49 protein-coding genes and 1 pseudogene (2 of these 50 cut by a window edge) are annotated in these 57,671 nt (G+C 43.1%); 8 read left to right on the top strand and 42 right to left on the bottom strand.

Translation table 11 applies throughout. The features are described from left to right. Positions 1-1,095: the 3' portion of a D-alanyl-D-alanine carboxypeptidase family protein gene (locus tag ABHC48_RS07350; RefSeq protein ID WP_347505339.1), read on the top strand. It extends 159 nt beyond the left edge of the window; only the last 1,095 of its 1,254 coding nucleotides appear in the window; the start codon falls outside the window, past its left edge; it ends in the stop codon at positions 1,093-1,095. Positions 1,096-1,158: 63 nt separating this feature from the next. Here the strand turns inward: ABHC48_RS07350 and ABHC48_RS07345 are convergent, their stop codons facing one another. The 23 genes and pseudogenes from ABHC48_RS07345 to gpr all read right to left on the bottom strand — a co-directional run bounded on the left by ABHC48_RS07345 (position 1,159) and on the right by gpr (position 30,869). Next, positions 1,159-3,633: a glycosyltransferase family 2 protein gene (locus ABHC48_RS07345; RefSeq protein WP_347505337.1), complete on the bottom strand. Its 2,475-nt coding sequence runs from the start codon at positions 3,631-3,633 to the stop codon at positions 1,159-1,161. Between the two features lies 1 nt (position 3,634). Beyond that, entirely contained in the window at positions 3,635-4,870 is a 1,236-nt protein-coding gene (locus tag ABHC48_RS07340; RefSeq protein ID WP_347505335.1) for a hypothetical protein, read from the bottom strand. Continuing rightward, positions 4,867-5,796 carry a class I SAM-dependent methyltransferase gene (locus tag ABHC48_RS07335; RefSeq protein WP_347505333.1) on the bottom strand — a complete coding sequence of 310 codons (930 nt, stop codon included), beginning with the start codon at positions 5,794-5,796 and terminating at the stop codon, positions 4,867-4,869. The genes ABHC48_RS07340 and ABHC48_RS07335 overlap by 4 nt, the downstream gene beginning before the upstream one ends. Positions 5,797-5,802: 6 nt before the next feature. Next, positions 5,803-7,056: an ABC transporter ATP-binding protein gene (locus ABHC48_RS07330; protein ID WP_270430752.1), complete on the bottom strand. Its 1,254-nt coding sequence runs from the start codon at positions 7,054-7,056 to the stop codon at positions 5,803-5,805. 118 nt (positions 7,057-7,174) lie between these two features. After that, the gene (locus ABHC48_RS07325; RefSeq protein ID WP_173773102.1) at positions 7,175-7,990 is read right to left on the bottom strand and encodes an ABC transporter permease; all 816 of its coding nucleotides are present in this window, start codon (positions 7,988-7,990) and stop codon (positions 7,175-7,177) included. Positions 7,991-8,000: 10 nt separating this feature from the next. Continuing rightward, complete coding sequence (gene rfbC, locus ABHC48_RS07320) at positions 8,001-8,555, bottom strand: dTDP-4-dehydrorhamnose 3,5-epimerase (protein ID WP_118579668.1); 555 nt, start codon at positions 8,553-8,555, stop codon at positions 8,001-8,003. Between the two features lie 180 nt (positions 8,556-8,735). Further along, positions 8,736-10,313, bottom strand: a complete 1,578-nt coding sequence (locus tag ABHC48_RS07315) for a GH25 family lysozyme (RefSeq protein WP_270413527.1) — start codon at positions 10,311-10,313, stop codon at positions 8,736-8,738. Positions 10,314-10,573: 260 nt separating this feature from the next. Beyond that, the gene (locus ABHC48_RS07310; RefSeq protein WP_347505330.1) at positions 10,574-13,159 is read right to left on the bottom strand and encodes a L,D-transpeptidase family protein; all 2,586 of its coding nucleotides are present in this window, start codon (positions 13,157-13,159) and stop codon (positions 10,574-10,576) included. A 32-nt stretch (positions 13,160-13,191) separates the two neighbouring features. Continuing rightward, complete coding sequence (locus tag ABHC48_RS07305) at positions 13,192-13,455, bottom strand: HPr family phosphocarrier protein (protein WP_118579680.1); 264 nt, start codon at positions 13,453-13,455, stop codon at positions 13,192-13,194. A 77-nt stretch (positions 13,456-13,532) separates the two neighbouring features. Next, positions 13,533-14,828: a CdaR family protein gene (locus ABHC48_RS07300; protein WP_148461731.1), complete on the bottom strand. Its 1,296-nt coding sequence runs from the start codon at positions 14,826-14,828 to the stop codon at positions 13,533-13,535. Next, complete coding sequence (cdaA, locus tag ABHC48_RS07295) at positions 14,806-15,693, bottom strand: diadenylate cyclase CdaA (protein ID WP_118579686.1); 888 nt, start codon at positions 15,691-15,693, stop codon at positions 14,806-14,808. The genes ABHC48_RS07300 and cdaA overlap by 23 nt, the downstream gene beginning before the upstream one ends. A 44-nt stretch (positions 15,694-15,737) precedes the next feature. Next, positions 15,738-16,856, bottom strand: coding sequence for a hypothetical protein (locus ABHC48_RS07290; protein ID WP_347088706.1), 1,119 nt, complete (start codon positions 16,854-16,856; stop codon positions 15,738-15,740). Next, positions 16,853-17,287, bottom strand: a complete 435-nt coding sequence (locus tag ABHC48_RS07285; protein ID WP_195992027.1) for a hypothetical protein — start codon at positions 17,285-17,287, stop codon at positions 16,853-16,855. Before ABHC48_RS07285 ends, ABHC48_RS07290 begins: the two co-directional genes overlap by 4 nt. 92 nt (positions 17,288-17,379) lie before the next feature. Continuing rightward, entirely contained in the window at positions 17,380-18,120 is a 741-nt protein-coding gene (locus ABHC48_RS07280; RefSeq protein ID WP_173719278.1) for a ComF family protein, read from the bottom strand. Then, the gene (locus ABHC48_RS07275) at positions 18,017-20,293 is read right to left on the bottom strand and encodes an ATP-dependent RecD-like DNA helicase (protein WP_173771118.1); all 2,277 of its coding nucleotides are present in this window, start codon (positions 20,291-20,293) and stop codon (positions 18,017-18,019) included. Before ABHC48_RS07275 ends, ABHC48_RS07280 begins: the two co-directional genes overlap by 104 nt. A gap of 219 nt (positions 20,294-20,512) precedes the next feature. Then, on the bottom strand, positions 20,513-21,502 hold the full coding sequence (locus tag ABHC48_RS07270; protein WP_347505326.1) for a rod shape-determining protein: 990 nt from the start codon (positions 21,500-21,502) through the stop codon (positions 20,513-20,515). 210 nt (positions 21,503-21,712) lie between these two features. Beyond that, positions 21,713-24,550, bottom strand: a complete 2,838-nt coding sequence (gene uvrA / locus ABHC48_RS07265) for an excinuclease ABC subunit UvrA (protein ID WP_347505324.1) — start codon at positions 24,548-24,550, stop codon at positions 21,713-21,715. A gap of 193 nt (positions 24,551-24,743) precedes the next feature. After that, on the bottom strand, positions 24,744-25,880 hold the full coding sequence (gene hemW, locus ABHC48_RS07260; protein WP_195477722.1) for a radical SAM family heme chaperone HemW: 1,137 nt from the start codon (positions 25,878-25,880) through the stop codon (positions 24,744-24,746). Positions 25,881-25,936: 56 nt separating this feature from the next. Further along, positions 25,937-26,368: a hypothetical protein gene (locus tag ABHC48_RS07255; protein ID WP_173718896.1), complete on the bottom strand. Its 432-nt coding sequence runs from the start codon at positions 26,366-26,368 to the stop codon at positions 25,937-25,939. Between the two features lie 101 nt (positions 26,369-26,469). Continuing rightward, positions 26,470-28,278: a translation elongation factor 4 gene (gene lepA / locus ABHC48_RS07250; protein WP_330382770.1), complete on the bottom strand. Its 1,809-nt coding sequence runs from the start codon at positions 28,276-28,278 to the stop codon at positions 26,470-26,472. A gap of 147 nt (positions 28,279-28,425) precedes the next feature. After that, positions 28,426-29,673 carry a stage II sporulation protein P gene (locus ABHC48_RS07245; protein ID WP_272066927.1) on the bottom strand — a complete coding sequence of 416 codons (1,248 nt, stop codon included), beginning with the start codon at positions 29,671-29,673 and terminating at the stop codon, positions 28,426-28,428. A gap of 116 nt (positions 29,674-29,789) precedes the next feature. After that, positions 29,790-29,950 (bottom strand): annotated as a pseudogene (locus ABHC48_RS07240) (DUF6783 domain-containing protein). A 7-nt stretch (positions 29,951-29,957) separates the two neighbouring features. Beyond that, the gene (gpr, locus tag ABHC48_RS07235) at positions 29,958-30,869 is read right to left on the bottom strand and encodes a GPR endopeptidase (RefSeq protein WP_118579888.1); all 912 of its coding nucleotides are present in this window, start codon (positions 30,867-30,869) and stop codon (positions 29,958-29,960) included. A gap of 323 nt (positions 30,870-31,192) precedes the next feature. Here gpr and rpsT point away from each other — a divergent pair, with 323 nt between their 5' ends. Further along, positions 31,193-31,456: a 30S ribosomal protein S20 gene (gene rpsT / locus ABHC48_RS07230; RefSeq protein WP_330382769.1), complete on the top strand. Its 264-nt coding sequence runs from the start codon at positions 31,193-31,195 to the stop codon at positions 31,454-31,456. A 144-nt stretch (positions 31,457-31,600) separates the two neighbouring features. Here the strand turns inward: rpsT and holA are convergent, their stop codons facing one another. The 8 genes from holA to ABHC48_RS07190 all read right to left on the bottom strand — a co-directional run bounded on the left by holA (position 31,601) and on the right by ABHC48_RS07190 (position 39,832). Next, on the bottom strand, positions 31,601-32,587 hold the full coding sequence (holA, locus tag ABHC48_RS07225) for a DNA polymerase III subunit delta (protein WP_148461738.1): 987 nt from the start codon (positions 32,585-32,587) through the stop codon (positions 31,601-31,603). A gap of 169 nt (positions 32,588-32,756) precedes the next feature. Further along, entirely contained in the window at positions 32,757-35,135 is a 2,379-nt protein-coding gene (locus ABHC48_RS07220; protein ID WP_195699127.1) for a ComEC/Rec2 family competence protein, read from the bottom strand. A gap of 61 nt (positions 35,136-35,196) precedes the next feature. After that, the gene (locus ABHC48_RS07215; RefSeq protein WP_173716154.1) at positions 35,197-36,135 is read right to left on the bottom strand and encodes a GerMN domain-containing protein; all 939 of its coding nucleotides are present in this window, start codon (positions 36,133-36,135) and stop codon (positions 35,197-35,199) included. Positions 36,136-36,145: 10 nt separating this feature from the next. Further along, positions 36,146-37,573: a HAMP domain-containing sensor histidine kinase gene (locus tag ABHC48_RS07210; protein ID WP_195392024.1), complete on the bottom strand. Its 1,428-nt coding sequence runs from the start codon at positions 37,571-37,573 to the stop codon at positions 36,146-36,148. Between the two features lie 3 nt (positions 37,574-37,576). Beyond that, on the bottom strand, positions 37,577-38,266 hold the full coding sequence (locus ABHC48_RS07205; RefSeq protein WP_173734913.1) for a response regulator transcription factor: 690 nt from the start codon (positions 38,264-38,266) through the stop codon (positions 37,577-37,579). A 13-nt stretch (positions 38,267-38,279) separates the two neighbouring features. Beyond that, on the bottom strand, positions 38,280-39,116 hold the full coding sequence (locus ABHC48_RS07200; RefSeq protein ID WP_195699126.1) for a helix-hairpin-helix domain-containing protein: 837 nt from the start codon (positions 39,114-39,116) through the stop codon (positions 38,280-38,282). Between the two features lie 126 nt (positions 39,117-39,242). Then, a complete protein-coding gene (locus ABHC48_RS07195; RefSeq protein ID WP_118579731.1) occupies positions 39,243-39,677 on the bottom strand; it encodes a DMT family transporter in 435 nt (144 codons plus the stop codon). Next, positions 39,659-39,832: a DUF6783 domain-containing protein gene (locus ABHC48_RS07190; RefSeq protein ID WP_308768404.1), complete on the bottom strand. Its 174-nt coding sequence runs from the start codon at positions 39,830-39,832 to the stop codon at positions 39,659-39,661. The genes ABHC48_RS07195 and ABHC48_RS07190 overlap by 19 nt, the downstream gene beginning before the upstream one ends. Between ABHC48_RS07190 and ABHC48_RS07185 the strand changes: the two genes are divergently transcribed. Further along, positions 39,752-40,033, top strand: coding sequence for a DUF6783 domain-containing protein (locus ABHC48_RS07185; protein ID WP_319017271.1), 282 nt, complete (start codon positions 39,752-39,754; stop codon positions 40,031-40,033). The two genes, ABHC48_RS07190 and ABHC48_RS07185, sit on opposite strands and share 81 nt — an antisense overlap. On the opposite strand, the gene ABHC48_RS07180 is transcribed toward ABHC48_RS07185, so the two are convergent. After that, positions 40,002-40,805 carry a DUF3169 family protein gene (locus tag ABHC48_RS07180; protein WP_173716155.1) on the bottom strand — a complete coding sequence of 268 codons (804 nt, stop codon included), beginning with the start codon at positions 40,803-40,805 and terminating at the stop codon, positions 40,002-40,004. The two genes, ABHC48_RS07185 and ABHC48_RS07180, sit on opposite strands and share 32 nt — an antisense overlap. After that, on the bottom strand, positions 40,798-41,013 hold the full coding sequence (locus ABHC48_RS07175; protein ID WP_118579737.1) for a helix-turn-helix transcriptional regulator: 216 nt from the start codon (positions 41,011-41,013) through the stop codon (positions 40,798-40,800). Before ABHC48_RS07175 ends, ABHC48_RS07180 begins: the two co-directional genes overlap by 8 nt. 335 nt (positions 41,014-41,348) lie before the next feature. Between ABHC48_RS07175 and ABHC48_RS07170 the strand changes: the two genes are divergently transcribed. Beyond that, on the top strand, positions 41,349-41,678 hold the full coding sequence (locus ABHC48_RS07170; RefSeq protein WP_118579740.1) for a DUF1292 domain-containing protein: 330 nt from the start codon (positions 41,349-41,351) through the stop codon (positions 41,676-41,678). Positions 41,679-41,956: 278 nt separating this feature from the next. Here the strand turns inward: ABHC48_RS07170 and ABHC48_RS07165 are convergent, their stop codons facing one another. The 4 genes from ABHC48_RS07165 to argC all read right to left on the bottom strand — a co-directional run bounded on the left by ABHC48_RS07165 (position 41,957) and on the right by argC (position 46,504). Beyond that, the gene (locus tag ABHC48_RS07165) at positions 41,957-43,147 is read right to left on the bottom strand and encodes an aspartate aminotransferase family protein (RefSeq protein ID WP_118579743.1); all 1,191 of its coding nucleotides are present in this window, start codon (positions 43,145-43,147) and stop codon (positions 41,957-41,959) included. Then, a complete protein-coding gene (gene argB / locus ABHC48_RS07160) occupies positions 43,134-44,030 on the bottom strand; it encodes an acetylglutamate kinase (protein WP_118579746.1) in 897 nt (298 codons plus the stop codon). Before argB ends, ABHC48_RS07165 begins: the two co-directional genes overlap by 14 nt. Positions 44,031-44,139: 109 nt before the next feature. After that, a complete protein-coding gene (argJ, locus tag ABHC48_RS07155; RefSeq protein ID WP_148461743.1) occupies positions 44,140-45,363 on the bottom strand; it encodes a bifunctional glutamate N-acetyltransferase/amino-acid acetyltransferase ArgJ in 1,224 nt (407 codons plus the stop codon). A 100-nt stretch (positions 45,364-45,463) separates the two neighbouring features. Next, on the bottom strand, positions 45,464-46,504 hold the full coding sequence (gene argC, locus ABHC48_RS07150) for an N-acetyl-gamma-glutamyl-phosphate reductase (RefSeq protein WP_148461744.1): 1,041 nt from the start codon (positions 46,502-46,504) through the stop codon (positions 45,464-45,466). A 446-nt stretch (positions 46,505-46,950) separates the two neighbouring features. On the opposite strand from argC, the gene ABHC48_RS07145 reads away from it, so the two are divergent. Beyond that, positions 46,951-48,186: an argininosuccinate synthase gene (locus ABHC48_RS07145; protein ID WP_118579752.1), complete on the top strand. Its 1,236-nt coding sequence runs from the start codon at positions 46,951-46,953 to the stop codon at positions 48,184-48,186. Between the two features lie 142 nt (positions 48,187-48,328). On the opposite strand, the gene ABHC48_RS07140 is transcribed toward ABHC48_RS07145, so the two are convergent. Beyond that, positions 48,329-49,489 carry an AI-2E family transporter gene (locus tag ABHC48_RS07140; RefSeq protein WP_195699125.1) on the bottom strand — a complete coding sequence of 387 codons (1,161 nt, stop codon included), beginning with the start codon at positions 49,487-49,489 and terminating at the stop codon, positions 48,329-48,331. A gap of 379 nt (positions 49,490-49,868) precedes the next feature. Here ABHC48_RS07140 and ilvB point away from each other — a divergent pair, with 379 nt between their 5' ends. The 3 genes from ilvB (at position 49,869) to ABHC48_RS07125 (ending at position 53,141) form a co-directional block, all read left to right on the top strand. After that, positions 49,869-51,587: a biosynthetic-type acetolactate synthase large subunit gene (ilvB, locus tag ABHC48_RS07135; RefSeq protein WP_118579758.1), complete on the top strand. Its 1,719-nt coding sequence runs from the start codon at positions 49,869-49,871 to the stop codon at positions 51,585-51,587. 34 nt (positions 51,588-51,621) lie between these two features. Further along, entirely contained in the window at positions 51,622-52,119 is a 498-nt protein-coding gene (gene ilvN, locus ABHC48_RS07130) for an acetolactate synthase small subunit (RefSeq protein ID WP_334285059.1), read from the top strand. A 68-nt stretch (positions 52,120-52,187) separates the two neighbouring features. Further along, positions 52,188-53,141, top strand: coding sequence for a DMT family transporter (locus ABHC48_RS07125; protein ID WP_179988265.1), 954 nt, complete (start codon positions 52,188-52,190; stop codon positions 53,139-53,141). 96 nt (positions 53,142-53,237) lie between these two features. Here ABHC48_RS07125 and ABHC48_RS07120 read toward each other — a convergent pair whose 3' ends face one another. The 4 genes from ABHC48_RS07120 to ABHC48_RS07105 all read right to left on the bottom strand — a co-directional run. Next, positions 53,238-55,148 carry an ABC transporter ATP-binding protein gene (locus tag ABHC48_RS07120; protein ID WP_195699124.1) on the bottom strand — a complete coding sequence of 637 codons (1,911 nt, stop codon included), beginning with the start codon at positions 55,146-55,148 and terminating at the stop codon, positions 53,238-53,240. Next, the gene (locus tag ABHC48_RS07115) at positions 55,145-56,902 is read right to left on the bottom strand and encodes an ABC transporter ATP-binding protein (RefSeq protein ID WP_195699123.1); all 1,758 of its coding nucleotides are present in this window, start codon (positions 56,900-56,902) and stop codon (positions 55,145-55,147) included. Before ABHC48_RS07115 ends, ABHC48_RS07120 begins: the two co-directional genes overlap by 4 nt. A 23-nt stretch (positions 56,903-56,925) precedes the next feature. Further along, complete coding sequence (locus ABHC48_RS07110) at positions 56,926-57,426, bottom strand: MarR family winged helix-turn-helix transcriptional regulator (protein ID WP_195699122.1); 501 nt, start codon at positions 57,424-57,426, stop codon at positions 56,926-56,928. A gap of 194 nt (positions 57,427-57,620) precedes the next feature. Next, positions 57,621-57,671, bottom strand: partial view of an acylphosphatase gene (locus tag ABHC48_RS07105; protein WP_118579773.1) — the 3' end only. 222 nt of this gene lie beyond the right edge of the window; only the last 51 of its 273 coding nucleotides appear in the window; its start codon lies off the right edge, out of view — the gene reads right to left on this strand; it ends in the stop codon at positions 57,621-57,623.

The raw sequence follows: 57,671 nt of genomic DNA, 5'->3' as shown, positions 1-57,671 counted from the left end.
TCCGATATTTCTTCTGAAGCGGCTGTAGTCATGGAGAATACCACCAATACCATTCTCTATTCCAAGAATGCAGACGAAGTACTTTTCCCTGGAAGTACAGTCAAGATCATGACCTGTCTTCTGGCTCTTGAGAATACACAGCTCACAGATGAGGTTACCATGACCGCCACCGGAGTTTCCGGTGTCACAGACGGTGGTGCCAGTATTTCCTCACAGGTTGACGAGGTCTTCACTGTAGAGCAGTGCCTGTATGCCATTATGGTTGCCTCTGCCAATGATATTGCACTGCAGATTGCAGAGCATGTAGGCAGTTCTGTAGACGGCTTTGTCCAGCAGATGAATACCCGGGCACAGGAGCTTGGATGTACCAATACCGTATTCACGAATCCCACCGGACTTCCGGATGACAACCAGCACACTACAGCCCACGACATGGCGCTGATCATGCAGGCCGCCATCCAGAATGAGTCTTTCAGAACCATCGCAGCAGCCACCAGCTACACGATCCCTGCCACCAATAAAGCGGCAGCCCGTAACCTGACCAGCAAATTCACCATGACAGATACTGGCAGCACCGGATTTTATGAAGGATGTATCGGCGGTAAGGAAGGTTATACGGAAGCCTCCGGAAGTACACTGGTATGTGCAGCCCAGCGAAATGGCATGACTCTGATCAGCGTAGTCCTGAAAGGTGCTTCCGGTCAGACAGCTCCTGATGCAGCCTCTATTCTCAATTATGGATTCGATCAGTTTGTAACTTTATCCCTTGGAGACAGCGATTTCAGCATTATCTCCGGCGGTGACGTAGTAGTTCCAGCCGGCACCGGTGCCGATAGCCTTACCACAGAAGATTCCCAGAACGGCGACCAGATTGACCGCACCTACCTTTTTAACGGCACTTCTGTGGGATCTGCAGTCCTTGAAGTTGTTCAGTCTGATGATACTGCCTCCGTCCAGGAAGGTCAGCAGCACATGCAGGCTGCCAAGGATTACTCCGATAATCACACTGAAATTCCGTATTTTGTAATTGCCGGTGTATTCTTACTTCTTCTGATTCTTTTGATCTGGAGGATCGTGAAAATCGTAAAATCCTAATAAAAAGCCCAGTCAGGACAGGGTATCTTCCTCTCCCGACTGGGTTTTTATATTAGTTCTGCATCAAACTATTTCATCCTTCTTCTCATACGCCATCCTGAATGCACAATCCCCTCTCACAATGCTCAGATTCGGATTGTAATACGGATCACCCTTTTTCAGAAAATCTCTGTAACGTTCCCGGAAATGATCCACCTCTTTCTGAAGACGCGCCTTCTTCTCCGGCGTATTCTCCAGTCCGCGTGACTTAGATTCATAATGGTACAGGCAGGCCTCCGGAGTAAATACAACCAGTTTACCAAGTGCCCTTGCCCTAAGACAGAAGTCAATATCATTCAGTCCCACTGCAAAGCTTTCATCCAGCCCATGAAGTTCCTCAAAAACGCTTCGCTTCACCATCAGACAGGCGCCTGTTACTGCGCTCTCATCCTGTGTAGTTGCCAGTCTCCACAAATATCCTGTGGCATATCTGTCATATCCGGTAAGAATATGTCCTGCAAAACCTGCGATTCCTACCACGACACCAGCATGCTGAACCGTATTATCCGGGTAAAGGAGCTTGGCACCTACAATGCCCACATCCTCTCTCTGGCAATAGCCCATCATGTTCTCCAGCCACTCTGGAGTAATAACCTCTGTATCATTATTCAACAGAAGTAAATAATCTCCATCCGCATATTTTGCACCAAAATTGTTGATTGCTGAATAGTTGAAGGGACCATCCCATGTAACCACTTTTGCCTGAGGATACCGCTTCTCAAGTTCCTCATAATAGTGGAAGGTCTCTTCCTTCTCACTGTTATTCTCAATTACGATAATCTGGATATTTTTCCAGGTGCTCTTCTCCAGAATGGAAGTCACACATTTATTCAGATCCTCTGTATGATCCTTATTCGGAATCAAAATTGATACCTTCGGGTCACCCTCTATAACAAAATGGGTTCTGAAAACGACCGGGCATCCAGTGTATTCCACCTCTGCCTTAATTCCCATGCGCTCATAATGCCCTGCAAGTGCCTTTTCTCCTGCGATCACTGCATATGGCTTGTCATCCGGATTGCCCGCAGTGGAACCCTCATGGCTTCTCCAGTGATACAGAATTTTGGGAATATGGCGGATCTTCTCACTGTCTGTATGCTCCGTGCAGCGAAGCAGAAAATCAAAGTCCTGAGAACCGTCATATTCTGGTCTCAGAAGTCCTGCTCGGTCGAGAAGTGTTCTCTTTACAACCACCAGATGGCAGATATAATTTACGCAGCACAGATAATCCGGGTTAAAATCCGGCTTAAAATGAGGGAAAAGCCGATTTCCTCTTATATCAATAATATCCTCATCGGAATAAATAAGATCCGCCTCCGGATGCTGTGAGATCTCCTTCGCCATCTGATAAAAAGCTTCCTCTGCCAGGGTATCATCATGATCTGCAAATGCAATATAATTTCCAGTGGCAATTCCAATAGCAGCATTTGTATTGTCTGAAATCTGCAGCTGTTTCTCATTGAAAACAACTTTGATCCTTGGATCCTTTTTCTGATACTCTTCCAGAATACTGCGGATCGGAGAATCTGCTCCACTTCCATCTGAAAGGCAAAGTTCCCAGTTGCTGTATGTCTGCGCCAGCACAGAATCCACAAGAGCCTTCAAAAGGTACTTATCCGTCTTATAGAGAGGAACCACAAGGCTAAACTTAATGTTCTCCCGAAAAACAGTCTTTCTCTGCTGATTCAGTTCTTTCTTAGTAACCCTGTTCTCCTTCAGCCAGGTCTGGTAAAGACCGTCTCCCTTGCTCAATGCTTCCAGCTTGATCAGCGACTTCCGGATCACAGTATGAATGCCATTGGAACGATAATTCTCCATTGCCTTTTTCGAATAAAGGCTGGCTTTTGCCTTAAAGCGTTCGCCCTTTGAAATACCAATCTGGTAGACTGCCTTTTTTCCGTTCTCATCCTTTGCAACAAGATAAGCCTTCTTTCCAGATACATTTTCTGCCTGGATATGGAATCCGCAATCCTTATTCACTTCGCATTCCCGAAACATTTCTGCCACGTCCATTCGGGTATTCCGCTTCAGGGTTATTTTCACAGGCTTTTTATTTTCATCATATACCTGCAGGGAAACCGGTGTAGTTCCTACCGCCCAGCCGGCAAGGATAACCTTCTTCTGCTCTCTGACTATAGATTCCCCATCAACAAAAAGCTGAGGTTTTCCCTGTTTTCTCATAAGATCCGAGGTTTTCATCTTATACCAGAGGAAACGCTCCTTTCCGTTAACAGCGTACACCTCAAGTTTTTTGTAATTCTGCAGATTTTCAGGCAGGGTAACTAATACCTCCACCCATTTGCCTCCTGGATTTTTCGTCTCCACAGCCCTCATAAATCCGGTCATCACAGTAATCAGGTTTGCCTCAGAAGGAAGGCGGATACCATCCAGATAACACTCTATATCTGCTTCCTTTGAAACCCTTCCTGTGATCATATATTTGCAATTATCATTCAAAAGAAACCGTTCTTTTTCAACCAGCATTACCTTTTGATTCATTCTACTTTCCTTTCTTTGCAGAAGATTCCCGACCATTTTTCAAACGGCCCACTGCTTCTCTCGCCCGCTCTCCAAGCACTCCTTTAAGACTGTGGCTTCTCACCTCAAGGGAACAGATCTCATTCAGCATATCTTCCTTTGCCTCATCAATCTCCAGATTCAGTGTAAGATTCTTAGCACCTTCCGGAACCTCTATATCTACAATACAGGGATCAAACCGCGAAAGGAAAGCCCAGCTGCCGCAGATTGTTCCTTCGGGTGTCAGAACCCCGTCCAGGGAAGCTGGCATCCTGTCAAAACGGATTGCTGCAAGATGTACCGTACACGGATGATCACCTGGATCAATTCTAATAAACCTGCAGCTTTTCGGCAGATTCAAGGTGCATTTTACCTTTCCGGCCATAATAGGTCTTTTTACAGAACTTGCTTCGGAATACATACCTCTTTGTTCTGCGAAATATACCTGCAGCGGTCCCAGATTACTCAGGGACAAATATTCCACCCCTGGAGTCATTGTGGCATACATCTCCCTCATAGGAACATGCATGCCTGTAATATATACCTGAAAACCGCTTTCCATTCTGGAAAAACTGGTTCTCATCACTTCTGAAATACCAAATTTCTCATAAAATCCGGCTGCATTCAGCACTTCACGCACTTTATGCGTCTGTATATAGTAATGGATGATCCGATACAGTACAAATTCACAGGGAACAGGAAACTCAAATGTCCATTCATAGTCCAGAAGTGTATATGGACGGGTCATTACAACATTGTCACAGATCATATCAATATTCGTAACATCTGTACATGTCAGTCCGCCAGGCATAGGCACATCACCGAAAACATTTTTGAATTCCTCAGTTATTGTGAACGGCTTTTTGCTGTGAAGCTTCTGTACGTTTTCCAGATATTCCGTAAAAATTTTCTCAGCTTTTTCCTTTTCTCCCTTTCCCAGCAGATCATCCAGATATTCTGCAAGATTCTCCTGTTCCAGATACTCAAAATAAGCACAGTCTTCGCCTATCTCGCACTTGTTGCTCAGAAACGGAACTTCCCCATACATCTGATCAAGCTTCTGATTCCATTTTTTCATGCGAAGAACATGTTCTTTTCCTTCCGGATACAGCCATTTTTTCTCCAGCCATCTTTTCCCATCTTCTTCCACAATGTCAGTGCGAATTGCGAAGGAACGGCTTCTTTCATTGGAATATTTACTGAAAATAATCTCTTTCATTTGTTTTCCTTCCTTTCCACAATCACCAGGAATGAATTGGAAAATTCCTGAAAAAGTCCTGCATCAGTGAGGGAATCGTATACTTTTCCCTCATTGAACAATTGTATTCTGTTACGGTCAAAATTGCAGAAATTATCCCGAAGCTCGCCTTTCTTCGGCAGACGCTTGTCTGAATAAATAGTCATCGGGAATTTATAATCCGGATATGGATAATAGAAAGTGGTCTTAAATTCACCAGCCTGGTCAATAATATCAGACAGTTCCTTTCTGGAAAAAGTCCGCACACTTCTGGTATCCGGATAGTTCTCCAGTCCTTCAAAATATTTTCCCACATGATCTTCGGTGCAGCCGGCCCAGTATTTCAGACCAAGCCGGTTCTCAATCGCGATCACGATTCTGCCTCCCGGTGCCAGATGGCGGACAATGCGTCGGAGCATTTCCACATAAGGCTGTGCTGTCCCGATATAGCCCTGGGAATATTCAAACACACCGATCAAGGTAATGTAATCATATTTCTCAGTAAGGCTACTCTCCACATCCTGAAAATTTCCTACCATAATTTTCACATTATCACATTCGCGATTTCGATATGCATTGATGGTGCTGCGCATTTTTGACAAATCGATACAGGTGACACTTTTGGCTTTTCGCGCGAGAACTCCTGTGATCGGTCCACATCCGGACCCGATTTCCAAAACTTTCTGTTCTTTTGTGATAGGAAGCCACTCCAGAATATTCTGGCGAATATGTGAAAAATGATAAAGGACCGGCCAGCTGTTTCGCTCATAGATCAACTGGTTTAGTTCCTTCTCCTGATAATTTTTCGCAATTTCCAGAAGTTCTTCTTCCACAGGACCATCGCTGTACAGATCCTCGCCTGGGTAATATTCATAATCTAATGTTACGTTTCCGATTTTTTCCTGCATATTTTATTATTCCTCTATCCACACTTTGGAATTCATATCGTAGAATCCAACTGTATTTTTGGAAGAAACCACAGTTATGTTGCATGCATCATATAAACGATGGAATACGGTAAAATCTCCATTCCGATAACCGGTACATCCAAAGGAGAGAAGATATTCCCCGCCCTGCATATCCATTTTCTGCTCAAAAACCACTACACACTCATCCCCTGCGTCTGTGTGTTCCACATTCACACCTTCATACATAGTGTTGGTTCCTGTGATCTCAGTTCCCTGAATATTCTTGAACGTGAAAGCCATAATAGGCTGCTGAATGCTTTCATGAAAATGAATGCGCATTTTAATCTGAAATTTAGACCCCTTCTCGATCGTGTTGGTCTGAAGTCCCTTGGAATCCATTACAACGAAGTCTGTGATCTCAGCCTGTTTTTCCCCATACTCCAATGTGTTCGGGTTCACAAGGAATCCCTGTTTCCAGTCTTCTTTCTTTGTCTCTGAGCCTTCTGCCTGTTTCACCGGATCCTGATGTACCAAAAGCTGCTTATACATGTCTACCATAGCTTTAGGCGTACCCTCGTCCAGCATGACACCCTGATTCAAAAGAATAACACGATCGCAGTATTTGGAAATGCTTCCCAGGTCGTGACTTACAAACAAAATAGTTTTGCCCTGTTTCTTAAATTCCTCAAACTTATGATAGCATTTCGCCTGAAAAAATACATCACCTACAGAAAGTGCTTCATCCACTACCAGGATCTCCGGATCTATGTTGATAGCCACAGCAAAGGCCAGGCGTACAAACATACCACTGGAGTAGGTCTTTACCGGCTGATGGATAAAGTCACCAATATCTGCAAAACTGAGGATTTCATCCAGCCTTGCGTTGATTTCTTCTTCGGAAAAGCCTAACATGGTACCATTCAGGAAAATATTTTCCATACCAGAATATTCCGGATTAAATCCGGCTCCCAGTTCCAGAAGAGCCGAAATTCTTCCATTTACGGTTACGGTTCCGGCTGTAGGAGCCAGTACACCGGTAATAATTTTCAGAATAGTGGATTTTCCGGAGCCGTTTGTTCCAATAATACCAACGCATTCTCCTTCTCCAATATCAAAACTAACATCCTTAAGTGCATAATGCTCTTTATACAGCTTCTTACGACTAAGCCCCAGAGAATCCTTCAGGCGGTCCAGTGGTCTGTTATAGAGCTTATACATCTTGGACAAATTTCTTATTTCAATGGCGTTTTTACTTTCCACGTTGTTTCCTTTCTTTTCTATCCGCTTTGTAACTGCTCAGTTCCTCTACAGTTCTGTACTTCATCGAACATGCCTTCTTCGCTGAATACATTTCGATTCATAACTGCTTTTCTCCTATTTACAGAACATCTGCAAAATGAACCCGAAGCCGCTTAAAGATCCAGTTTCCAAACAGGAAGCAGCAAATGGCAAATATCCAGAAATATAATGTCCAGACTGGTCTTTCGAAGAACCAGCGCTTGATAATAAATGCGTCACGATATCCTGATACAATATAAAATACAGGATTCAGCTGAAGAATTTTGTATAGAAGGCTGTTGGCACCGATCATGCTCTCTGACACCCACATAATAGGAGTCAACCATACTCCAACCTGTAATCCGATACCAATAATCTGGTTCAGATCGCGGAAAAGGACTGCAATTGCGCTGGTAGCATAGCAAAGTCCCAACACAAGAAAAAAGACGCATGCACTATAATACAATATCTGAAGGTAGTACCAGTCAGGAAATCTTCCGTTACATATATAAAGAATAATTGCCAGTAGTACAAAAAAGCCATGTACAAATAAAGCGGAAATTATTTTTACCACTGGAAGGACGCTAATGTTGAACACTACCTTTTTTACAAGGTAATTATATTCCAGAAGCGAATTGGTACCTCCGGAAAGCGCATCAGAAAAGAAAAACCAGGGCACAATACCAGCTACCAGATAAAGCACAAAAGGGACTCCCAGTTCATCTGTGTTGGACCGGAACCCCACTGAAAATACAAACCAGTATACCAGAATTGTTACCACCGGCTGAACGAAAGCCCAGAAGGTTCCAAAATAAGAACCTGCATATCGGGTCTTGAAATCATTTTTTGCCAGTTTCATAACCAGCCGGCGGTTTTTATATAAATCCGCCGGCAGGGAAAAAATAGACTTAAGCATTTACAGTCTCCTATCTGTTAAGTTCCTTAAAGCTGCCCCATTTCTGATCCTTGTCAGAGAAGATCAGCTCCATACCTTCCGGAATCGGCCACTGTACATTGATGTCCGGATCATTCCAGATCAGACCGCCCTCATCGTTTGGATGATAAAAATCGGAGCATTTATAAGTAAACTCAGCATTCTCAGAAAGAACCAGAAAGCCATGTGCAAATCCTTTCGGAATAAAAAACTGTTTCTTATTCTCTGCTGAAAGAACAACTCCGTACCATTTTCCATAAGTTTTGGAGCCCTCTCTTAAATCTACAGCCACATCAAACACTTCTCCGTTTACTACGCGGACAAGTTTGTCCTGTGGATAATGAAGCTGGAAATGGAGACCGCGAAGAACACCATAACGTGAGCTGGACTGATTATCCTGTACGAATTCTACGTCAATTCCTGCCTCTTTGAAGTCATTGTAATTGTAAGTCTCCATAAAATAACCTCTAGAATCTCCAAATACGGTTGGCTCAATTACTTTTAATCCTTCAATATCATCACAATTTGTTACTTTAATTTTTCCCATTTTCTTTTCTCCTTATTTATCTTTCATTTTATATTCAGTCAAATTTACAGTCTTATCGACTTCTTAAAGCATGTTTGAAAAAGTTTTTCTGCAAGATGTGTGTCACAATTTATGGGAGATTTTTCAAACACGCTCTAATATACATGATTCCGTCTGATAAATCAAGATTATTGGTTGCGGTTACTGTTCATCCAATCTGTACTGTTTGGTACATACACCATTTTTGTTAAACACGGAAACGAGTCCATCTGCACTGGTCAGGCTCACGTTCTGCGCACGTACTCCTGCGCCGGCACCCGTTCCGCGGTAGAAATAATATTTTTTTCCTTTGATGGTGTACCAGCCCTTATAAGCCTTTCCATTTTTTCCAAAATAGTAAGTATTCTTCCTGCCATTCTCTGTGAGGGTGATAAACTTGTTCTTTGCACGGTAACCTTTACTTCCAAAATAGTAAATGCTGCCGTTAGCTGCTACATATTTGTAATTCTTTTCCATGGCAAAGGATGTAGTGCTGAAATAATAATATTTCCTGCCCACCTTGCGCATACCTGTCAGGGCTTTGCCATCTGCTCCGAAATAGTAGGTCTTGCCTTTCTTTGTCACAACTTTATTTTCTACACGTACACCGTTTTTGTCCACGTAATAAGCAGTGCCGTCTTTCTTGATCAGCTTGCTTTTATATAAGTGTCCGTCTACGGAACTAAAGCAGTAATACTTGCCATCAATTTCCAGCCAGCCTTTGGCCTTTTTATCATTTGTGTAGTAATATTTTCTGCCTTTAACAGTGGTCCAGCCATTCTTGTGAAGCTTGGGATCTGAATATAAAGGCTGTTTTGCAGGGGTATAGCCTTCCTGAGAATTCCATCTGGGAACAACCTTGGTTGTATAATCTACATAGCCAAAGTTCAGATCCACATTGTTCTCTTTGGGAACTCCACTGATCAGCTTCTTGGTACTGATCATACCTGGAACTTCATCACCAGCTGTGCACTGCCAGATGGTGTATTTGTATTTGCTGGCGCTCGGTGCAAGAATTGTATCTCCGTAGCTTGCAATCCAGACATCCAGACCGGAGCCTTCCAGAACGTTCCAGTCTACAAAATTATTATACCAATTCAGATTCATGTAGAGAATTGGTGTATATCCTGCCTTGCGAATCTCATCACAGAATGTGAGAGCTATCTGGGAAATTTCCTTTCTAGTCAAGGTTCCCAATGTAGCTTCATCTTCCAGGTCAAAAGCTACCGGATAGGAAACCTTATGTCCCTGCATCTGACGAATAGCCAACTGCGCTTCAGCAAGTGCTTCTTTGTTTGTCTTGGCAAGACTGTATACATAAGTTCCTACCGGCACATCTGCTGCTTCTGCCTCAGTCATATTATAGTCATAATAATCATCCAGATGTCTGGTTCCATAGGAAATACGCACAAAGGCAAAATCCAGATCTTTCTTGGCTTCCTTCCAATTGATCTTTCCCTGCCATTCTGAGATATCCATACCTCTGGTAATGGCTCCTTCTACTTTCTTTCCACTTCCATTGTAGCAGACTCCATCAATTTTGTGCCATGCCTTTGAGCTTGTCTTGGAAGAGGAATCTCCTACACTTGGTGCCAGATGCGCATCTGGTGAAACATTTTCAATATTATATGGCTTATTTCCTGCATTGGCACTTACATCTGCAGTTGGTCCTGCAATTATTGCAGTTCCAAGCATAGCTGTATATAAACCGGCAGACAGCCATTTTTTCCATTTTCCCATATCTCCTCCTGATAAACAGTTTCAGGTTACAATCCTTACCGGACCAGTAGTGTTTACCGTTTTCCCTTATTCGCTTGTTTCTTACAAGATGTTAAAAATGTGTTACTTTGTTATTATACAGTTTCCATTTTCAAATTTCAATGTTATTCTCCAAAACAGTAAAAAGGTGCCTTAAAATCATCAAATCTGATAATTTTAAGACACCCTTTTTGGCTTTTTATGTCGTTTTTTTATCAACAACTATCTTTCAGAGTAAGCTATTAAGCTGCCGGATCGGTCGGATCATAGTATCCGCCATTCTTAGTTCCCTTCAGCGGTGTAATTGCGCGACGTCCCAGCGGTCCTTTGAATACTTCGTCAGATTTATAGATTCCATCGAAAATATAAATAGTGGAACCATTGCAGTTCTCATATACCCATTTTGCATCAGCAACACAGGTACGGATACAGCCATGGGAAGCCGGGCTTCCAAGCTTAAGATATGCACTAACCGGCAAATTATAGCTGTTTGCTGAGCCGCATGCAATAGAGTGGACGAAAATTCCGCCCTGACCAGCACCATCTACATGAGTACCATACTGTCCCCAGGACGGTCCCATAAGCGCCTGCCATCTGCTGTATCTTGTCAGTTTATATCTGCCTGTCGGAGTATCTGTTCCAGGATTGCCTACTGAAACACGAATGGTCTTAACCGGAATTGTACGGTTCGCATCTGCATAAATTGTCATAACACCATTTACACGGTCCACTTCAACTGTATATCCGGATTTGTAAATATTTGTCACGTCATTGATTCTGTAACCATTCTTATCAAAATAATACAGCTTACCATCAATCCACTTGGATTCATTTTGCACAAAGCCCTTCTTATCCGGGTTAATGTAACGAACCAGATTCTGGGAATTGTCTACAACCACCCAGCCTGTAGTGAACTTACCAGTGGCATCTACATATCCGTATTTTTTGCCTTTCTTCACGAATGCATTCTTCACAAGACTCATATTCTTGAAGTAATACCAGTTTCCATCAATCTTCTGCCATCCGCTCTTGCGAAGTACACCCTTAGAGTCTGCAAAATATGTTTTTTTCTTGTAAACAAACATTTCATTCTTAACCATCTGGCCATTTCTTGTATTAGATGTAGATGGTTTAAAGAAATAACTCTTGCCATTGATTACGGTAACTCCGCTGGCAAGTCTTCCGTCAGCTTTGAAATAATATCCGTTTCTCAGTGTATTGGCATAATGCTTTCCTTTTTTATTGAACAGGAACCAGCCATAGAATTTCCCCTTAGAGGTGGTTACTTTCTGCCATCCGGTTTTCTTCACAATCCGGCCAGCAGTAGAACCAAAATAGTACATTCTGTTTCCAGCCCCAGGACAGCGGTGCCATACCTTTTTCCATGTTGCTCTTGCACCGGTTTCTGTTACATAATATTGTTTCTTTTTATAAGTGACAATACGCTTCTTATAAATGCAACCATTCTTATCTGTCAGATAATATTTGCCATCTGTGGCTTTCTTCATAGTCTTCTTAAGAAGATAGCCATTCTTATCGATCAGATAGGAATTTTCCGCATCTTTATGTCCGTCAAGATCTGTTACAATAACGCCATGAACCATAAGCTGTCCAATCTTACTGCTGTCCAGCTCACCGGAATCATAATATTTCCACTGCTCACCGGCTGTTCCTACAAAACTCTTCCATCCATCACGGTACATCTTTCCTGGAATTTCCTGATCTGTTTCTGCTGGCTGGAAGTAGTACTGTGCAGCTACTCCGTTTACTGTCAGAGTAACATCCCCTGTACGTGGTGTTCCATTCTCATCCAGACAATAATACTCATCATTGATCTTATAATATCCTGTATATGTATTATTTGCCTTGGCGGCTTCATCCAGCTGTGCGGTGGTTAATGCCTTACCATCTGCGCCATAATAATGGAAGTTTCTGCTTTCTTTGTTCCACAACCAGTAATCCTTCTTCATCTGACCAAGTGTGGTCTTCCACGGTACCAGTGCAGCACCCTGTCCATTATATTCTGTATATGCCTGTGCACTATCGGAAGCTGTAAAATAGAATTCACCAACAGCCCCATTTGCACTCTCCGTTCCAGCTAAAGTCTTAATGCCGGTAACCAGAAATCCATTGGCATCAAACAGATAACTTCCTGTATGAACTGCTCCAGCCTCGTTTCTTGTAGTAATCTCTACAATTCCATCTGCCGCAGTATAATATTCAGCCTGAGCAGTTGTTCCTTCAGCCTCTACACTTTCCGTACCTGCTGCTTCGCCATTCTCCTGGACTTCATCAAAAGCCTGAATCTCATCAGAACCAGCCACATTCTGAGCCTCAGCAGCTGCACTTACAGCTGATTTCTTCTTGCGAAGCTTAAAACCATCAGCTGTCTGCTCCCATTCTTTCCAGTCAAATACTCCGTCTGAATTATCTGCCTGCACTTCCTGAGTCCCATCCAATGTGCCTTCAGGAACAGCTTCAAATCCATCTACCGGAGCAGTACTTCCATTCTCCTCCACTGTTTCACCTGAAGTAAAGCCATCGGAAAAACCATCTGTACTTTCTCCTGAATTTTCACTGTCTGTATGTTCTTCCTTGTCCTGGCTTTCCTGTGCCTGCTGCTCCTCAGCTGCTGCCGTATCCGCAGGTGCCTCTGTATCCTCAGACGGCTGTACTGCTTCTGCTCCGTCTTCTGTTTGCACATCTGCTGCCTGTTCAGATGTAAATCCGGATTCAAATCCGCTATCCAAAGCTGCGGCTGGAACTTCCAGACCCATGGACACACTTAACATAATCCCTAAAACTGCGGCTGCTACTCTCTTTTTCACTTTTATGCCTCCCTATTGTAACGTTGTAAATCTTATTCTCCTAAACCATTGTTGATAACAGTTACAAGATTTCTTAAAGCCTCTGTTTCGTCCTCGCCTTCGCAAAATATAGTAATCTCATCACCACATTTCACACACGCGCCCAGAACACTGAGCACGCTTTTGGCATTGGCAGACCCCTGACCATACTGAAATGTTATAAGAGATTTATATTTCATAGCTTCCTTACAAAGAATGCCTGCCGGTCGTAAATGAAGGCCGGAAGGATTGTTCACCCTTACTTTCTCACTTACCATAATTTCTCTCCCTTATTGCTGCTGTTCTCTGGATCCATGGCAATATATTTTGCCAAACGTTATCCGTAAACAACAGCTCATTCATTATTAGTATCTGAATTGGAAACTTCTGATATAGTCACATCTGCAACCACATCATCCAGAAGTTCAAATCCCTTAGGCAGCTTCACAGTCACAGGGATCTGATAGCTTCCTACTTCCATATCCTTCAGATCAACAGAAGCTTTCACTTCGTCAAGATTAAAGTCATCAAGCTCTCCAGCTGTTGCTTTCACGCGGATTTCAATCTTATCTGTTCCAAATGTTACCAGAAGATTATCAGCAAGGTTATCTACCGTAACCTGATTGGAGGGAAGACCATATGAATGACTTCCAATAGGTAAAATACTTACCTTCACCCAAACGTCCTCACTGGTTCCGCTTGTCAGCTTCACATCCTCAGGAAGCACATCTTTCAGACTGACTTTCTTCTCAATATCAGTTGTCTCTCCTGTAATATCAATATCAGTACCGCCTATCCAGATCGTGTTGTCATTCTGCTTCAGAGTCTCCAATGCCTCATCTGTTCCCGCAATACTTACAGTATCCGGAACAGTAGTCACACTCTCCACCTGATAGCCATCTGCCGGCACACCTACATAGTCCGCACCAATATTAACGCCTGTGCGAATCTTCCAAAATTTAGTTGTAACAACAACTTTGGTATTATCTATGGTGAGATAAGCCATTCTTCCGGCAAGACTGTCCTGATTCTTATCAATAATATTCAGTTCTGCCTCTTCGGAAAAATCCTTTGTTCGGCCATCAACATCAACGGTCGCATTTACTTTGTCAATTTTATTCACAAGAGATTTCGGACCTGTAATTTTAACTTTCTCCGGACTTGCAGTCTGGGAACCAACCTCGTAGCCCTTGCCCGGCTGGCTGGAACCGTAATTTACATTAACCAGAAACTCCTGTGTTACTTTTTCTTCCAGTCTGACACTGAGATACTGTGGTGTCACTTTAATATTCTCGGGGCTGATTCCCGGACAGGAGGCAGTGATTGGAACCATAACCGGATCTGTATCAAGGCTTCCTGCCTGCTGCAGATCTGCCGTCAAGGTTATATTGGTCTGAGTAATCCTGGAAAGAAGTCTTCTCTCTCCTGTGATTGTAACCCTTATAGGATCCGGATCATCATCCTGCATACACATCATGTTTGCACTATCCACATAAGCCGTATTCTGGAGTTCTACATTTTCTCCGGCAATGGTGATACTTTTACTGGATACCGGATTGTCCACATTTACCACAATAAACCAGATCAGAAATCCGATGAAAACAGACATGATCTTCAAGGTAAAATTCCTAGTCAGCTTTGTCTTCTTCATGTCTCATTCTTCCTTTCAACAGATGACGCAGTTTACTGTTAGTTACAACCTTTTTATTCTGAGCCTTGATCAATGCAGATCTCAGTTCAGCACTGGTAAGACCTCTGCTGAGCTGTCCGTTCTGGGCCATGGACACCTGCCCGGTTTCTTCTGAAACAATAATTGTCAGGGAATCACTTACTTCACTAATTCCCACACCAGCTCTGTGTCTGGTTCCAAGCTGTTTGCTCAGCTCCATATTGTCGGAAAGAGGCAGATAACAGGTAGCTGCTACAATTCGATTCCCACGCACCAGGACAGCGCCATCATGGAGTGGTGTATTATGTTCAAAAATATTGATCAGGAGCTGACTTGTAAGAACTGCATCCACATTGATTCCTGTGCGCTCATATTCACTTAAGCGGATATTCTGCTCAATGACGATCAATGCGCCAGTTCTTACTTCTCCCATGTCAAAACATGCCTTCACAAGCTCATTGATTGTTTTATCTGTAAACCTTTCCTGTACCTCTTTGCCGGCATCCAAAGGGAAAATAGAAGCCATAAACTTCTTCTGTCCCAGCTGCTCCAGCATTTTCCGAAGTTCTGGCTGGAAAATAACAACAACACTGGTAAGAAGTATAGTAGAAAGATTCTTAATGATCCAGAGGATCGTATTCATTTTCAACACATATGCAAATAAAATAAAAAGGAGTACTATCAGAATTCCCTTCAACAGAGTATAAGCGCGGGTAAACTTGATCCACACCATAAACTGATAGATAAAGAAGGAAATCAGGGCAATCTCCAGTATGTCTGTTACTCCCAGACTGGGCAGGGAGAGTTTTGACAAATATCCTGATAATCTGACTGCCATATCCTGCATAGTGTACTCCTTTCTTTGTTACCATTCACTGCCAAGCAGTAACCTTAAAGATCTTTAAGAGATTCTTCAAGCTTTTTTTCAAAATCAATATCCTTAGCAGCAGGTTTCTCTGCCTGTCTTGGCTTTCTGTCTGCTGCTGGAGAAGCTTTCTTTCTTTTAGGCTTCTCATCCTGTCGGAAGATTGGATTGGCATAAGTACCAGAGTTGTCCTCTGCCTTGCGCTCTTCACGAACAGGTTCTGCATTTATTTTCTTAATACTTCTCTCGGAAGTTGCAACAGAAGCCTTGGGAACTGCTTTTACATAATAGAAGTACTCATCATCCTCATACTCCAGACGCTCTGCACGGCTGTAATCTCCTCCAAATGCAAAGAACTCAAGCACAAGTGCCAGGAGAACAGCTGCAATCGTACAGATCAGAAGCGGAACCATTGCAACAGTTGCATTCAGGTTCATTCCAAAACTTCCAACAAGCATTATAAACACATAGGCAACACCGCCTGTAATAATAGATATCCTCCATGCATGATCAAAAGAGCGGGTACGGATCAGATGTACCAGAAGGATAACTGCTACAAAAGCAACAACTGCAATCCACATTCCCCAGTTCTGTACCAGACCGTCAGCCATGATCTGCAGCTTATCTGTCATCTCCAGATCCGGATTCACAAGAATTGTTGACTGTGATCTTAAAAAACGGATAAAATAATACATAACCACACCGCAGCCAGCCGGAATTGCAGATAAACTACTCTCCATAAGTCCGCTTCCAATAGGAAGTAATGCCGGAAGGCTGAATGCAAAGGAAAGCGGTGTAAATACAAATGTTACATTCTGTTCACCACTGAACCTCAGGAAAAAGATCAGCATCAGAAGGATCAGAACGAGCATAAATGCCGCAATTTCAATTCCAAGTGCATAACTGTGAACAAGGATCAGCACAAAACCAATGTACATCATAGCGGAAGACGGCAAAATGGAACAGATCAATGCCAGGATCAGTACTAAAAATACATTATTCAGGCGAGACATATATCCCATATTCGCATTGATCCACAGGAAATAAACCAGTGCAAGAACAAACCTCATCACAGGCAGGATATACATTTCATACTGTCCGTATATTTCTTTTATTTTCTGCTTTAACTCAAGTAATGCTGTCATTTTCTATATCCTCCTGACATTTCACGTCCTGCGAATTTCTTTTCTTCACGAGTATAGATTTTCTCTAATTTCGTCAGCTGAGTGTAATACTGTTTTACACTCTTCTTCGCCTTATGGTACTTCACAGTGTACTGGATATATGTCAGCACAGAATATAATACCAATATTCCTATATATCCCCCCAGGGCTACAACTCCAAGAGAGATCAGATCCATCTTGTGCACATTATCCAGCAGATATTCCAAATTATACGCTGCAATTACAGCCAGTATCAATCCATATCCAATTGTTACAAGAAAGAAATTCTTAATCAGCGCCAGACCAATATAGTCACTCCTGTAGTACTTGCTTACCGGAAGATACTTTCTGCCTTCCTGTTTCTCATATACAGCAAGCTGATCCATTATCTTTACTTTTTCTTCGTTTATCATAAATGGCTCCTTATGCGTTTCTTTTAAAGCTGAAAAGCTATACTCATACAGGATGATTGTATCATATATCCCATGCCATGAAAAGCATTTTTTTACCTGTTGTTTCCAATACACAGCGTGAGAAAATATACATGGGATGCTCCCTTTTCCAACAGAAGCTTTGCCAGCACATCCATAGTACTTCCAGTAGTATATACATCATCAATAAGCAAGATACGCATTCCTGCAGGATTTCCTACAACCTGAAAAGCTTTTTGAAGATTCTTCTTTCTTTCAGCCGCATCCAGTTTTTTCTGTGATCGGGTAGCATGGCACTTTTTTAGAATAGCAGTATCTACAGGAATCCCAGCATAACGGGACAGTTCTTTCGCCAGAAGTTCAGCTTGATTAAACCCTCTTATGCGCTGCTTTCTTCTATGAAGCGGAACCGGAATGATTATCTGCGGCTTCCATAATGCAAGCATATCTTTTCCGTAGATATACAATGCTTTTCCATAAAAGCGGCTGTATTCCTGACAACCAAAATATTTATATTTCATTATAGAGTATCTCATCCGGTCATCATAGAGAAAAATCCCGCGTCCCTGGTCAAAAGCGCCTGGATGGGCGCCGCAGTCCCTGCAGTATTCTTCATCTCCATTTACCGGTTTTCCGCATTTGTAACACCGTGGCCCCGATACAGGTCTTAAATCTCCGGCACAGTCCAGACAGATCAACTGATGGCTGTTCCTAAGAATCCTGTGACACAGAGGACACCGTCTTGGATACAACAGATCCAGAAAGTTCCTGTATCCTTGCCCAAAGAGAGCTGTAACGTTTCTGTTGCTTCTCATTGCGGATCATCTCCCCGAAAGTCTCCTCACTTCCAACTACAGTAACACATTTCCGTGCTCTTGTAACACCTGTATACAAAAGATTGCGGTTCATCAGCATCTTGGGGCCGGAAAGGAGCGGCAGAATAACTGCCGGATATTCTGAGCCCTGAGATTTATGTATGGTTATAGCATAGGCAAGTTCCAATTCTTCCAGCTGCTTAAAAGAATAGTCAGCGAAACGGCCATCCTCAAATTCCACAGTGGCAGTCTCTGCAAATTCATTGATTTCCTTCAGAATGCCAGTATCTCCATTAAATACGCCCACCCCTTCTTCTACAGGAATTCCGTATTTCCCCCGGACTTCCCATTCCAGCTGATAGTTGTTCCGAATCTGCATAACCTTGTCTCCCTCACGGAAAAGCCGGTCTCCAATTTCTTTCTCTTTTTTACCTGATTCTGGTGGATTCAGGTATCTCTGTAAGATCTGGTTCATCCTCTCTACGCCCAGAAGCCCCTTTCGCATTGGAGTCAGAACCTGTATTTCAAAAGGTCTTGCATCCACATACTTCGGCAGTTTCTCCTGAATCAGTGCGATGACCACGCGGATAATAATATCGGCATCATATCTCTTCAGAAAAAAGAAATCGCGGCTTTTGTTATCAAGGGAAACCTGCTCTCCGTTATGGATCTTGTGTGCATTTACTACAATATCACTGTGAGAGGCCTGCCTGAAAATTTTCTTCAGTTCTACTACTGGAAAAACGCCGCTTTGAATAATATCCCGCAGCACATTTCCAGGACCTACACTTGGCAGCTGGTTCTCATCTCCTACCAGAATGATCCTGGTTCCCGCAGTCACCGCAAGAAGCAGTGAATGCATAAGAAAAATATCCACCATAGACATCTCATCAATAATGATTACATCTGTATCCAGCGGATTCTCTGCATTCCGTTCAAAATGAACACCCTGAGACTCTCTGCCATCCTCATCCGGCACACCGTTCAATTCCAGAAGCCGATGTATTGTCTGTGCTTCATAACCTGTAGCTTCTGTCATTCGCTTGGCTGCGCGTCCTGTAGGTGCTGCCAGACGAAGAGTTGCGCCTTCGCCCTCGAAAAAACGAATAATTGCATTGATCGTGGTAGTTTTACCGGTACCTGGTCCTCCTGTAAGTACAAAAAGGCCATTTCCAGCAGCCTCTACAACAGCCTTCTTCTGCATTTCCTCCAAAACAGTACCTGTTTCTTTCTCAATCTGGGCAATTCTTCGCTCCATCATCTGCTCATTCTGTGGATAACGGATATTTAATTCAGTGAGCATTCTTGCTGTATTCAGTTCCAAGCGGTAATACTGGCTTGGATAAACCAGTACCTCTCTGTCATTCTCTTTTAAAACAACTTTCCGGTCAATTGCCATATCCATCAGATGTTTCTCCATATAAGAAACATCTACCTGAAGCAGCTGGGAAGCTCTGTCAAACAGTTCGTCCTTCGGAAGATATACATGTCCTTCCCCTGAAGCCTGGAGAAGAGTATACATCATACCGCTGCGGATCCTGTAATCTGAATCTGCATGTATACCAATACGTGACGCAATGGTGTCTGCAATTTTAAAGCCAACTCCCGAGATATCATCTGCCAGACGATAGGGATTCTCCTGAAGCACACTGTATACGGACTGACCATATTTCTGATATATCTTTGCTCCAAGATTCAGGGAAATGCCATATTTCTGCAGAAACATCATGGCTTTTCGCATATCTGCCTTCTCAGTCACCTGTACTGCAATCTCTCTGGCTTTCTTCTCACTGATTCCCTTGACTTCCGCCAGCCTTTCCGGTTCTTCTTCCACTATTCTAAGGGTATCCTCGCCAAAACACCGCACAATTCTGGCAGCAAGTGCTGCACCTACCCCTTTAATCGCTCCGGAACCCAGATAACGTTCCATAGCCTGGGTGTCCTCTGGTGCCTTTTCCGCATAAGACTGGATATTAAATTGTCTGCCGTATATATGGTGCTGGGAAAACTGTCCCTCAGCTTCAATGGTCACACCCTGTGTAACGTCAGGAAATGTTCCTATACAAGTCAGCTCTTCCTCTGAATCCGCGGTCTTAAGAACCATAACTGTATATCCATTTTCATCATTGCGGAATATGACATGATCTATATAGCCTGTAACTTTCTCACTCATTTGTTCTTCTCCTGCCGCCAGCACTAACCAAAGGGCACTGCTAGAATGTGTTTGAAAAAGTATTCCCGCAATCTGCACGCCCCACTTTGCAGAAAGCCTTTTTCAAACACGCTCTAGAACGCAGTACCCTTTTCATTATAGTTTACATAATATTTTATCTTTTGCAAAACAGAATAGCCAAATTATATGTTACTGTTTACGCTTTTCAAAGCAATCAGATTATTCTTCCATCCTGGTAATTACTTCCGCATATTTACCGGTTCCCACCACAACCGCAGACATAGCATCCTGCACAGTCAGAGTGCTTACGCCGGTCTTCTGCTCAATGAGGGTGTCCATTCCATGGAGCAATGCTCCGCCACCTGTGAGAACAATTCCTCTGTCTACAATATCTGCAGCCAGTTCCGGTGGAGTTTTCTCAAGCACTCCGTGCACAGTCTCCGCAATCTGATTGGTAGCATCCCTCAATGCAATACGGATTTCTTCTGAAGTCAGAGTTACAACCTTGGGAAGTCCGGTGATCACATTTCTGCCTTTTACCTCCAGCATCCGCGGAGATGCTTCCTGGCAGGCAGTTCCGATTTTTATTTTTATGTTCTCAGCGGCCTCTTCCCCAATAAAAAGGCTGTGATTTTTTCTCACATAGCTCATGATTGCCTGGTCGAAATTATCTCCGGCAACCTTTACGGAAGCAGACACAACAGAGCCAGCCATGGAAATCACGGCAACATCAGTGGTTCCGCCTCCTATATCCACGATCAGATTACCAAAAGGCTTCGTCACATCTACTCCGGCACCAATTGCAGCTGCAATCGGCTCTTCCACAAGAAACACTTCCCTTGCTCCGGCCTGATAAGTAGCTTCCTCTACTGCCTTTCTTTCAATCTCTGTGGTTCCGCTGGGGATACAGATACTGATTCTAGGCTTTCGAAAGGCATGGCGACCCATTGCCTTGGAAATGAAATACTTCAGCATCTTCTCCATAACCGTATAATCTACGATCACTCCCTGGCGGATTGGCCGGATTACTTCCATATTTGATGAAACATGTCCGGTCATCTGTCTGGCTTCCTCACCGATTGCTTTTATTTTCTCTGAGTTCTTATCATAAACCACTACAGACGGCTCACTGACTACCAGCCCCCGTCCAGTGGAATATACCTGACTGTTTCTGGTTCCGAGGTCAATTCCAATATCACTGGCAGGCATTAAATTCCCCTTTCTCTCAAAACACTTTGTCACACTTTCTCTGCAAGAATTGTGCCGTAAATGATTACCATTCATATTCCGAACTGTAATCATAAACACCACATTCTGCAGATGTGACTTTATAATTGTCTCATAGATTTTTCATAATTAATAGTCTTCGTACCATTATAAACAAAAATGCTTCAATTGGAAAGAGGTTTATTATCAGAATCACTTCAAATATTTCGCAACATAACGTCCTGTATAAGAAGCTGGATTCTTCGCCACTTCTTCAGGTGTTCCCTTGGCAACAACTGTTCCCCCGCCATCTCCGCCTTCCGGTCCGATATCAATTATATAATCAGCGGTCTTGATCACGTCCAGATTGTGTTCAATTACAACAACCGTATTTCCACCATCCGAAAGTCGACGCAAAATCTCCACCAGTTTCTGAACATCTGCAAAATGCAATCCGGTGGTAGGCTCATCCAGAATATAAATAGTCTTACCTGTACTGCGCTTACTCAGCTCTGCAGCCAGCTTAATACGCTGTGCTTCTCCGCCGGAAAGAGTGGTGGAAGGCTGTCCGAGACGAATATAAGAAAGACCGACATCATATAAGGTCTCTATCTTCCTTCTGATGGATGGAACGTTCTCAAAGAACGTCATTGCCTCCTCAACTGTCATATTCAGTACATCGTAGATGCTCTTATCCTTATACTTCACTTCCAGAGTTTCCCGATTATAGCGCTTACCCTTGCAAACTTCACAAGGGACATAAACATCTGGCAGGAAGTGCATTTCAATTTTAATAATACCATCACCACTGCAGGCTTCACAGCGTCCGCCTTTTACATTAAAGCTGAAGCGCCCTTTCTTATACCCCTTTGCCTTGGCATCTGCTGTAGCAGCAAAAAGATCTCTGATCTGGTCAAATACGCCTGTATAAGTAGCAGGATTAGATCTTGGTGTACGGCCAATTGGAGACTGGTCAATGGCAATTACCTTATCCAACTGGTCTATTCCAATAATATCATCATGCTTTCCCGGGATCACGCGGGCCCTGTTCAGATCTCTTGCAAGATGTTTGTAAAGGATTTCATTGATCAGAGAACTCTTTCCAGACCCGGAAACACCTGTAATACAGGTCATAATTCCAAGAGGAATATCCACGTCTATATGTTTGAGATTATTCTCTGCCGCCCCCTTAACAGTCAGATAACCGGTAGGTTCCTTTCGTACTTCCGGAACCGGGATTTTCAGTTTTCCGCTGAGATATGCTCCTGTAATGGACTTCGGATTCTGCATAAGTTCCTCAGCAGTGCCCATTCCAACAAGCTGTCCACCATGTTCTCCTGCGCCGGGTCCGATATCTACAATACAGTCCGCTGCGCGCATAGTATCCTCATCATGTTCAACCACTATAAGACTGTTTCCCAGATCTCTTAGGTGCATCAAAGCTCCAAGAAGTTTATCATTATCCCTCTGATGCAGACCAATACTTGGCTCATCCAGAATATAGGCAACCCCGACAAGGCCGGAACCGATCTGGGTAGCAAGACGGATTCTCTGTGCCTCCCCGCCTGACAGAGTGCCGGTGGCACGTGCCAGGGAAAGGTACTCCAGACCTACATCTGCCAGGAACCCCACTCTGGCTCTGATTTCCTTTAGTATCTGCTTTCCAATAAGCTGCTGCTGTGGAGACAGCTGCATTTCTGCCAGAAATCTCTTCAGCTTATCAATGGACATATTGGTAATTTCATAAATATTCTTATCCGCTACCGTGACCGCAAGTGACTCCTTCTTCAGTCGCTGTCCCTTACATGCTTTACACGGAGTGATCTGCATAAAGCTCTCGTATTCCTGTTTCATAGATTCAGAGCCAGTCTCTTTATAGCGCTGTTCCACATTCCTTATAAGGCCTGGAAAAGCCACATCATAAACACCCTCTCCGCGCTGTCCCTTATAATAAACCTTCACAGAATGTCCGCCTGTTCCGTACAGAATAATATCCTGTATCTTCTTGGGATAATCTTTAAAAGGTGTATCCAGATCAAAACCGTATTCCCTGCAAAGGGCATTCAGAATAGCATTGGTAAAACTGCTCTTATCTGTGCAAGACTGCCAGCCCATCACTACAATAGCCCCTTCAGAAATGCTCAGGGATTTATCCGGAATCATAAGATCCGGGTCAAATTCCATCTTATAACCAAGACCAAGACACTCCGGGCAGGCCCCAAATGGATTGTTAAATGAAAAACTTCTTGGCTCGATCTCATCAATACTGACTCCACAATCCGGACAGGAAAAGCTCTGGCTGAAATTCATATAATTTCCATCCATAGTATCCACCACAGCCAATCCATCAGCCAGATTCAATACTGTCTCAAGAGAATCTGTAAGTCTTTTCTCAATTCCAGGCTTCACGATCAGACGGTCTACAATAATGGCAATCGTATGTTTAATATTTTTGTCCAGGGTAATCTCCTCGGAAAGTTCATACACATTTCCATCGATTTCCGCACGCACATAACCGCTGCGTCTGGCCTGATCCAGTAATTTCGCATGGGTACCCTTGCGTCCTCGTACTACCGGAGCAAGAAGCTGAATCTTGGTACGTTCCGGCAATTCCATGATCTGATCCACCATCTGGTCTACTGTCTGCTTGGCGATCACCTTGCCGCATTTCGGACAATGTGGAATACCAACACGGGCGTATAAAAGACGGAAATAATCATAAATTTCTGTCACCGTCCCTACTGTGGATCTGGGATTGCGGTTAGTAGACTTCTGGTCAATAGAAATAGCCGGTGGAAGTCCCTCTATGCTCTCCACATCAGGCTTCTCCATCTGGCCAAGGAACTGTCTGGCATAGGAAGACAGAGATTCCATATATCTTCTCTGCCCTTCTGCATAGATCGTATCAAATGCCAGTGAAGACTTTCCTGATCCGCTTAAGCCAGTAAGAACTACAAACTTATCTCTGGGAATATCCACACTGAGATTCTTCAGGTTATTCTCATTGGCTCCTCTGATTCTGATAAACTGTTTCTTATTCTCTGCTGCCATCTGTTCCTCCATTTCTTAACCGGAAAGCACCGGCTGTAACTCCCTGTATCCTGATCTGATCCGGAATCCTCCGGCTCAGACATTTCTTAATGTGTTCTTCAAGAATATCACAAGAACATTTGTTCGTCAACCATTTCTAAATTCTTTTCCGACAAAACTTACAGCAGGTTACTGTTCACTCCGTTCACAGTAACTACAGCAGAAACTCTGCCATCACTGCATTACTCACATGAATGCCTTCTCTTGACAAAAATATCCTGCCGCTTTCTTCCAACAGCAGTCCCTGTTTCTTATATTTTTTCAGAACTTCTCCATATATATTCTCTATTGCAGTGCCGAAATACTCCTGAAATTCCTTTTTGGACACGCCCTGTGTCATACGAAGTCCAAGAAACATAAACTCTGCCATCTCATCTTCTCTTGTAAGAAGTTCCCTGTTTTTTCGAATTTTTTCTGGTGCACTGCTGTTTTTCAGATATTCCTGCATATCAGCAGTATTGGAAAAACGCTCCATTCCCAATAAGGAAGCCGCTCCAAGCCCCAGCCCCAGATAATCCTTTCTCTGCCAGTATCCTTCATTATGTCTGCATTCATACCCTGCTTTTGCATAGTTGGAAATCTCATACTGATGATAGTCATACTCTTTCAGAACTGCAGCAACATCTTCATACATGCGGTATTCCGTATCTTCATCAGGCAAATCCAGCTTTTTTCTGAAAAAAGGTGTGCCCTCTTCAATAATAAGACTATATGCTGAAATGTGCTCCGGGCCAAGTGCCGCCACTGTCTGAAGATTTTCTATCCAGCCGTCATAACTCTGTCCCGGAATAGCAAACATCAGATCCACATTTATATTGGAAAAGCCAGCCGCTCTTGCCATCTGAAAGCTTTCCAGAAACTGTGCATAATTATGAATTCTTCCAAGCATAGCCAGTTCCTTATTGTTTGGCGACTGTAAGCCAATGCTGATCCGGTTAATTCCGTATTTTCTGTAAATAGAAAGTTTCTCAGGCGTCAATGTTCCAGGATTTGCTTCAATCGTTACCTCCGCATCCGCCGAAAACAAAAAATAATCTCTCAGCCCCTGTAAAAGCTTTTCCATTACATCACATTCCGGCACAGAAGGTGTTCCCCCGCCAATGAAAACTGTATCTACCGGACGTTTTTTCAGATTCTTTGAAACCGTCTCCATTTCCCGTAAAAGTGCATAAATATAAGCTTCCTGCCCGGCCCTGGTAGAGGGACCTGACAGGAAGTCACAATAATCACATTTCTTTATGCAAAACGGGATGTGAAGGTACAATTCCAAACCATTCTTCTTTGTTCCCATTCTGATTTTCTCCACATTGTTTATTTTCTTCTGTTTACAATGCTGTTTCTGTAAAATTAATCTCCACTACCGGTCTCAGTTTCTTCATCTGTTGAATTTCCAGTAGCATCACTGCCGCTGTCAGACGAATCTGCAGCAGTCTGCTCTTCTGAAGAGCCGCTCTTACTGCTGCCTGCAGCCTTTCCCTCTTCTTTTTGAACCAGATACTCATTCACCATAGTCACGCTTCCGCTTTGCGCTACCGCATCTTTATTTACCTGGCGAGGTACCGGCGTAGGTGTTGCTGTAGGAATCGGCGTGATCTTCATTACGCCCTGCGACTCTGCGTCTGGTGCTTTCACCGTTTTCTTCCCACATGCACAGCTGCCTGCAAAAATTACGATCACCAGCAGGATCACTGTCAAAATCCCGCCCTTGATCCACTGTTCCCTGTCTTTTTTATAACTTCTCTTTATTCTTCTTGTCAGAATACGTATCTTAGCTTTCATCGGATACCTCCGCGTCTGATGCCAGCTGGCATATATCTTATGTCAATCAGTCACACTCAGACACCTTTATTTATTGCTTTTCACCACAGGATTGACAACAATTAATTTTCATCCAGTTTCAGTACGCTCATAAATGCTTTCTGCGGAATCTCTACGTTTCCAACCTGGCGCATTCTCTTCTTACCTTCCTTCTGTTTTTCCAGAAGTTTCTTCTTACGAGAAATATCACCGCCGTAGCACTTGGCAAGAACATCTTTACGCATAGCCTTAACCGTCTCTCTGGCAATGATTTTGCTTCCGATTGCGGCCTGGATCGGAATTTCAAAGAGCTGACGCGGAATCTCATCTTTCAGCTTCTCGCACATCTTGCGGCCTCTTTCATAAGAAGTATCTGCATGCACAATAAAAGAAAGGGCATCCACTTCTTCTTTATTTACCAGAATATCCAGTTTCACAAGCTCACTTCTCTCATAACCACAAAGTTCGTAATCCAGAGACGCATATCCTCTGGAACGAGATTTCAAGGCATCAAAGAAATCGTAAATAATCTCATTCAATGGAAGCTTATATTTCAGAAGAGCTCGTGTCTCTTCCATATATTCCATGCCAAGATACTGACCACGGCGCTCCTGGCAAAGATCCATAATGGCACCGATAAATTCTGTAGTTACCATAATCTCAGCATTCACGATTGGCTCTTCCATATATTCGATCTCAGATGGATCTGGAAGATTGGTCGGATTTGTCAGATCAATCACTTCGCCGTTTGTCTTGTGTACTTTGTAAATAACGCTTGGAGCTGTAGTAACAAGATCCAGGTCATATTCACGTTCCAGACGTTCCTGAATGATTTCCAGATGAAGCAATCCAAGAAATCCGCAGCGGAAACCAAATCCAAGAGCAACAGATGTCTCCGGCTCATAGAATAAAGAGGCGTCATTTAACTGCAGTTTCTCCAAAGCATCACGAAGATCCCCGTATTTCGCTCCGTCAGCCGGATAAAGGCCGCAGTAAACCATTGGATTTACTTTCTTATATCCAGGCAAAGCCTCCTCACATGGACGGTTATTGTCCGTAATAGTATCACCAACACGAGTGTCTCTTACGTTCTTAATGCTGGCGGTAATATAACCTACCATTCCAGCTGTCAGTTCCTCACATGGAATAAACTGCCCAGCTCCAAAATACCCAACTTCCACAACTTCTGCCACAAATCCAGTGGCCATCATACGGATGGTTGTGCCTTTGCGGACTTTTCCATCTACCATTCGGCAGAAAACAATGGCACCCTTATAAGAATCATAAATGGAGTCAAAAATAAGCGCCTTCAGCGGTGCATCCGGATTTCCTGCAGGTGCCGGGATCTTAGCCACTACCTGCTCCAGAACCTGATCTACATTCAGACCTGTTTTTGCAGAAATCTGCGGTGCGTCCTGGGCTTCAAGTCCAATCACATCCTCAATTTCATTGATAACACGCTCTGGCTCTGCACTTGGAAGATCAACCTTATTGATTACTGGAATAACCTCAAGATCATGATCCAGTGCCATATAAACATTTGCCAGCGTCTGCGCTTCAATTCCCTGTGCAGCGTCAACTACAAGGATGGCACCGTCGCAGGCTGCAAGGCTTCGTGAAACTTCATAGTTAAAATCCACATGTCCAGGTGTATCGATCAGATTGAAAATATACTCTTCTCCATCTTTTCCATGATATACCGTGCGGACAGCCTGGGATTTGATGGTAATTCCACGTTCTCTCTCCAGTTCCATATTATCCAGAACCTGGGCCTGCATTTCCCTCTCAGTCAAAAGTCCTGTCATCTCTATAATTCTGTCGGCCAGTGTAGATTTACCGTGGTCAATATGTGCAATAATACAAAAATTTCGAATTTTACTCTGGTCTGTCATTCCAGACATTCCTCCTCTGGTTATGCTATACTGTTTATTCTATCAAGAGATTATAGCACAGATTAAATCTGTTTGTCACTTCCTTTTATATGGTTCCTGTTCACTCCGTTCACAGTAACGTTCTTGACGGGATAAATTATATTATTTTTATCCTGTTCCGCAGCCCTTTAACACTCTGTTCAAAATGTCTGCAAAGGGTTCCATGGCGTTTTTTACTTCCTGCACCGTATTTGTCTGGGCACCGGCTTCCAGAAGCAGGGCTCTTTTTCGTAAATGAAGATTGTAGCGCAAGCCCGCCAGGTAAATCCCTCTGTAAAAATCAGGATAATACAACGCCGCCTGATATTCCAGCTGAAAAGAAAAAGCAAGATTGTCCTGTATGTAAGGATTGGGCAAATAAGAAACCTTCCCCTGGGCATTCGTGTAGCTAAGGCCATTATAAAAAAGAATCTGCGCAGTATCTTTTCCGTTTATTTCAGTTACCAGCCGTCTGTCTTCATCGATGCCATCTCTGTGCAGATCAATAACCACCTCCACAGACGGATTTTCTTCCAAAACCTTTTCTACGTAATCACAAGCATAATTATAGGCCTTATTCCGATCCAGTTCTCCGCTCATCATATCAAAAGCTTCTTTTATATGGATCACCTGATAACCATATTTTTCTGACAGCAAACTGGTCAGATAATTTCCAACACCCACAATCGTATCTTCCTCTTCTCCTTCCCTGGAATCGGAAAACGTTTCCTGGGAGTGACTGTGATAAATTAGAATCTGCGGCTCCAACGGTCCATGACTCAAGGAAAAATCCTCTGCCAGAAATTCAGCAGCATTTATTTTTACGGCAGATGCATCTGTGTTCTCATCTACAATGTAAAAATTGTTCATTAGATAATCGTAATCCGACAGCTTGTCTCTGGACAGATCCAGAATTGGATGCGGGAGAACGATGTTAGACTGAGGAAGGGTATTTGCAGGCTGAGTTTCTGAATTTAAGTGATTTTCACTATTTTCTATGATTTCTGACATCTCAGAGTTATCTTTATTTTCTATTTTATCTGTATTATTTATTTTTTTACTTTCCTCAGAAACACTGCTGTTTTTTTCCAGATTGGCTTCCTTGGATTTCTTTGCATTTTCCTCTCGCAAATTACGCTCATTCTCTGCAACTTCTTCTAAATATGCTCCATTTCTCTTCCCAATCTCAGCCAGAGTTTCCCCATCCATTTCCATCCAGGTTTCCTGTGCTTTTTCCTCTGTAAAATAATAGAACGGAAACTGCCTGTACACATTATGCACAATTTCCCGCATGGAAAAAGGTCCTGGCAGCATAGCCAGAACCGCAAAAAAACACAGACAAAGAAACACGCAGAAAACCTTCTGGACTTTTGTCACGAAATCACCTCTTTAAGGTTATCCTATGACAGATTTTTCCTCCGTATGTTTCTTTTTTTAGGCTAACTTTCCATATTTTCAGTATTTTTCCACAGCTCACCACCTTTACATCAGCTTCATGCGCCAGAGCGTGTTTGAAAAATCATTCCCGCAATCTGCACGCCCACTTTGCTGGAGATTTCACCCGAATTCGATTGCCGTAGCCCGCTACGATGCCCTCATCTAGGCAAAATCTCCCACAAATTGTGACGCACATCTTGCAGAAAGCCTTTTTCAAACACGCTCTAATAGATCTCTGCAAAAGTCATATTTAATCCTTCTGAAATCGTAAAACTCAGATATTTTATGGTCTCGTCCACATCTTTCGGCGTCACAAACATTCCATGAAGATGTGGGGAAATCATTTCTTCCAAAAATTCTTTCTGTTCGGCCTCGTCCAGTGTCTCAAGCAAATGAGCCATAGAATCATGAACAATAGTCGCCGCATCCACCACCGTAGGCACTCCGATCCCAATCACTTTTACATTCAGATTTTCTTCTGTAAGACCATTTCTGTGGTTTCCCACCCCTGATCCCGGAGTAATTCCTGTATCCGTGATTTGAATGGTCCGATTAAGGCGCCTGGTATTTCTTGCGGCAAGAGCATCCACAGCGATCACTACATCTGGCCGTGTTATTTCCACCACGCCCTCCACGATTTCCGAAGTTTCCATTCCAGTCTGCCCCATTACTCCTGGAACAATTCCGCTGATTGCATGAAGAATCTGCTTTTCTGTACTTTTCAGTCCATACTCGCGGATCAGATGGCGTGTCATATGAAGATTCCCAATTACTTCCGGTCCCAATGAATCCGCCGTAATACCCGGATTTCCAAGCCCAACAATAAGCACGGACTTTTCCTTTTCCAGACCGATCAGCTGGCGTAAATGTCTGGAAAGTTCTTCAGACACTTCCCTGTGATAGTCCTCATCTGGCGCTGAAAGCCCTTCCGATTCAATTGTAATATATGTCCCCTGAGGTCTCCCCATCGCCCTGGCACCATTTTCCGTGGTTATTTTCACCACAGTGGTTCGAATGTCTTTTTCCTCATTATAATCTTCCTGAACCTCCACCCCGCGCACTTCTACATTGTCCTCTGTAAAGCGTTCTCTTGCCTCTACCGCCAAATCGGTTCTGATCTTATAAGTTCCCAGCATATCAGTTCCTCCATACTTTCCCAAATTCTCCCATATCACCGGCTCCGCCCTGCTGTTTTCTATGTGCAAAATGTATTTCTCATTGCAATTCATACCTTTCACAGCCACACCTTTCGATTTTTATATAATCTCCCCACTTTTTTGCAAAAATATGTATGTCAAGCATTTTTGTAAAAATATGTATGTCAAGCATTTTTGTAAAAATATGTATTGACAATCCAAGGTAATTATTATAAACTATATAAGCATGTTCATAGGAACGCCCGTGTCTGTTCTTATGATGCAAAAAATTAATCATCATTCACGAATTGGAGGTGTACGAATTGGCTAACATCAAATCTGCAAAAAAGAGAATTTTAGTTAACAGAACAAAAGCTGCGAGAAACAAATCCATCCGTTCTGCTGTTAAGACTTCCATCAGAAAAGTTGACGCGGCAGTAGCAAACAACGATAAGGCAGCAGCAGAGGTTGCATTAAAAGAGGCTATCTCTACAATCAGCAAAGCAACTTCCAAAGGTGTTTATCACAAAAACAACTGCGCAAGAAAAGTTTCCCGTTTATCCAAAGCCGTTAACAGCATTGGCTAATAGATATCTGAATTTTTAGTTATAAGCTTATAAGTGAAAATTAAGGCAGTCGAACCGTCATCGACTGCCTTTTTTCTGTATTTTTTTGCATTCCTGTTCAGCCCACTGCCTATTTTTGCAAACATCATAGCCTGCACCAAAACGTCATCTTCTGGCTGAACTATACTTCACGATCAGTAATTCCACACTAAGCACATCCTGCAATCTGCCTGTCTTCACAGCTTCCTCTGCATCCACAAAATCCGTCACTGCCTGACGAAGTTCACTGATTCTATAGGATCTTGCACAGACTGCAATATTTTTCACCACAAAAGACGGCACTCCCAGTCTTGATGCCATCACCGGCTGAGGGATTCCTTCTTCTGCATATTCTTTTACCAGAAGCAGCTGGCGAAACTGTTTCGCCAAAAGAAAAAGGATTCTCATCGGGGGCTCCTTCAGCGTGAGAAGATCATAATACAGATCCAGTGCTCTCTTCTGATTTTTCTCCGTTACTGCCCGGACCATATCAAAAATCTTATTCTGGGTCTGAGTGGTACAAACCTGCTGAATGTCCTCTCCCGTTACCACATCCCGGTCACCGGTATAGGAAATTATCTTTTCCAGTTCCATCCGCAGGTTTCCCATATCCACGCCAGTCATGGTAAGAAGGAGTTCCATATCCCGCTGGGTGATCATCTTGCCTTCTTTTTTCAGAAGCCCGGCAGCCCAGCGCATTAGCGTTTTCTCATCCTGCTGCACAAATTCTCCGATTCTACCTGCTGCCTTTACGGCTTTATACATACGGTTTCTTTTATCCACCTCATTTTCTACAAAAATAAGGCAAAGATAGTCTGGCAGTTCTTTCATATAATCAGCCAGTTCATCACATTTATTCTTAAAAAAGCCGGTATCTTCCAACAAAACCACCCTACGGTCTGCAAAAAAAGGCATGGTCTCACAAAGGTCGATCAGTTCCTTCACATCAATGTTCCGACCCTCATAATGATTAAAATTCATGGTGTCATCTTCTGGATTCAGCGCCTGCACCAGTTTATGTTTATACTGCTGTTTCAGGTAAGCTTCCTCACCATACAGCAAATACGCCTGTTTAAAATTGCCCGTCTTTATATCTTCCTGGATATTCTTCAAAATATACGCTCCTGTCATCTTCTTGTCGGTCAGGACATTCCCCAAAGGTTACTATTCACGATCTGACCAGTAGCCCCCCAGACTCTTTCAGCCAGGGTGATAGAGCTGTACCCGACATTCTACTAAACCATACCACAAATTGTGTCTTTATAAAAGTGCCTTTTTCGCTCTACATACTATTTCCCTTTTCCAAAAATTTCTTAATCCTTATCCCCTCTTTCTCCCAGCAAACTTTCACAGCACCGCTCTCCATAGTAAAACTGGTCTGGCACCCGGTTTCTTCCAGGCGTTTCGTAATTTCCGGTGACGGGTGGCCATAGGTATTGGTAGAAGAGCAGGAAATCACAGCATATTCCGGGCGCACTGTATCAAGAAACTGTTGACAGGTAGAGTAATGGGAGCCATGGTGTCCCACCTTCAAAAAGTCCACATCTTCCAACATTCCCAATTCCAGCAATTTCTTTTCCGTTTCTTCCCCGATATCACCTGTCAAAAGGCCAAGAAACTCCTCATATTTTACTTTAATCACCATACCATCTTCATTTACGTCTGCGCCAGAAGCGCTGACAGCAGGAGCAATTATCTGCAATTGCAATTTACCTGCATTCAGGCAGTCTCCTTCCTTCAGGGTTCTCACTGGAATTCCGGCCGCTTTTGCTGTCTGTTTCAGTTTTTCCCATGCAGCAGGAGGATTTTCCCACTCAGGCAGATACAAGCATCCCAATTTTACTGAATTCAGTTTTTTTACAGCCATCTCCAATATTTCCTGTACACCACTGATATGATCCTGATCTGTATGAGATATAAAAATTCCATCAATCTGAGAAATCCCCTGATTTTTCAGATACGGTAAAACCTGATATTGTCCCACACCTGATTTGTTTGTGCTTCCACCATCCACCAGAAAGCAATTCCCTTCCGGCGTCCGCAGCACAAGCCCGTCGCCCTGTCCCACATCCAGACAGCTGACAGAAAATGGTTCCGGCTCACGCCATATAAGAATAGACATGGCCAGGCATACAACTACGAAAGCAATTATTTTTCTCTCCCTCTTCCCTTTCTGTGTAAGTATCCAGACTGCTCCTGCAAACAAAATATAATATACAGCCACCTGCCACAGCTTTGGTTGTCCTGTGATCCAGATGCCAAAAGGCAGATTCCCAGATAGTTTACATAACTCTTCATAAATTCCAGCAAGAACCTTTCCAGGCAAAATCACAACACGCCCAACGGAAAAGCTTACACACCCAGCAAGCAATCCAATAACTCCGCTTCCCAGAACAACTCCTACTGTAGGAAGCACCAGCAAATTTAAAAAAATTCCAACCAGTGAAACTTCTCCGAAAAAATATAAGGAAACAGGAAGCATGGTCAGCTGTATTCCTATAGATGCGCCTAAAGCCAGATTTGCTTTGCAAAAACCTCCGGCAAATTTTTCATATATTTGCCCTGTATGTTTTCCTAAAATCATACAGCAAATATTTTTAAACTTTTTTCCAGCAGGTCTTTTCCATGCACTCTTTTTTCTCCGCACATTTTCCCCTTTTTCAATACGGGATAAATCCATACTCTTTGTTAATGCAGGAACCACTACGCCAGCTCCTGCTACCGCGCTAAATGACAAAAGGAACCCACTGTTATATAAATATGCTCCTGAATCTCCAAGAATTAACATAGCCGAAACAGCCAGCGCCGTTGGCAGATCATAAATCCTTCCGGTTATTTTCGCCCCTACAGATATCAAAAACATACAGACTGCACGCATAGTAGACACACTTCCACCAGTCATCACACCGTATTGAAGCAAAATCAGCAGGGCAATTATCCCAGACGGCCAGATTCCCATTCCAGTCTTCATCAGAAGATTATAAATTCCCATCCCAATCACACTGATATGCAGCCCCGAAATTGCCAGAACATGCACAATACCAGCCATCTGGTAGCGAAGCTTTACTTCCTCATCCAGACTGCTTTTATCCCCGAGAACAATTGCCTGAAAAATCCCGGCTTCTTTTCCACCAATTCGTTCCAAAACTTTACAGAGATATTCCCTTAAATCATTCATACCTTGTCGATAAGCAGAATAATTTTCCGATTTTTTTAACAATTCCGCCTTTTTCATAAAATAGAAAATATGCTGACTAGCATAGTACTGTCTGGCATCAAATTCTCCTGGATTACGCATCTCGCCTACTCTCTCCAGATTTCCAGACACCAAAACAACAGTTCCTGCCGGAACATCTTCTTTTTTCTTTAAAAATACTTTTACATTTTCAATAGATATTTTCTTCGGTTGATTTTCCTTTGATTGATTCTTCTTTGGTTGATAAATCAGATATGTATTGCTAAGATAAACAGATTGTGAAAATTCATTTTCTGTGGTCTGTGTCACTTCTCCGCAGATTGTGACCTTGGGATGTTCCCGGATCCAGGAGTCCACATTTTCCGGAACAGGATTTCCTCTGATCAGTGGAAATCCTGCCCGGTCGGCCACACACATAAGGAGCATCAAGACCAGACACACCATGCAAAGCGGTCTTTTCGTCATTTATAAACTCCTTTAGTATTTCATTTTATAAGCGTTATTGATTGATTTTTTCAAACACGCTCTAATTCTCTTTCAGGATCAGATCTGTATTTTTACTGAAAAGACTGTACAAAGATGTTCCATCACTTAACTTAGCCTCTGTATCACCTTCGATTGAAATCTGCACTTTATCAGCAGATGTCGTATCCAGAAGAGAATTTACCACGGAATAGATCATGGTGTTCACCGGGATATCAATTCCTGAATCTGAAAAAGCGGAACTAAAATCCACATAGCACACATTATCAGACACCTCTATTCCCAGAATATCCGTATTCTGCGGAATTGTTGGATAATGCCCTTTCACCATCGGTCCTTTGGCAAGCTGTTCCAGTATTACTCTCTCTCTTGGCAGAATTCTCTTATAATATACATTTCTCTGTTCTGCCACAAGATGCTCTCCTGTCTTGTCTGTAAAATACAGAGTAAAAGTATCATACCGATACGCATCTTTATCAGAGCCCCACATTTCTACAAAAGTGTTGCCGTCAAGCAAGCCTACAGCCTGTCCCTTGGAATCGGTAAGCTCCTGATTTCCTATAAAAATCTTTATGCCGGTGATTCCTGGAATCTGAAGAAAAGTTCTTGCCACACCTGCGCGCACCAGAATCTCCCTGGTTCGGGAAATATTACTGTAATCAGCATTAAACTCCAATTCCAGAAGGGATTCATTTAAGCGGTAAGTCACCAGCTGAACTCCTGCTGGAAGCAAAGGCAGGTTCTCTCCGCTGCTCTCCTGTCCATTCAGGATTCCCATTAAATCCTGGAGCATAAATTCTGCACTTTCCTGCTCCGGATAATATCTTGTCTTTGTTACTTTCGTTTCATCTTTGTTCAAGTAATATAGATAGTACTGATTGCTGACACTTTCAGTCTTCTCTCCCTGGCTTTCCACCGAACATCCGGTAAGAAGGCCAATGATCAGAACCAGAGCCATCGCTGTACTCAACAATTTCTTCATCTGGCACCTCCTACGGAATATATGATAAAGGAATGCGAACAGTAAAGGTAGTTCCCTCGCCTTCCTTACTTGCCACCTGAATAGTTCCATGATGCATGGTCACAGCACTTCTGGTAATCGCAAGTCCAAGACCTGTGCCGCCAATTTCTTTGGAATGGGATTTGTCCACACGGTAAAAACGTTCAAAAATTCTTCCGATGGACTCCTCCGGAATGCCCATTCCGGAATCTGCAACCTTCACATAGAAATATTTATGGTCAGCGTCAAGGGTTACACGAACCCAGCCATCATCCACATTGTATTTAATACCATTCTCAACCAGATTGCTCACGGCAAGAGTAAACTTTACCTCATCCACATCTGCTTCAACAGGGCGGAAACTGTCCAGGATCAGATCAATGTGCCTCTTATCTGCAATTGGACGGAGTCTCTTCAGGATATCCTCCAGAAGCTGATTGATATTCAGGTGCTCCACATTCAGATCAGCTGCTTTCTTATCCATTTTTACAAGAGAAAGCAGGTCTGTGATGATCTTATTCTCCCGATCAATCTCTGCAGTGATATCGCCCATAAACTCCTGATACAGCTCCTCCGGCACCCCTTCCTGGCCCACCAGTGAATCGGCAAGTACCTTCATGGAGGTAAGCGGTGTCTTCAGCTCATGGGACACATTGGAAACAAACTCATTTCTGGACTCATCCAGAATCTTCATTCTGGAAAGCATTTTGTTGAACGCATCCGTAATAAGTGCTGTCTCTGTATAATCCGGGACAGAAATCTCCTCATTCTGGTATCCATCTGTCAAATCCTCAATGGACTTGGTAACTCTGGCAAACGGCTTTACAAGAACCGTAGAAAGCACATATCCAAGAAGGACCGCCAGCACAATAATGATTCCTGTGATCAGAAGACTCTTCTGTTCCAGCTCCAGAATATTCTCTGCAATTTCATTGGAGGAAAAGCTGATCAGCATAGCACCCTGAAGCTGCTTCACCTCCGGGCTTTTCACAGGGAGAGCCATCTCAATCTTCTGTGTCTTACTATTATAGCGGCTGGCTTCCTCACCTTTGAAGCATTTGATCACCATAGTGGAGATCAAAGTTTTTCCCTCATCTACGCCATAGGTATCCTTGATAATCCTGTAATCCCTGTCAACTAACAGAATTCTGCCGTCATACACATTAGACAACAACTCCAGCTTGCTGTTTACATTCTGCGAGCTGGAGTCATTCATATAATTCTCTTTAATTAACAGGTTACACAGAATGTCACACTGCTTCTCAACAGTCTGCTTACGGACAGCCACAGCCTTGCTCTCATAGGCTGCCACCATCACATGAGCAACAATGACACTTGGTACGATTCCCAGAATGACCAGAATGATCAGAATACGAAAACGCAGACTTTTTAAAAAGCTTGGTTTCTTTTTCTCTGGCATGGCTTATGCCTGGAAATAATATCCCACACCCCATTTGGTGTGTACATATTTGGGCTCACTGGGATTCGCCTCAATTTTTTCACGTAAACGACGGATATGTACATCCACTGTACGAACATCACCAGGATATTCATATCCCCATACAATATTCAGCAGGTTCTCACGGCTGTACACTTTATTGGGATTAAACACCAGAAGTTCCAGCACATCAAATTCTTTGGCAGTCAGATTGATTTCCTTACCAGAAATAAACACGCGGCGGCTCTCACAATCCATCTTCAGGTCACCAGCCTCTATTGTCTTCGCCTTGTCTTTTTCTTCCTGATTGCTGCCTGCACGGCGCATAATGGCCTTGATTCTTGCCTTTACCTCAAGAATATTAAATGGTTTGGTGATATAGTCGTCCGCGCCATACTCAAGGCCGAGGATCTTATCCATATCCTCACCTTTCGCTGTAAGCATTACAATAGGAACATTTGAAAATTCCCTGATCTGCTGGCATACTTCAAAGCCATCCATCTTGGGAAGCATAAGATCCAGGAGAATAATGTCATATTTCTTCTCTTTGGCCATCTCCAGGGCTTCTTCGCCATCGTAGGCACAATCCACATCCATTCCATCCTGTTCCAGACTGAAACGGATACCCTTTACTATCAGTTTCTCATCATCTACTACCAAAACTTTCCTGCTCATTTAAGAATCTCCCTTATCCAGTTGATATCTTGTCTTTTATCTTTGAAAAGGTACCCTCTTTGATACCTTCTACATTCATAATCTCTTCAATAGAAGCAAAGTCTCCATGCTCTTCTCTGTATGCAATAATGGCTTCTGCCTTTGACTGCCCGATTCCGCTTAAAGTGGAAAGCTGTCCGACATCTGCAGTATTCAGATTAATTCGCGGATCATCGCCTGCGCCATCTCCTGAACTTTCTGTATCTCTTCCAACAGTTCCCGATGGATTTTCCGCTGGGCTGCCTTGAATTTCTTCCAAACCTGAACTTCCAGACTTGTCACCATCATTCAATGCCTCTGGCACTTTCGCCATAGCAAGTTCCAAGTTCTCAGCCACTTCTTTCTCAGTAGGCACATAAATCTGCTGCCCATCTCCAATGCTTCTGGCTCTGTTCAGATAATTTATGGCTGCCTCTGGCAAATATCCTCCTGCTGCATCAACAGCCTGGAAAATACGTGCTCCTTCATCCAGCTCGTAAACGCCTGGATTTACAACGGCTCCGCATACATCAACGAATATTTTCTGTGGAATTGGCGTTTCTAGTGGCAAATCCAAAGCTGAATTTTCTGTATTCCCCTCTGATCCAGCATCTGAAACAACAGACTGTTTTTCGGGATTTTCCCCTGCCGCCACGTTATTCTCATACGCAGTGCTCTCTTCTCCTGCTTTTCTATTCGAGTTCTCTTCATCTGAATCCATCTCTTCCAGAAAAACCTCTTCCCGACGTGCGCAACCTGTCATTGCAGACGCCGTCCAGAGAAAGAACAAAACTGTCCAGATTCCACATCTGTATTTTATTTTTCTTCCCATGCAGGTTCCCCTTTCGCTTTATGCGCAGGTTCCCCTCCACTCATGCTTTACCTAATCTATTTTAACGAAACTTTACATTTTTTACAATACCATTTCTAAATTTTATCAGTCTTTTATCTATTTGCCTTATTTCTCCCATTTAAATATGACAATTCCTACAATCGCCACAGCCATGCCGATCAGTTTTCGCCACTGAAAATCCACTTTTTCTACACCAAACAGACCAAATAATTCAATTATATAGGCAACTGCCAGCTGGGAAATTACAATCAGCATAGCAGCCTTTGCAGGACCTAAACTTCCCATGCTTTGAATGACAGTTATTGTAATAAATGCTCCGATAATACCGCCAAGTAAAGTATATTTATTCTCCACCTGCCACAACGCGCCAACACTGTCCCTCCCGGTAAAAATCCACGCCAACACGCAGACCAGAAACGCAGAAAACTGTACCCAGCCGGTGGATACCCACAAGCTGGTCTGCTTAGTCATCTCTGTGTTAAAAACGCCCTGAATACTCATCAATGCACCAGATATCAACGCTACAAGAAATCCCCACATACAATACCTCCATAAACTATCCTATACTTCCAGATTCTTTCTCTAGAGCGTGTTTGAAAAAGGCTTTCTGCAAGATGTGCGTCACAATTTGTGGGAGATTTCGCCCGGATGAGGGCGCCGTAGCGGGCTACGGCAACCGAATTCGAGTGAAATATACCGCAAAGTGGGGCGTGCAGATTGCAGGAATGATTTTTCAAACACGCTCTAAGCCAATCGATGTTCTGACAGCCTCCAAAAGGATACTCCCTTTCCCGGGAAGAAAAGGAGGTGCACTTGCAGCAGGCACCTCCATAATAGTATTATATGTATTTTTCAAAGATTCATTCACTTCGCAAGTTTTTCGCTTTTTTTCGTAACGCAGCACCGGCAGTAATTAGACGCCGATAAGATCCAGAGAAAAGCAGGAATGATAATAGCAAGAACGCCCGTATTCCATACCATATGAAGCAGCATGGCTACCAATGTGCAAAAAGGAAGTACCTTTCCAGTCAGCAGATAAGTCTTATAGCTTGCTTCGTAAATTTCTTCCTTCTCTGCTTCGTCACAGCTTGCAAGCCACTGCTCCTGAAAGTTTATAGAAGTAGGATCACCTTTCTTATCCGGATAAATTCTCTGAACCAGCTTTATATAGCGAATCTGCCACATACCAAAATATCCAACCATTCCCACAAACACAACCAGTCCTGCTAAGAACATCCATATCTCACCGTCACTCTGGCTCTCAATATATTTCATAGAGTATCCTGGTGAAATAAGCAGCATCATAAGAACAGTTCCCACTGTACTCGCAATCATCCCCCAGCTGGAGGACACTTCAATATGATACTGCAATTCATGATATTCTTCATCCTCTGCATCCTGTATCTGGCTTCCCATTCTCTTCATCTTTCCAAAATGGATCTCACAGATCATAATACAGATCGCACCGCAGATACATTCCAGCAGCACTGTATGATCACGTACAGCCAAAAGAAATGCATTCATCCCATGCCCAATAGCTGCTATAGAATTCTCCCCAGTGTATGATGTAACAAAGCCAAAAATTCCTCCAACAACACCACCAGCCAGCATAATCAGTACCATTTTTAAATAGGAATTCATTTTCTTCTTAGATTTTCCCTTATTCATCTTCTCCATCCTCCGTATAAGTAAAAATATCTTCCACTGTCACCTGACAGATCTTCGCCAGCTTCAAAGCCAGCGTCACTGAAGGTGAATAGTCTCCCCTCTCAATCAGGCTGATCGTCTGTCTGGACACACCAGCTAGTTTCCCCATGTCCGCCTGATTGATTCCAAGCCTGGCACGATATTCCTTCAATCGATTCTCCAGCGCCATTTCAAAGGCTCCTTTCTCATTCGTAGTGTATTCATTTTTTTGAAATGACTTATTTCATTGTCATTATGACAAGTTTATTTGTCATTCCTTGTATTTGCATAATATCATTGACAACTTTACTTGTCAACAGGTTTTTTATATTTTCCCAAAACAACCTTGCAATCCTGTTATATCTCTACTGAAAACCGCTTTTCCAGTCTTTCTTCTGACATTATGCAAAAATATTTTCGAAATTTTCTATATTTTCCATCTATTCAACAGCTCTCACAATTGATATAATATTTTCAACAAATATGACAGCCGGGCTGGCATGTCAACTTGAAAGGAGAATCACAATGGCAGACGAAAAGAACATTGGTACCCCAGCAGAAGAGGAAATCGAGATCATCACCCTCACCGACGAAAACGGGGAAGACATGGATTTTGAGTTCCTGGACCTTGTTGAGTATGAAGGAAAGCGCTACGCAGTTCTTCTCCCACCTGTAGAGGACGTGGAAGGTGAGGACGAGAACGAAGATGAAGAAGTACTGATTCTTCAGGTTGAGGACGACGGAAATGAAGAAAACGAGAGCTATGTTTTCGTTGATGACGATGACATTCTCACCGCTGTTTTTGACATTTTCAAAGAGAAATTTAAAGACGAATTCGACTTCGCAGAAGAGTAAATTCACAAAAAGCTTTTAAGCAGCTGTACTCTATACAGTGTAAAAAGTTCCATCCCCCAACTTTTGACAAGATGTATGTCAGGATTTATGGGCGATTGCCGGAATAATTTTTTAAAACAGAATCTTGAGCAATAGAAAAAAGGTACCTGAAAACCATTTCAAAGTACCTTTTTTCTGTCATTTTATTCTCATTTATAGCTTAAAATCAACCTACAATGCTTTTTTAGTGAATCTTTTTTAATTTTCACCTGTTTTTTCACCAAAACTCCAGCCCTGATTTACGCCAGACATTCATCCAAAATCTCCGCCATTTCATCGATATCCGCCTTGGTAATCACAAGCGGAGGCACAATACGAAGCACGTCGCTTCCTGCAGAAATAACCAGCAGTTTCTTCTCCAGAGCCTTCTTAACAATCTCTCCTACAGGTCGTCCTGCAATGACGATTCCCTGCATGAATCCCATACCTCTTCTTGCTGCAGCACACTCATGTTTTTCCACAAGTTCATCCAGTTTTTTTTCAAGATATGGGGTTAATTCCTGTACATGAGTAAGGATCATATCCTTCTCATAAATGTCAAAAACCTTGCTTACAGCCGCACATACAAACGGATTTCCGCCATAGGTTGTACCATGGTCTCCCGGCTTCAAAGAAGCCTGTGCAACCTTCTTACTCAACACAAATGCACCAACAGGAACACCGCATCCAAGCGCTTTTGCACAGGTCATAATATCCGGCTGTACACCGTATGCCTGCCATGCAAAATAATATCCGGAACGTCCCATTCCGCACTGGATTTCATCCAGAATAAGGAGAATATCTTTCTCATCACACAGTGCGCGAACGCCCTCCAGAAACTCTCTTTCCGCTGGATAAATACCGCCTTCTCCCTGTACAGTCTCCATAATAATTGCACATGTTTTATCTGTAACCTGGGCTTTTACACTCTCAAGATCATTGAAATCAGCAAATTTCACACCACCCATGAGCGGCTCAAAAGGCTCACGGTAATGTGCATTTCCAGTGACAGAAAGTGCTCCAATAGATCTGCCATGGAAAGAATGATTCATGGCAATGATCTCATGATCTGCATGTCCGTCACGTTCATAAGCATACTTTTTCGCAGCCTTTAATGCACCTTCAATAGCCTCTGTACCACTGTTTGTAAAGAAAGCCTTGTCCATGCGGCTTGCATTTACCAGCTTTGCGCCAGCTTCGATAATTGGCTCATTGTAATACAAATTAGAAATATGAGTCAGCTTATCAATCTGTTCTTTCAGTGCTTCATCATATCCAGGATAATGATATCCAAGCGAATTTACAGCAATTCCTGCTGCAAAATCCAGATATTTGGAGCCTTCAGAATCAAAAAGGTGCACACCCTCTCCCCGTTCAAAAACAACAGGAAAACGATTATATGTATGAAGAATACTGGACTCCGCTTCTTCCATCTGATTATTCATGTTCATGGTAATATTTCTCTCCATCCTCTCTTAAAATAGCAGTTCCGATACCTTTGTTTGTAAAGATTTCCAACAGTAAACTATGAGGAATTCTTCCATCAAGAATATGAACCCGGTTAACACCATGCTCAATTGCTTCAATACAGTTATTCAGCTTCGGAATCATTCCGCCGCCAACATATCCATCCTCGATCAGTTTTCTGGCATCCTGAATATGAAGCTCAGAAATCAGAGATGACGGATCATCTTTATCCCTATAAACTCCCTCAATATCAGAAAGAAATGCAAGCTTCTCTGCATGTACAGCCTCTGCAATTGCGCAGGCTGCATCATCTGCATTAATGTTATAGCTGTCATAATTATCATCAAATCCGATTGGAAAAACAATCGGAAGAAAATCTTTTTCCAGCAGATCATAAAGAATTTTCGGGTTTACTTCTGTAATATCCCCTACAAATCCAATATCCTCTCCATTGGAATATTTCTTCTTACATTTCAGCAATCCACCGTCTTTTCCACTGATACCAACAGCCTGTACGCCAAGAGATTCCACATGGGAAACAAGTTCTTTGTTTACTTTGGCAAGGACCATTTCTGCTATTTCCATTGTCTGGGAATCTGTTACCCGAAGACCATTGATAAACTTAGCCTCCATGCCTACTTTTCCAACCCATTTGCTGATTTCCTTGCCGCCACCATGTACGATAATTGGCTTAAATCCAACCAGTTTCAGGAGAACTGCATCCTTAATTACATTCGCCTTCAATTTTTCATCCAGCATAGCACTTCCGCCATACTTTATTACAACAATTTTACGGTTAAAACGCTGTATGTAAGGAAGCGCCTCAATCAGTACCTCTGCCTTATCAAGATATTTCTGATTTACCATTTTTTCTCTTAACCTTTCTTTCCTATATCTTTATGTTACAAAAGTCCTACAACTGCATGCCTTTCAGTCTTCCTCTGGCATCTAATTTACACACTCTCAAGCTTTAATATCAAGAACGATAATCTGCATTAATTTTCACATAATCATAAGTAAGATCACAGCCCCATGCAGTTGCTTTTGCGTCACCCATCTTCACATCTGCAATAGCTGTTACCTCATCCTCAGACAGGATTCTGGTTGCCTCTGCTTCATCATATCCTGTTGAAACACCGTTCTCAATAATCTTTAATTTTCCTGCGCGGCTCTCAAAATACAGGTCAACTTTTTCCGGATCAAACTGTACTCCAGAATATCCCATAGCGCATAAAATCCGACCCCAGTTTGCATCGTGACCATAAATTGCAGCCTTTGTAAGAGAAGAAGTTACTACGGATTTGCTAAGCGTAACTGCATCTTCTTTTGTCTTAGCGCCCACAATTTTCACTTCAAAAAGTGCAGTCGCACCCTCTCCGTCACCTGCAATTTTCTTTGATAAACAGGTATTAATATAATTCAAAGCCTCCATAAATTTATCAAAATCAGCACCCTCTTCTGTGATCTCAGGGTTGCCTGCCATGCCGTTTGCAAGGAGCAAAACAGTGTCATTTGTGGAAGTATCGCCATCTACAGAAACCATATTAAAGGTATCTTTAATATTTGCACTTAGTGCTTTTTGAAGCATTTCCTTGGAAATTGCAGCATCTGTTGTGACAAATCCAAGCATGGTACACATATTAGGATGGATCATTCCGGATCCCTTGCACATACCGCCAACTGTTACTGTTTTTCCACCAATTTCGATCTGTACAGCAACCTCTTTTTTTACGGTATCTGTAGTCATGATAGCCTTGGCTGCCTCTGTTCCGGCCTCTAAAGAACCGTCAAGCTTCGGAGCCATAGCCTTTACACCATTTACAATTCTGTCAATCGGAATCTGCATTCCAATCACGCCTGTAGATGCAACCAGCACGCTATCTGCAGGGATTCCAAGTATCTCAGAAGCTGCATCAGCAGTCGCCTTACAATAGCCATATCCTTCTGCTCCGGTACATGCATTTGCAATACCGCTGTTGCAGATCACAGCCTGTGCAGATGGGTGATTATAGACCACATTCTGATCCCATTTTACCGGAGCTGCCTTCACCACATTTGTTGTAAAAGTGCCAGCTGCAACACATGGAACTTCACTGTAAACCATGGCCATATCTGTACGGCCTTTGTATTTAATTTCTGCTGCTGCCGCAGCTGCTTTAAACCCCTTTGCTGCGGTAACACCACCTGTAATTATTTCCATATTGATACTCCTCCTTTGCCCGATCAGGCAAATTATATGTTTATTTTTCAATGTAACTCAGTCCTGAAATCAGGCCCGGAGCCTGTCTCCAATTTCACTTTTACGGATACATCGGAACCTGTAATAATCCTTCCGCTTCATCAAACCCAAACATCAGATTCATATTCTGAACTGCCTGTCCGGCAGCACCTTTTACCAGGTTGTCAATAGCTCCCATCATGATGATTCTGTGGGTTCTCGGATCGATCTTGAAATTCACATCCACGTAATTACTGCCCTCTACCCACTTTGTCTGCGGACACACATCCTTATCCAGAACCCTCACAAATGTCTCATTCTCATAGCATGCATCATAAGCAGCTTTTACTTCTTCGTAGGTCACATCCTTTGTCAGGGAAGCGTATGCTGTAACCAGAATGCCTCTGTTCATTGGAACAAGATGCGGGGTAAAATTAATGGTCACTTCCTGTCCGCAGGCATATCCTAACTGATCTTCGATCTCTGGTGTATGTCTGTGTGTGGCAACACCGTAAGCCTTGATATTTTCATTTACTTCACAATAAAGATTATCAACCTTAGCCCCTCTTCCAGCACCCGTCGTTCCGGATTTAGCATCAATAATAATCGTGTTCGGATCAATCATTCCAGCCTTTAACAATGGGTAAATAGAAAGTGTAGAACAAGTTGGATAGCATCCCGGATTCGCGATCAGACGAGCTTTTTTGATGTCCTCACGGTTAATCTCACATAATCCGTACACAGCTTCATCAATAAACTGAGGGGATTTGTGCTCAATTCCGTACCATTTTTCATATTTCTTCACATCTTTAATACGGAAGTCTGCACTTAAATCAATTACTTTCGCTCTGGAAAGGATTCCCTCATTTACAAGAGAAGCACACAGCCCCTGCGGTGTTGCAGTGAAAATCACATCAACCTCATCTGCCAGAGCTTCCATGTTATCGTCCATACATTTTGCATCTACCAGCTTAAAAAAGTTCTGATAAATTCCTGCATATTTTTTATCAATGTAGCTTCTGGATCCATACCATGCTACTTCCACATTTTTATGTCCCAGAAGGAGACGTACAATTTCATTTCCCGCATAACCGGTTGCTCCAATAATTCCAGCTTTTATCATTTTAGTGTCCTCCATTATTATGGTGTCAAAAGCATGCTTTTTCAAACAGGCTCTGGAACTCATACTTGTTACTCTGTTCACTGGCAACAATGTCCGTTTTGTGAACGGAGTGAACAGTAACATGTGCTTTATAAACAATGATGAATGAATTATACATCTTCTCTGCATATTATGCAATAGTCATTTTTTCCTTATTTTCCATTCAATCTATCTTTTTTTGTGCATTTCAACGCGTATTTACCTATTATATGATGCATTTTTATGCAAAGTTTTTATAAATTTTTTTCAAATTTACTATTGCATATTTATGAGTATTGTTGTATATTATTCTTTGTGAATAACGTACAGAACGTAAGAGCCGTTATCACGATGAATATTTATTCAAAATTTAATATGCTTTATAACCCTATCTGTTTCAGAGGGATAAAAGAAAAGAGGTAAATATTATGAAAGAAAAAGTTGTACTTGCATATTCAGGCGGACTTGATACCACAGCATTGATTCCGTGGCTGAAAGAAACATTTGATTATGATGTTGTCTGCTGCTGCGTTAACTGCGGACAGGGAAATGAGCTGGACGGACTTGAGGAAAGAGCAAAGCTTTCCGGAGCTTCCAAATTATATATTGAGGATATCGTAGATGACTTCTGCGACAACTATATTATGCCGTGTGTTGAGGCAGGTGCTGTATATGAGCACAAATATCTTCTTGGTACTTCCATGGCACGTCCTGCTATTGCCAAGAAACTGGTTGAGATCGCAAGAAAAGAGAACGCTGTTGCAATCTGTCACGGCGCAACTGGTAAAGGAAATGACCAGATCCGTTTTGAGCTTGGAATCAAAGCTCTTGCACCAGACATCAAGATCATTGCTCCATGGCGTATGACAGACGTTTGGACCATGCAGTCCCGTGAAGACGAGATCGCGTTCTGCCAGGCTCATGGTATCAACCTTCCATTCGATGCAAAACACAGCTACAGCCGTGACCGTAACCTGTGGCACATCAGCCATGAGGGACTTGAACTTGAGGATCCGGCGCAGGCTCCAAACTATGATGATATGTTAGTACTCAGCGTAACACCTGAGAAAGCTCCGGATAAAGAGACCGAAATCACCATGACATTTGAGGCAGGTGTTCCAAAGACCTTAAATGGAAAGGCAATGAAAGTTTCCGAGATCATCACAGAACTGAACAAGCTTGGCGGCGAGAACGGAATCGGCATTATCGATATCGTTGAGAACCGTGTTGTAGGTATGAAATCCCGTGGTGTTTATGAGACTCCTGGTGGAACAATCCTTATGGAAGCACATGAACAGCTTGAGGAGCTGATCCTTGATCGTGAAACTCTGGAAACCAAGAAGAAACTTGGCAGCCAGCTGGCTCAGGTTGTTTACGAAGGAAAATGGTTCACACCACTTCGTGAGGCAATCCAGGCATTCGTAGAGTCCACACAGAAATATGTAACTGGTGAAGTAAAATTCAAACTTTATAAAGGCAACATCATCAAAGCCGGAACCACTTCTCCATACAGCCTTTACAATGAATCTCTTGCTTCCTTCACAACAGGTGATATGTACGATCACCATGATGCAGACGGATTCATCACTCTGTTCGGTCTGCCGCTGAAAGTTCGTGCAATGAAGCTTGCAGAAGTAGAAAGTCAGAAACAGACCAACGACTGATCTTCATAAAAATAAGCAAAAAATATCTCCGGAAGTTCTTAATCCTCCCGGAGATGTTTTTTTGCAGCTTTTTTGTTTTATGTAAACCAATTATTTTCCAGCGCTTATTTTATTTAGCATCCAGCGCTCATTAAAAATTTTCTCAACTGATTTTTACCTTCTTCTGCTCCAGCCTCTCAGACACCCATTCCTTAAACAATGTATAAATTACAGACACCAACGGAATAAAAATCAGCATTCCCACAATTCCCATAAGATTTCCGCCCAGAGTCACTGCAACCAGTACCCAGATTGCCGGCAGTCCCACAGAGTTTCCAACTACGTGAGGATAGATCAGATTTCCCTCAATCTGCTGCAGGATCAAGAACAATATAAGAAATGCCAAAGCTTTCAGAGGACTTACCATCAAAATCAGGAAAAATCCCACCCAGCATCCAATAATTCCGCCAAACACAGGAATCAGCGCCGTAAAACTGATCAGCACTCCGATCAGCATTGCATATGGAAATCTTCCGATCGTCATGGAAACAAAGAACATGCTTCCCAGGATCACCGCCTCTATGCACTGCCCGGTAATAAAGCTTGAAAACACCTTACTTGCCAGTGTACAAACATGTCCCAGATATTCCACTGTTTTCACAGGTAAGATCGCATAAGCCGCTTTCAGGACCTGCCTGCCCAGCTTCTCTTTCTGAAGGAGCACATAACAGGAAAACACAAAACCAATTGCAAAATTCATAGCCATGCTCACCAGTCCCATAGTCACGGTAATAGTGGAGGATACCAGATTGTCCGCCCCACTTCTCAAAACGCTCACAATAGAATCAATAATTTTCTGCGGATCAATTTCTATGGTAGATGCCCATTTCACAATTTCAGAATCACTCTGGAAGGTATCTGTCAGCCATTTCTGAACTAACGGAATATCTTCTTCCACCTTTTTCACAACATTTACCAGAGTTCTTCCAAGCTCCGGTGCCACAATCAGTACTACAACGAGAATCGCCAGCACCACCAGAACAATGGAAAAGATCAGACTAACCGGTCTTGCAAATTTTGCTGCTGCGCGTCCCTTCCTGTCTTCTTTTTCCTTTGCTTTTCCAAAAACATGTCGCTCAATAAATGCCATAGGTACATTCAGCACAAACGCCATAGCTCCACCCAACACAAATGGCAGAAGAAGTCCCCACACAATTTTCACATACTTCAGCACCACATCCAGATTCTGCACTCCCAGATACAGAAGCACTGAAAAAGCGATCAGCCACCTTATCTTTTTCATATTTTCCTTATTTAGTTCCACTATTTTCAACCTCCTCCTTTCTTTCTCAGTACACTTTTGTTCTGCATATCTTACCACAAAATCCACTTTTTGACCAGTTATCCCTTTCTTTTTCCCACCTCTTTTAATTCAACGTGTTACTGTTCCCTCCGTGACCAGTAACACGCTTCGCGATGCAAAAGAATCATGCTTTGCATGATTTCGCGCCGCAATTCTCTGGTTTTCTGTGAACTTTATTGACACTTTTCCACGTTAACGCTATAATATTGATTAAATATCGTTTGCTCTAGAGCGTGTTTGAAAAAGGCTTTCTGCAAGATGTGCGTCACAACTTGTGGGAGATTTTTTTATAATTATATTGTGGGGTTTTTCCCCGGCGAAAAGGAGGTATCTTCACTAAATGAAACAGATATCAGGCAATAAGCTGCTGGTAAAAGCACTGAAAGAAGAAGGTGTTGAGTACGTTTTCGGTTATCCCGGAGCATGTACCATCGATATCAGCGATGAATTATACAAACAGGATGATGTCACCGTAATCCTTCCACGTCACGAGCAGGCACTGGTTCACGCAGCCGATGCTTACGCACGTACCACTGGAAAAGTTGGCGTATGTCTTGTAACAAGCGGTCCTGGTGCTACCAACCTTGTCACAGGCCTTGCTACAGCCAATTACGACAGCGTTCCTCTGGTGTGCTTCACCGGTCAGGTAGCACGTCATCTGATTGGAAACGATGCATTCCAGGAAGTTGATATTGTAGGAATTACCCGCAGTATTACCAAGTATGGAGTCACTGTACGCAACCGTGAAGATCTTGGACGTATCATCAAGGAAGCCTTCTATATTGCACGTACCGGACGCCCTGGACCGGTTCTTATTGACCTGCCCAAGGATGTAATGGCTGAACTTGGCAGTGCAGAATATCCAAAGAGCGTAAATATCCGCGGCTACAAGCCAAACACCAGTGTCCACATCGGACAGCTGAAACGTGCGATCAAAACACTTTCCAATGCAAAGAAGCCTCTCTTCCTGGCAGGCGGCGGAATCAATATTTCCCATGCCAATAAGGTATTCCAGGAAGTAGTGGAAAAGACCGGTGTTCCGGTTGTAACTACTATTATGGGACGAGGTGCAATTCCTACCAACCATCCGCTTTTTATCGGAAACCTTGGCATGCACGGTGCCTATGCAGCCAATATGGCTGTAAGCAACTGTGACGTACTTTTTTCCATTGGAACACGTTTTAACGACCGAATCACAGGAAAGCTTCATGAATTTGCCCCTAATGCCCAGATTATCCATATTGACATTGACACGGCCTCTATTTCCAGAAACATCCAGGTAGATATTCCAATCGTTGCAGATGCAAAAGATGCCCTTGCAAAAATGTCCGAATACGTTTCCGACTATGCCAGCAAAAAATGGAACAGTGAGATAAACAGCTGGAAGCAGGAACATCCTCTTGTAATGCGTCCAAATGACAGATTAAGTCCGGTTGACATCATTAACCAGATCAACTGCCAGTTTGAAGAAGCCATCATTGTCACGGATGTCGGACAACACCAGATGCTGGTTTCCCAGTATGCTGAGATCACACCAGGCAAGCAGCTTGTTATGTCCGGGGGACTTGGTACCATGGGATACGGTTTTCCTGGTGGTGTAGGAGCAAAGATCGGTAATCCGGACAAACCGGTTATCGTTATTTCCGGCGACGGTGGAATGCAGATGAATATTCAGGAATTTGCCACAGCTGTTCTGGAAGAGCTCCCACTGATTCTTTGTGTATTTAATAACGAATATCTTGGTATGGTTCGTCAGTGGCAGAAGCTTTTCTATGGCAAACGCTACAGCATGACCAATCTTCGCTCTGGTGCCCTTTCCCGCCGTACAAATGGCGAGGAATACCCGAAATATACACCGGATTTTGTAAAGCTGGCAGAAAGCTACGGTGCCAAAGGGATCCGGGTTTTCAATAAAAATGAGGTTGCCGCAGCATTTGAAGAAGCAAAGAAAAATACCAAAGTTCCGACTCTGATCGAGTTCATCATTGATCCTGAAGAAATGGTTTATCCGATGGTAAAGCCTGGCGGAACACTGGAAGATTTAATTATGGATTGTTAATTAACAGGAGGTTTATCCAATGGCTGATAAAGGCATGAAAAAGAGATGGATTTCCCTCTACGTAGAAAACCAGGTAGGTGTTCTGTCCAAGATTTCCGGACTTTTCTCCGGCAAAAGCTATAACCTGGACAGCCTTACCGTTGGTACTACAGAGGATCCTACCGTTTCCCGAATGACCATCGGGACTGTAAGCGATGATGAAACTTTCGAACAGATCAAGAAACAGCTGAACCGAATGGTAGAAGTCATCAAAGTTATTGATTTCACCAATATGTTCGTCCGCATGAAAGAGATTCTTTACATCAAGGTTTTTAACTGCTCTTCTGAGGACAAGGTTGAATTATTCCAGATTGCTGAGACTTTTAAGGCCAGAGTCATTGATTACGGTAAAGACAGCCTGCTTCTGGAATTCGTACAGACAGCGACCAAAAATGATGCAGTTGTCAAACTGATCAAAGAAGAATTCGGCCGCATTGAAGTAGTCCGAGGTGGAAGTGTAGGAATTGAATCCATCAGCATGATGGAAAGATAATTTAAACGATGATGCCCCTCCTGTTAAAGGAGGGCATTTTTGTAAATTTTACGAGGGGATAATCCATTATGAAAAAACAACAAATACCATTAAAAAATTCACTGATTCTCCTTTTGACAGCAACGATCTGGGGAATCGCCTTTGTAGCACAAAGTGAGGGCGGTGAAGCTGTCGGCCCTCTCACTTTCAATGCCACAAGAAACATTATCGGTTCTCTGGTGCTGATCCCGGTTATTTTACTGCTCAATAAAATAAATCCACAGAGCAATTCAGCTGATTTCACAGAATCCGACAGACAGCCAATGGCATCCAGCGGTTCAAATCCATTTTCCCGCAACAAAACCTTAATTGCCGGCGGCATAATCTGCGGTATCTGCCTGTGTCTTGCTTCCAACTTCCAACAGTTTGGCATCCAGTACACCTCCGTTGGAAAAGCAGGTTTTCTCACTGCATGCTACATTATCATCGTCCCGATCCTTGGACTTTTTATGAAAAAGAAATGCAGTCCTTTTATCTGGGTTGCGGTTGTAATGGCACTGATTGGTCTCTATCTGCTTTGCATCACAGACGGCTTTTCCATTGGAAAGGGAGACTTTCTGGTCCTGATCTGTGCTTTCCTGTTTTCCCTGCACATTCTGGTCATTGATTACTTTTCACCAAAGACAGATGGAGTAAAAATGTCTTGCATCCAGTTTCTGGTCTGCGGAATCCTCACTGCTATCCCAGCCATAATTCTGGAGCATCCCAATCTTTCTTCATTCAGTGGTGCCTGGGGCGCTACTCTCTATGCCGGCGTTATGTCCTGCGGTGTCGCCTACACCCTCCAGATCGTGGGCCAGAAAAATATGAACCCAACCGTAGCCTCCCTGATTCTCAGTCTGGAATCCTGCATCTCTGTCCTCGCCGGCTGGATTATCTTAGGACAGAAATTAAGCACCCGGGAAATCATCGGTTGTGTGGTAATGTTCGGGGCTATCGTTCTTGCCCAGCTGCCGCAGAAAGAAACTGCCAGTGAAAAATAACGCGCTCTAGAGCGTGTTTGAAAAATCATTCAAAGCCCAAAATAAGAGGTAACGCTTGAACCTTCCAAACGTTACCTCTTACTTATTTACCCCATATCACCCATTATACAGCTGATAATATTTACCTTTCTGCGCAATTAACTCATCATGAGAGCCTCTCTCAATAACACGTCCCTGTTCCAGAACCATAATACAGTCACTGTTTCTGACTGTGGATAACCTATGTGCAATTGCAAATGTAGTTCTGCCTTCCATCAGCTTATCCATACCATCCTGTACAAGCTTCTCTGTACGGGTATCAATAGAGCTGGTAGCCTCATCCAGGATCAGAACCGGCGGATCTGCTACTGCCGCCCTGGCGATTGCAAGCAGCTGTCTCTGTCCCTGGCTTAAATTAGCACCATTATTGCGAAGCATAGTATAATAACCATCCGGCAGTCTTCGGATAAAGCCATCCGCATTCGCCAGCCTGGCAGCTGCAATAACTTCCTCATCTGTGGCATCCAGTTTTCCATAACGGATATTCTCCATAACGGTAGCAGTAAACAGATTAGTATCCTGAAGAACGATACCCATGGAACGTCTCAGATCACCCTTTTTGATCTTATTTATATTGATGCCATCATAACGGATCTTACCATCCTGAATATCATAGAAACGATTCAGAAGATTGGTAATTGTCGTCTTACCGGCACCCGTGGAGCCGACAAATGCAATTTTCTGTCCTGGCTTCGCATACATCTTCACATCGTGAAGCACGATCTTGTCATCACGATATCCGAAGTCAACGCCATCCAGAACAATATCACCTTTCAATTCGATATAATCTGTTTTGCCAGTGGCTTTGTGAAAATGCTTCCATGCCCAGCGTCCTGTACGTTTCTCGGACTCAACCAGCTTACCATTCTCTTCTTTCACATTTACCAGGGTCACATATCCGTCATCTACCTCCGGCTTCTCGTCCAGAAGGTCGAAGATACGCTTCGCTCCGGCAAGTGCCATAACAATACTGTTAAACTGCTGGCTTACCTGGTTGATCGGCTGGCTGAAGCTCTTGTTAAAAGTAAGAAAACTTGCCAGGCCGCCAAGAGTAAATCCACCCACACCATTTACTGCCAGCACGCCGCCAACAATGGCACACAGCACATAGCTGATATTCCCAATCTGTGCACAGGTGGGCATCAGCACGTTTGCAAATTTATTGGCATTATTCGCGCTCTCAAACAGCTGGTCATTCAGCTCATTAAACTTCTCAAGGCTTTCTTCCTCATGGCAGAATACCTTTACAACCTTCTGGCCTTCCATCATTTCCTCGATGTAACCATTTACAATACCAAGATTCTTCTGCTGCTCCATGAAATACTTGCCGCTGAGTCCTGCAAGATTTTTACTTGCCACCAGCATCACTCCAACCATGACCAGAGTCACGATGGTAAGAGGCACATTCAAAATAATCATACTTACCAATACACTGACAATGGTAATCACACTGGAGATCAGCTGTGGAATACTCTGGCTGATCATCTGGCGCAGTGTATCAATATCATTGGTGTAGATAGACATGATATCGCCATGTGCATGTGTATCAAAATATTTAACAGGAAGTGTTTCCATGCGCTCAAACATCTCATTTCGAAGATTGCGTAGGGTGCCCTGACTGACATAGATCATCAGACGGTTGTACGTATATGTGCACGCCACCCCAATTGCATAAAAACAGGCTACACGAAGAATTGCCATTGCAAGAGGATGGAAATCCGGAGTCTCAGATTGAAGCATAGGCATGATATACTGGTCAATCAAAGTCTTCATAAACATGGTTCCCTGCACATTGGCAAGAACACTTACCACAATGCCGATCACAACTACAATAATATGGATCCTGTAGTTCTTAAAAATATACCCCATCAGTCTTCCAAGCATCTTGCCCGGATTCTCTACCATAGGGCCTGAACGGAAGGCTGCCCCGCTGCGGCCTGGCTTCTTTATCGGTCTTTCATTGCTCATGCCTGCTCACCTCCTCTATTCTCATCAAAATCTCCACCACCCTTTATCTGTGAATTATAAACCTCCTGATAAATGGCATTGGTTTTCATCAGTTCCTCATGAGTTCCAAATCCGCTGATTTTTCCCTCATCCATGACAATGATCCTGTCCGCACTCTGAATACTGGAAATACGCTGTGCAATGATCAGCTTGGTAGTATCCGGAATTTCTTCTGCAAAAGCTCTTCTGATACGTGCATCTGTGGCAGTATCTACCGCACTTGTGGAATCATCCAGAATCAGTACTTTGGGTTTCTTAAGAAGAGCTCTGGCGATACACAGACGCTGTTTCTGACCGCCGGAAACATTGGTTCCGCCCTGCTCAATATAAGTATTGTATTTGTCCGGCATTTTCTCAATGAAGTCATCCGCACAGGAAAGCTGACACGCTCTGCGGCACTCTTTCTCCGAAGCCTCTTTATTTCCCCAGCGCAGATTCTCCAGAATGGTACCGGAAAACAGCACATTCTTCTGAAGTACAACTGCTACCTGGTTACGCAGACTATCCATATGGTAGTCACGCACATCCACGCCGCCAACTTTCACTGATCCGGAGCTCACATCATAAAGACGGCTGATCAGGTTTACCAGACTGGACTTGGCACTTCCGGTTCCACCGATAATACCAATAGTTTCTCCTGCGCGGATAGAAAGATTGATATCCTTCAGCACCGGCTCCTTACTGTCCTTCTTATAGCTGAAATCCACATGGTCAAATTCAATACTTCCGTCTGCAACTTCCATAACCGGATCCTGCGGATCATGAAGATCTGCTGTTTCATTGATAACCTCAGTTACACGCTCTGCACTTGCTGCGCTCATGGTGACCATAACAAATACCATGGAAAGCATCATAAGGCTCATAAGAATATTCATACAATATGTAAGAAGACTCATCAATTCACCTGTAGTCAGACTGCCACCAACGATCATATTCGCACCAAGCCAGCTGATTCCAAGAATACATGCATAGACTGTAAACTGCATAACCGGCATATTCATAACTACCAGTTTCTCAGCTCTTACAAACATTTCGTAAACTTTATTGCAGGCTTTCTGAAACTTAGTGGTCTCATATTCTTCACGTACATAAGCCTTCACAACGCGGACTGCGCTGATATTCTCCTGCACGCTGGCATTTAAATCGTCATATTTCTCAAATACTTCCCGGAAATACTTAGTCGCCTTTTTCATAATAAATACGAGAAAACATCCAAGAAAAATAACGGCAATAAGGTAAATGCTGGCAATTCTTGCATTGATCATAAACGCCATCGCCATGGCACAGATCAGACTGGCCGGGGCACGGGTACACATACGCAAGATCATCTGGTATGCATTCTGCAGGTTGGTCACATCTGTAGTCAGACGTGTGATCAGACTTGCAGTACTGAACTTGTCAATGTTTGAAAATGAAAATGTCTGAATGTTAGTATACATTGCTTTACGAAGATTACGGGCAAAACCGGAGGATGCGTATGCTCCGTATTTTCCCCCAAGAATACCGGTAACAAGTCCTGCAACTGCAAGAAGCGCCATAATGGCACCTTTTCTGTAAAGATAACTGATATTACCGGCTTCCACACCGTTGTCGATCATATCTGCCATTACAAGAGGAATCATTGTCTCCACCACAACCTCCAGTATCATAAATACCGGTGTGAGGAAGGAGGCCTTCTTAAACTCCTTTACCTGGGCAAGTAATGTCTTTATCATCAGGTTCTCCCCTTTCTTTTTTGTTAGTTTTCATCCCGCAGACAGCACTCTCTTTGGGCATTTTCCCGGATCATGTCCAGAACTTCCAGGAAGCATTCCAGTTTTTCCTGGGGAATATCAGACTTTAACACATCCTGGATCCTGTCAAAATTCTCCATAATTTCCATCTGAAATTCCATCCCCTTTTCCGTAAGCACCAGACGCTTCAACCTGGCATCTCTTGGAATAGATTCTCTGGTAATAAGCCCTTTCTTCTCCATTGCCTGAAGGATTCCTGACGCAGTAGAACGCGCCATCTGAAATTCTGCTTCCAGGTCTTTCTGAAAAACAGCTTCTTCTGAATGCCGGTACAGATAACCAATGATCCAACCCTGCATGCGGTTAATTCCGGCTTTCTCATCCACCTTGGACTGATATGAATTCACCAGACGTCCAATTACCTGATTGAGAGTCCGAACCTCATACCCTATATGCCGTTCCGCCCTGCAGCACTCATCAGGACCCATTTTTTTCTTTTTTTCCATATTTCCCTTCTTTCATATACTTCCGAACAAAAATAGTTCATACATAAACTGTTCGAGTCCGAACTGTTCGTATGCGAACTAATTATAAGGGGAGTGTTTCTGATTGTCAATCCTTTTTTAATATCTGCTTTGCTATTTGCTCCAAAAAAATACCAGAAGCAAAATTCTCTTCGCTCCTGGCATCCCATTTCACTTCATTTCGAATAAAAGCTCCACTCCCTTTCATCCACAGGCAAGTCTTCCAT

The sequence above is a fragment of the Ruminococcus sp. 1001136sp1 genome, from assembly GCF_039841815.1.
In the GTDB taxonomy this organism is placed as follows: domain Bacteria; phylum Bacillota; class Clostridia; order Lachnospirales; family Lachnospiraceae; genus Blautia_A; species Blautia_A faecis.
This window is presented reverse-complemented; position numbering and strand designations above follow the sequence as displayed.

Coding starts and splice junctions, on each gene's coding strand:
- ABHC48_RS07175 (WP_118579737.1), bottom strand. CDS start 41,013: ATGGCGCTGGAGAATCGATTGAAGGAATATCGTGCCAGGCTTGGAATC.
- rfbC (WP_118579668.1), bottom strand. CDS start 8,555: ATGGGAAAAATTAAAGTAACAAATTGTGATGATATTGAAGGATTAAAA.
- ABHC48_RS07195 (WP_118579731.1), bottom strand. CDS start 39,677: ATGTGGGGATTTCTTGTAGCGTTGATATCTGGTGCATTGATGAGTATT.
- gpr (WP_118579888.1), bottom strand. CDS start 30,869: ATGCTGGGAACTTATAAGATCAGAACCGATTTGGCGGTAGAGGCAAGA.
- ABHC48_RS07180 (WP_173716155.1), bottom strand. CDS start 40,805: ATGAATAAGGGAAAATCTAAGAAGAAAATGAATTCCTATTTAAAAATG.
- ABHC48_RS07125 (WP_179988265.1), top strand. CDS start 52,188: ATGAAAAAACAACAAATACCATTAAAAAATTCACTGATTCTCCTTTTG.
- ABHC48_RS07345 (WP_347505337.1), bottom strand. CDS start 3,633: ATGAATCAAAAGGTAATGCTGGTTGAAAAAGAACGGTTTCTTTTGAAT.
- ABHC48_RS07290 (WP_347088706.1), bottom strand. CDS start 16,856: ATGACAGCATTACTTGAGTTAAAGCAGAAAATAAAAGAAATATACGGA.
- ABHC48_RS07280 (WP_173719278.1), bottom strand. CDS start 18,120: ATGAGAAGCAACAGAAACGTTACAGCTCTCTTTGGGCAAGGATACAGG.
- ABHC48_RS07220 (WP_195699127.1), bottom strand. CDS start 35,135: ATGACGAAAAGACCGCTTTGCATGGTGTGTCTGGTCTTGATGCTCCTT.
- ABHC48_RS07300 (WP_148461731.1), bottom strand. CDS start 14,828: ATGAAGAAGACAAAGCTGACTAGGAATTTTACCTTGAAGATCATGTCT.
- ilvN (WP_334285059.1), top strand. CDS start 51,622: ATGAAAAAGAGATGGATTTCCCTCTACGTAGAAAACCAGGTAGGTGTT.
- ABHC48_RS07255 (WP_173718896.1), bottom strand. CDS start 26,368: ATGAAAGCTAAGATACGTATTCTGACAAGAAGAATAAAGAGAAGTTAT.
- ABHC48_RS07325 (WP_173773102.1), bottom strand. CDS start 7,990: ATGCTTAAGTCTATTTTTTCCCTGCCGGCGGATTTATATAAAAACCGC.
- ABHC48_RS07110 (WP_195699122.1), bottom strand. CDS start 57,426: ATGGAAAAAAAGAAAAAAATGGGTCCTGATGAGTGCTGCAGGGCGGAA.
- ABHC48_RS07270 (WP_347505326.1), bottom strand. CDS start 21,502: ATGCCTGCCAGTGATATTGGAATTGACCTCGGAACCAGAAACAGTCAG.
- argC (WP_148461744.1), bottom strand. CDS start 46,504: ATGATAAAAGCTGGAATTATTGGAGCAACCGGTTATGCGGGAAATGAA.
- ilvB (WP_118579758.1), top strand. CDS start 49,869: ATGAAACAGATATCAGGCAATAAGCTGCTGGTAAAAGCACTGAAAGAA.
- ABHC48_RS07315 (WP_270413527.1), bottom strand. CDS start 10,313: ATGGGAAAATGGAAAAAATGGCTGTCTGCCGGTTTATATACAGCTATG.
- ABHC48_RS07275 (WP_173771118.1), bottom strand. CDS start 20,293: ATGAGTGAGAAAGTTACAGGCTATATAGATCATGTCATATTCCGCAAT.
- ABHC48_RS07340 (WP_347505335.1), bottom strand. CDS start 4,870: ATGAAAGAGATTATTTTCAGTAAATATTCCAATGAAAGAAGCCGTTCC.
- ABHC48_RS07115 (WP_195699123.1), bottom strand. CDS start 56,902: ATGATAAAGACATTACTTGCCCAGGTAAAGGAGTTTAAGAAGGCCTCC.
- ABHC48_RS07205 (WP_173734913.1), bottom strand. CDS start 38,266: ATGAGCAGGAAAGTTTTGGTAGTAGATGATGAGAAACTGATAGTAAAG.
- lepA (WP_330382770.1), bottom strand. CDS start 28,278: ATGACAGACCAGAGTAAAATTCGAAATTTTTGTATTATTGCACATATT.
- ABHC48_RS07200 (WP_195699126.1), bottom strand. CDS start 39,116: ATGGGAAGAAAAATAAAATACAGATGTGGAATCTGGACAGTTTTGTTC.
- uvrA (WP_347505324.1), bottom strand. CDS start 24,550: ATGGCAGCAGAGAATAAGAAACAGTTTATCAGAATCAGAGGAGCCAAT.
- ABHC48_RS07185 (WP_319017271.1), top strand. CDS start 39,752: ATGTGCGTCACAATTTGTGGGAGATTTCGCCCGGATGAGGGCGCCGTA.
- ABHC48_RS07145 (WP_118579752.1), top strand. CDS start 46,951: ATGAAAGAAAAAGTTGTACTTGCATATTCAGGCGGACTTGATACCACA.
- argJ (WP_148461743.1), bottom strand. CDS start 45,363: ATGGAAATAATTACAGGTGGTGTTACCGCAGCAAAGGGGTTTAAAGCA.
- ABHC48_RS07215 (WP_173716154.1), bottom strand. CDS start 36,135: ATGAAGAAATTGTTGAGTACAGCGATGGCTCTGGTTCTGATCATTGGC.
- cdaA (WP_118579686.1), bottom strand. CDS start 15,693: ATGCAGGATATGGCAGTCAGATTATCAGGATATTTGTCAAAACTCTCC.
- ABHC48_RS07120 (WP_195699124.1), bottom strand. CDS start 55,148: ATGAGCAATGAAAGACCGATAAAGAAGCCAGGCCGCAGCGGGGCAGCC.
- ABHC48_RS07165 (WP_118579743.1), bottom strand. CDS start 43,147: ATGAACATGAATAATCAGATGGAAGAAGCGGAGTCCAGTATTCTTCAT.
- ABHC48_RS07335 (WP_347505333.1), bottom strand. CDS start 5,796: ATGCAGGAAAAAATCGGAAACGTAACATTAGATTATGAATATTACCCA.
- ABHC48_RS07210 (WP_195392024.1), bottom strand. CDS start 37,573: ATGCCAGAGAAAAAGAAACCAAGCTTTTTAAAAAGTCTGCGTTTTCGT.
- hemW (WP_195477722.1), bottom strand. CDS start 25,880: ATGGGAACAAAGAAGAATGGTTTGGAATTGTACCTTCACATCCCGTTT.
- ABHC48_RS07170 (WP_118579740.1), top strand. CDS start 41,349: ATGGCAGACGAAAAGAACATTGGTACCCCAGCAGAAGAGGAAATCGAG.
- argB (WP_118579746.1), bottom strand. CDS start 44,030: ATGGTAAATCAGAAATATCTTGATAAGGCAGAGGTACTGATTGAGGCG.
- ABHC48_RS07305 (WP_118579680.1), bottom strand. CDS start 13,455: ATGGTAAGTGAGAAAGTAAGGGTGAACAATCCTTCCGGCCTTCATTTA.
- ABHC48_RS07285 (WP_195992027.1), bottom strand. CDS start 17,287: ATGATAAACGAAGAAAAAGTAAAGATAATGGATCAGCTTGCTGTATAT.